Annotated in this window: 38 protein-coding genes and 1 pseudogene (1 of these 39 only partly in view); 22 read left to right on the top strand and 17 right to left on the bottom strand. The window is 66.6% G+C overall.

What is annotated here, in order from left to right; translation table 11 throughout:
• The first annotated feature begins 209 nt into the window (after nucleotides 1-209).
• The 4 genes from BVE01S_RS03945 to BVE01S_RS03930 all read left to right on the top strand — a co-directional run bounded on the left by BVE01S_RS03945 (nucleotide 210) and on the right by BVE01S_RS03930 (nucleotide 3,131).
• Nucleotides 210-1,463, top strand: a complete 1,254-nt coding sequence (locus BVE01S_RS03945; protein ID WP_066624527.1) for a cation:proton antiporter domain-containing protein — start codon at nucleotides 210-212, stop codon at nucleotides 1,461-1,463.
• Between the two features lie 40 nt (nucleotides 1,464-1,503).
• A complete protein-coding gene (locus tag BVE01S_RS03940) occupies nucleotides 1,504-1,704 on the top strand; it encodes a DUF2093 domain-containing protein (RefSeq protein ID WP_066624606.1) in 201 nt (66 codons plus the stop codon).
• The gene (locus BVE01S_RS03935) at nucleotides 1,701-2,558 is read left to right on the top strand and encodes a M23 family metallopeptidase (protein ID WP_066624525.1); all 858 of its coding nucleotides are present in this window, start codon (nucleotides 1,701-1,703) and stop codon (nucleotides 2,556-2,558) included. Before BVE01S_RS03940 ends, BVE01S_RS03935 begins: the two co-directional genes overlap by 4 nt.
• Nucleotides 2,559-2,624: 66 nt before the next feature.
• The gene (locus BVE01S_RS03930) at nucleotides 2,625-3,131 is read left to right on the top strand and encodes a response regulator (RefSeq protein ID WP_066624523.1); all 507 of its coding nucleotides are present in this window, start codon (nucleotides 2,625-2,627) and stop codon (nucleotides 3,129-3,131) included.
• Here BVE01S_RS03930 and BVE01S_RS03925 read toward each other — a convergent pair.
• A complete protein-coding gene (locus BVE01S_RS03925; protein ID WP_066624516.1) occupies nucleotides 3,089-4,024 on the bottom strand; it encodes a lysophospholipid acyltransferase family protein in 936 nt (311 codons plus the stop codon). The genes BVE01S_RS03930 and BVE01S_RS03925 overlap by 43 nt on opposite strands.
• Complete coding sequence (locus tag BVE01S_RS03920; RefSeq protein ID WP_066624513.1) at nucleotides 4,014-4,796, bottom strand: SDR family NAD(P)-dependent oxidoreductase; 783 nt, start codon at nucleotides 4,794-4,796, stop codon at nucleotides 4,014-4,016. Before BVE01S_RS03920 ends, BVE01S_RS03925 begins: the two co-directional genes overlap by 11 nt.
• A gap of 109 nt (nucleotides 4,797-4,905) precedes the next feature.
• On the opposite strand from BVE01S_RS03920, the gene tipF reads away from it, so the two are divergent.
• The 4 genes from tipF to BVE01S_RS03900 all read left to right on the top strand — a co-directional run bounded on the left by tipF (nucleotide 4,906) and on the right by BVE01S_RS03900 (nucleotide 8,672).
• The gene (gene tipF / locus BVE01S_RS03915) at nucleotides 4,906-6,177 is read left to right on the top strand and encodes a flagella assembly cyclic-di-GMP phosphodiesterase TipF (RefSeq protein ID WP_066624599.1); all 1,272 of its coding nucleotides are present in this window, start codon (nucleotides 4,906-4,908) and stop codon (nucleotides 6,175-6,177) included.
• A 183-nt stretch (nucleotides 6,178-6,360) separates the two neighbouring features.
• A complete protein-coding gene (locus tag BVE01S_RS03910; RefSeq protein WP_066624511.1) occupies nucleotides 6,361-7,230 on the top strand; it encodes a TIGR01459 family HAD-type hydrolase in 870 nt (289 codons plus the stop codon).
• Nucleotides 7,231-7,269: 39 nt separating this feature from the next.
• Nucleotides 7,270-7,731 (top strand): MaoC family dehydratase, encoded by a 462-nt coding sequence (locus tag BVE01S_RS03905; protein ID WP_017506733.1) that lies wholly within the window; start codon nucleotides 7,270-7,272, stop codon nucleotides 7,729-7,731.
• Nucleotides 7,731-8,672 (top strand): bifunctional riboflavin kinase/FAD synthetase, encoded by a 942-nt coding sequence (locus BVE01S_RS03900; RefSeq protein WP_066624508.1) that lies wholly within the window; start codon nucleotides 7,731-7,733, stop codon nucleotides 8,670-8,672. The genes BVE01S_RS03905 and BVE01S_RS03900 overlap by 1 nt, the downstream gene beginning before the upstream one ends.
• Here the strand turns inward: BVE01S_RS03900 and BVE01S_RS03895 are convergent.
• Nucleotides 8,667-9,194: a gamma carbonic anhydrase family protein gene (locus BVE01S_RS03895; RefSeq protein ID WP_066624505.1), complete on the bottom strand. Its 528-nt coding sequence runs from the start codon at nucleotides 9,192-9,194 to the stop codon at nucleotides 8,667-8,669. The genes BVE01S_RS03900 and BVE01S_RS03895 overlap by 6 nt on opposite strands.
• Nucleotides 9,195-9,504: 310 nt before the next feature.
• Between BVE01S_RS03895 and BVE01S_RS03890 the strand changes: the two genes are divergently transcribed.
• The 5 genes from BVE01S_RS03890 (at nucleotide 9,505) to BVE01S_RS03870 (ending at nucleotide 16,297) form a co-directional block, all read left to right on the top strand.
• Nucleotides 9,505-10,296 carry a PhoH family protein gene (locus BVE01S_RS03890; protein ID WP_088582943.1) on the top strand — a complete coding sequence of 264 codons (792 nt, stop codon included), beginning with the start codon at nucleotides 9,505-9,507 and terminating at the stop codon, nucleotides 10,294-10,296.
• Between the two features lie 125 nt (nucleotides 10,297-10,421).
• Nucleotides 10,422-11,744 carry a UDP-glucose dehydrogenase family protein gene (locus BVE01S_RS03885; RefSeq protein WP_055805536.1) on the top strand — a complete coding sequence of 441 codons (1,323 nt, stop codon included), beginning with the start codon at nucleotides 10,422-10,424 and terminating at the stop codon, nucleotides 11,742-11,744.
• Nucleotides 11,744-12,718, top strand: a complete 975-nt coding sequence (locus BVE01S_RS03880; protein ID WP_066624503.1) for an SDR family NAD(P)-dependent oxidoreductase — start codon at nucleotides 11,744-11,746, stop codon at nucleotides 12,716-12,718. The genes BVE01S_RS03885 and BVE01S_RS03880 overlap by 1 nt, the downstream gene beginning before the upstream one ends.
• Before the next feature lie 21 nt (nucleotides 12,719-12,739).
• The gene (locus BVE01S_RS03875) at nucleotides 12,740-14,023 is read left to right on the top strand and encodes an outer membrane beta-barrel protein (RefSeq protein WP_066624501.1); all 1,284 of its coding nucleotides are present in this window, start codon (nucleotides 12,740-12,742) and stop codon (nucleotides 14,021-14,023) included.
• Nucleotides 14,024-14,104: 81 nt separating this feature from the next.
• Complete coding sequence (locus BVE01S_RS03870) at nucleotides 14,105-16,297, top strand: GumC family protein (protein ID WP_066624498.1); 2,193 nt, start codon at nucleotides 14,105-14,107, stop codon at nucleotides 16,295-16,297.
• A 22-nt stretch (nucleotides 16,298-16,319) separates the two neighbouring features.
• Here the strand turns inward: BVE01S_RS03870 and BVE01S_RS03865 are convergent, their stop codons facing one another.
• Entirely contained in the window at nucleotides 16,320-17,135 is an 816-nt protein-coding gene (locus BVE01S_RS03865; RefSeq protein ID WP_066624494.1) for a hypothetical protein, read from the bottom strand.
• Between the two features lie 53 nt (nucleotides 17,136-17,188).
• Between BVE01S_RS03865 and BVE01S_RS03860 the strand changes: the two genes are divergently transcribed.
• Nucleotides 17,189-18,634: an SLC13 family permease gene (locus tag BVE01S_RS03860; protein WP_420808371.1), complete on the top strand. Its 1,446-nt coding sequence runs from the start codon at nucleotides 17,189-17,191 to the stop codon at nucleotides 18,632-18,634.
• Between the two features lie 103 nt (nucleotides 18,635-18,737).
• Nucleotides 18,738-19,328 carry a methyltransferase domain-containing protein gene (locus BVE01S_RS03855; protein WP_066624491.1) on the top strand — a complete coding sequence of 197 codons (591 nt, stop codon included), beginning with the start codon at nucleotides 18,738-18,740 and terminating at the stop codon, nucleotides 19,326-19,328.
• A gap of 3 nt (nucleotides 19,329-19,331) precedes the next feature.
• Here BVE01S_RS03855 and BVE01S_RS03850 read toward each other — a convergent pair whose 3' ends face one another.
• On the bottom strand, nucleotides 19,332-20,483 hold the full coding sequence (locus BVE01S_RS03850; RefSeq protein ID WP_066624487.1) for a glycosyltransferase family 4 protein: 1,152 nt from the start codon (nucleotides 20,481-20,483) through the stop codon (nucleotides 19,332-19,334).
• A gap of 3 nt (nucleotides 20,484-20,486) precedes the next feature.
• Complete coding sequence (locus BVE01S_RS03845; protein ID WP_066624479.1) at nucleotides 20,487-21,452, bottom strand: glucosamine inositolphosphorylceramide transferase family protein; 966 nt, start codon at nucleotides 21,450-21,452, stop codon at nucleotides 20,487-20,489.
• Nucleotides 21,453-21,649: 197 nt separating this feature from the next.
• Here BVE01S_RS03845 and BVE01S_RS03840 point away from each other — a divergent pair, with 197 nt between their 5' ends.
• The 7 genes and pseudogenes from BVE01S_RS03840 (at nucleotide 21,650) to BVE01S_RS03810 (ending at nucleotide 30,091) form a co-directional block, all read left to right on the top strand.
• A complete protein-coding gene (locus tag BVE01S_RS03840) occupies nucleotides 21,650-22,177 on the top strand; it encodes an RNA polymerase sigma factor (protein WP_240612069.1) in 528 nt (175 codons plus the stop codon).
• Between the two features lie 109 nt (nucleotides 22,178-22,286).
• Nucleotides 22,287-23,243: a FecR family protein gene (locus tag BVE01S_RS03835; RefSeq protein ID WP_066624477.1), complete on the top strand. Its 957-nt coding sequence runs from the start codon at nucleotides 22,287-22,289 to the stop codon at nucleotides 23,241-23,243.
• Complete coding sequence (locus tag BVE01S_RS03830) at nucleotides 23,230-25,710, top strand: TonB-dependent receptor (protein ID WP_084375273.1); 2,481 nt, start codon at nucleotides 23,230-23,232, stop codon at nucleotides 25,708-25,710. The genes BVE01S_RS03835 and BVE01S_RS03830 overlap by 14 nt, the downstream gene beginning before the upstream one ends.
• 2 nt (nucleotides 25,711-25,712) lie before the next feature.
• Nucleotides 25,713-26,000 (top strand): annotated as a pseudogene (locus BVE01S_RS03825) (hypothetical protein); the annotation flags it as partial.
• Between the two features lie 371 nt (nucleotides 26,001-26,371).
• Complete coding sequence (locus BVE01S_RS03820; RefSeq protein ID WP_066624472.1) at nucleotides 26,372-27,361, top strand: SDR family oxidoreductase; 990 nt, start codon at nucleotides 26,372-26,374, stop codon at nucleotides 27,359-27,361.
• Entirely contained in the window at nucleotides 27,358-29,205 is a 1,848-nt protein-coding gene (locus tag BVE01S_RS03815) for a glycoside hydrolase family 15 protein (protein WP_066624470.1), read from the top strand. Before BVE01S_RS03820 ends, BVE01S_RS03815 begins: the two co-directional genes overlap by 4 nt.
• On the top strand, nucleotides 29,198-30,091 hold the full coding sequence (locus tag BVE01S_RS03810; protein ID WP_066624468.1) for an SDR family oxidoreductase: 894 nt from the start codon (nucleotides 29,198-29,200) through the stop codon (nucleotides 30,089-30,091). The genes BVE01S_RS03815 and BVE01S_RS03810 overlap by 8 nt, the downstream gene beginning before the upstream one ends.
• Before the next feature lie 57 nt (nucleotides 30,092-30,148).
• Here the strand turns inward: BVE01S_RS03810 and BVE01S_RS03805 are convergent, their stop codons facing one another.
• From BVE01S_RS03805 to BVE01S_RS03760, 11 genes are all read right to left on the bottom strand, one after another.
• Entirely contained in the window at nucleotides 30,149-30,952 is an 804-nt protein-coding gene (locus BVE01S_RS03805; RefSeq protein WP_066624466.1) for an SDR family NAD(P)-dependent oxidoreductase, read from the bottom strand.
• A complete protein-coding gene (locus BVE01S_RS03800; RefSeq protein ID WP_066624464.1) occupies nucleotides 30,952-32,496 on the bottom strand; it encodes a GMC family oxidoreductase in 1,545 nt (514 codons plus the stop codon). Before BVE01S_RS03800 ends, BVE01S_RS03805 begins: the two co-directional genes overlap by 1 nt.
• Nucleotides 32,493-33,182 (bottom strand): gluconate 2-dehydrogenase subunit 3 family protein, encoded by a 690-nt coding sequence (locus BVE01S_RS17150; protein ID WP_218015905.1) that lies wholly within the window; start codon nucleotides 33,180-33,182, stop codon nucleotides 32,493-32,495. Before BVE01S_RS17150 ends, BVE01S_RS03800 begins: the two co-directional genes overlap by 4 nt.
• 181 nt (nucleotides 33,183-33,363) lie before the next feature.
• A complete protein-coding gene (locus BVE01S_RS17145; RefSeq protein WP_218015904.1) occupies nucleotides 33,364-33,852 on the bottom strand; it encodes an alpha/beta fold hydrolase in 489 nt (162 codons plus the stop codon).
• 137 nt (nucleotides 33,853-33,989) lie between these two features.
• Nucleotides 33,990-37,295 (bottom strand): DEAD/DEAH box helicase, encoded by a 3,306-nt coding sequence (locus tag BVE01S_RS03790; protein WP_066624462.1) that lies wholly within the window; start codon nucleotides 37,293-37,295, stop codon nucleotides 33,990-33,992.
• Nucleotides 37,296-37,383: 88 nt separating this feature from the next.
• Nucleotides 37,384-38,238, bottom strand: coding sequence for a glycosyltransferase family 2 protein (locus BVE01S_RS03785; protein WP_066624583.1), 855 nt, complete (start codon nucleotides 38,236-38,238; stop codon nucleotides 37,384-37,386).
• A complete protein-coding gene (locus BVE01S_RS03780; RefSeq protein WP_066624460.1) occupies nucleotides 38,235-38,816 on the bottom strand; it encodes a class I SAM-dependent DNA methyltransferase in 582 nt (193 codons plus the stop codon). The genes BVE01S_RS03785 and BVE01S_RS03780 overlap by 4 nt, the downstream gene beginning before the upstream one ends.
• The gene (locus BVE01S_RS03775; protein ID WP_084375272.1) at nucleotides 38,809-39,516 is read right to left on the bottom strand and encodes a PIG-L deacetylase family protein; all 708 of its coding nucleotides are present in this window, start codon (nucleotides 39,514-39,516) and stop codon (nucleotides 38,809-38,811) included. The genes BVE01S_RS03780 and BVE01S_RS03775 overlap by 8 nt, the downstream gene beginning before the upstream one ends.
• Entirely contained in the window at nucleotides 39,510-40,610 is a 1,101-nt protein-coding gene (locus BVE01S_RS03770) for an acyl-CoA dehydrogenase family protein (protein ID WP_066624458.1), read from the bottom strand. Before BVE01S_RS03770 ends, BVE01S_RS03775 begins: the two co-directional genes overlap by 7 nt.
• On the bottom strand, nucleotides 40,607-41,638 hold the full coding sequence (locus tag BVE01S_RS03765) for a glycosyltransferase (protein WP_066624455.1): 1,032 nt from the start codon (nucleotides 41,636-41,638) through the stop codon (nucleotides 40,607-40,609). Before BVE01S_RS03765 ends, BVE01S_RS03770 begins: the two co-directional genes overlap by 4 nt.
• Nucleotides 41,635-41,643, bottom strand: partial view of a glycosyltransferase family 2 protein gene (locus BVE01S_RS03760; RefSeq protein WP_066624453.1) — the 3' portion only. The gene runs 945 nt beyond the window's last position; the window shows 9 of its 954 coding nt (coding positions 946-954); its start codon lies off the right edge, out of view — the gene reads right to left on this strand; its stop codon occupies nucleotides 41,635-41,637. Before BVE01S_RS03760 ends, BVE01S_RS03765 begins: the two co-directional genes overlap by 4 nt.

The raw sequence follows: 41,643 nt of genomic DNA, 5'->3' as shown, positions 1-41,643 counted from the left end.
CAACCCTTCGTCGAAACGGTACTTAAAAACTCACACTCCGGGCGAAGGCCCGGCGCTCCGCCCAGCCCTCCAGACTTCGCAGGCCGAACGCCGCGAAGACAAAGCCGTTTTCCGTCCCGCGCGACACTGCGTCATCTTGTCAAACCGGCCTTCGCGCCCCAACTGCAAAGCCTACCCAAATCACACCTTCGCTCGCGACAGGAGCCCTGATGCCGCATGCCGACAGCCTGATTCTCACCCTGGTCGGGGGCTTCGTCCTCGCCTTCGTGTTCGGCATGCTGGCGCATCGGCTGAAACTGTCGCCCTTGGTGGGCTATCTCGTCGCGGGCGTGATCGTCGGCCCCTATACGGGCGGCTTCGTCGCCGACACCGAACTGGCGCCGCAACTGGCCGAGATCGGCGTCATTCTGCTGATGTTCGGCGTCGGCCTGCATTTCTCGCCCAAGGATCTGATGCAGGTCCGCAAGGTCGCCATTCCCGGCGCCCTGGTTCAGATCGGCGTCGCCACCGTGCTGGGATGGGGGCTCGGCGGTTTCGTGCTGGGCCTGGGCGATGTCGAGGCTCTGCTGATGGGCTTCGCCTTGTCCGTCGCCTCGACCGTCGTCCTGCTGCGCGCGCTTGAGGAGCGTAAACAGGTCAAGGGCGAGATCGGCCGCATCGCCGTGGGCTGGCTGATCGTCGAGGATCTGGTCATCGTCATCGCCCTGGTCATGCTGCCCATGGTGCTTGTCCCGGCCGGAACCCAGACGGACCTCGCCGCGCTGGGGACCGACGTCGGCCTGACCCTGCTAAAGGTCGTGTTGTTCGTCGTCGGCATGCTGGTCGTCGGCGGCAAGGTCATTCCCTGGCTGCTGATCCGCATCGCCCACACCAAGTCGCGCGAACTCTTCACCCTGGGCGTCCTCGCCATCGCCCTGGGCATCGCCTGGCTGGCCTATTTCCTGTTCCACTCCTTCGCGCTGGGCGCCTTCCTGGCCGGTCTGGTGATGAACGCCTCGCCGCTGGGTCACAATGCGGCCGAGCGCTCCTTGCCGCTGCGCGACGCCTTCGCCGTGCTGTTCTTCGTTTCGGTCGGCATGCTGTTCGACCCGATGATCGTGGTGCGCCAGCCGTGGGCGGTCCTGGGCGTGCTGGGCATCGTCATCGTCGGCAAGTCGGTCGCGGCCCTGGTCATCACCCAGACCTTCAAGCTGGATCGCCCGACTGGCTTCACCGTCGCGGCGTCCCTGGCCCAGATCGGCGAGTTCTCCTTCATCCTGGCCGCGCTCGGCGTGTCCCTGGGCGCCATGAGCCGCGAGACCCACGATCTGATCCTGGCCGCCGCCCTGCTGTCGATCTCGCTGAACCCCTTCGTCTTCCTGTTCACCGATCGGATGGGCGGCAAGCCGAAGCCGCCCGCGGCCGGCGCGATCCGCCCCGCAGCGGCGGACGGCCCGATCACGGATGCGGTCGCGGCGCCCTGAGCCTCTTTCCGCGCCGCCCGCCGCCCGCTATCGTTCGCTCATGGACAAAATCGCAGCAGATCAGGCCGTTCTTCACTATGGCGACGGCGAGTTTGCCGTCTTGAAGCCCGGCCGCTTCGTGCGCTGCGCCGTCACGGACAGGCCGATCCCGCTGGAAGTCCTCCGCTACTGGAGCCCCAGCCGTCAGCAGCCCTATTTCGGCCCGGCCGAATTCATCGCGGCCCAGCAGGGCGAAAAATGATCCCGTCGCGCCGCGCCCTGCTGACCGGCGCGAGCGCCAGCCTGATCGCCGCGCCGCTAATGGCTGAAGACCGCAACGCCCTGCCGCTGGCCTTGAACGGCGCCTGGCGCCAGGGCGGCTACGCCTTCGGCCGCACCGCGCCGCGCGCCCTGATCTTCGTCGACGGCGAGGCCCTGACCACCGCCTCGGCCGCCGGCCTCTTCGTGATCGGCTTCGACCGCGACGCCTCCGCCAGCGTCCAGATCGAGGCCCGCGCCGACGGCCGGTCCGCCCGTCGCACCCTCGACATCGCTCCCTACGCCTTCCCCTCGACCAGCGTGAACGGCCTGCCGTCCTCGACCGTCGAGCCCAGCGATCCCGCCCTCCTGGCCCGCATCCAGCAGGAGATCGCGCTGAAGACGGAGGGCTTCGCCAGCCGCATCGACTCCGACGACTTCAAGGATGGCTTCGCCTGGCCGCTCGAGAGCTACCGCGTCTCCAGCGCCTGGGGCGCCCAGCGCGTCCTGAACGGCACGCCCGCCCGGCCGCACTACGGCATCGACCTGGCCGCCCCCCAGGGCAGCGTGATCCGCGCACCCGCCGACGGCCGCATCGCCTTCGTCCGCCCCGACATGCATTTCGAGGGCGGTCTGACCCTGATCGACCACGGTCAGGGCCTGATCAGCTGCTATTTGCATCAGTCGCGGCTGGACGTGGCGCTGGGCCAACGCGTCCGGCGCGGCGATGCGCTGGGCCGCGTCGGCATGACCGGCCGCGCCACCGGCCCCCACCTGTGCTGGCGCATGAAATGGCGCGATCGCAACCTGGATCCGTCACTCATGATCGGGGCGCGTGTTCCAGAAAGTCTAGCCTGATCAAAGGCTCCTCTTGCGAGACTACGCATATCCACTTAGCCTCGATCGAAGATCTGGCGGGGCCCGATGTTTTCTCTGAAATCGCTGAACGTCCTGCTTGTGGACGACAATCAGAATATGCGCGCCATCGCGTCAGCCGTGCTGCATTCGGCCGACATCCGCAACGTCTATGAGGCGTCCGAAGGCGCGACGGCTTTCGATTTGCTGCGTCGCCACGCGATCGATCTGGCCATCGTCGATTTCAACATGTTCCCGTTGGACGGGGTCGAGTTCACCCGCCTCGTCCGCACCAGCCCCGACAGCCCCAATCCGTTTCTGCCGATCATCATGATGACCGGCCATTCCGAACGCAGCCGCGTCTACGAGGCCCGCGACGCCGGGGTGACCGAGTTCATCGTCAAGCCGATCACCGCCAAGGCCGTGCTGGATCGGCTGAACGCCGTCATCATGAAGCCCCGCCCCTTCATCAAGGCCGATGGCTATATCGGGCCCTGCCGTCGGCGTCGCGATACGCCCGACTACGCCGGGCCTTACCGTCGAGGATCGGACGCCTCGCGGTCCAACGCCGCATAAACCTTGTCCGGCCAACGCTTGTGGACCCAGAACCAGTCCACCGGATGCTCTTTCACCCGGTCCTCGACGAAGCGATTGGCGGCCTGGATGCCGGCCAGCGTATCGGCCGCCTTGTCCTCGCTCTGGCTGACCACGATTGGCTCGTGCGCCGTCACCCGGAACCGCACGCCCGGCAGGCGCACCACCGACAGCGGCAGCATGACCGTGTCGAACTTCAACGCCAGCCTGGCCGCCCCAGGCGAGGCGTTCACCGGCTGACCGAAGAACTCCACCTCCGGCCCCTGATTGTATTTCTGATCGACCAACAGGGCGATGGAATCGCCGCGCTTCATCCCCGCCATCAGTTCGCGCGTCCCGTCGCCCTTGGGCGCGAACAGACGGATGCCGTAACGCTCCCGGCTCTGGCGGATCAGGGCGTCGACGTACGGATTATTGGCGGCGCGATAGGTCACCTGACACGGCACGCCCGAGGCCATGATCACCGCCGCCATCACCTCGAAGTTGGCCAGATGGCCCGAGATCAAAACGGCCGGCTTGCCGCTGTCGCGCAGGGCGTGCAGCCGCTCCATCCCGACCACCTCGACCCGCCCGCCTTCGGGCGTCAGATGATCCATGATCGCCAGCTCGGCGAAGGTCCGGCCCGTCTGATCCCACTGCGCCAAGGCCAGCGCCTCGCGCTCGTCTGCCGGCATGTCAGGAAAGGCGATCCGCAGGTTGCGCATTACCGTCTTCTGCGTGCCGGTCAGCGGCCCCAGCGTGCGCAGCAGCCAGCCGCCCAACCCCGACGCCCGCTCGACGCCCAGCAGGCGCAGAAAGCCGAACAGCGCCTGAAAGCCGAAGGCCTCCAGGCGCCAAACTAGATCCTGCTTCCAGTCGTTACGCTCACCAGGCAATCGTCAATCCACCGTCAACCACAAGGGTCTGGCCAGTCACATAGGCCGACGCAGGGCTGCACAGATAGACCGCCGTGCCCGCGATTTCATCGGGCTGACCGATCCTTTTCAGCGGCGCCGGTTCGGTGACCTGTTTCAGCAGCTCCGGATTCTCCCACAGATATTTGGCGAAATCGGTCTGAACCAGCCCGGGCGCGATGCAGTTGACCCGCACGTTCGACGGCCCCCACTCCACCGCCAGATTGCGCACCAGCTGCATGTCCGCCGCCTTGGAGATATTGTAGGCGCCGATCAGGGCGTTGCCGCGAAGCCCTCCGATGGACGAGATGACCAGGATCGCCCCGTCTTTCCGCTCCACCATCTGCGGCGCGACCATCTGGATCAGCCAGTGGTTCGAGATGACGTTATTCTGCAGTATCTTCTCGAACTGGTCGTCGGCGATGCCCGCCATCGGCCCGGCATAGGGATTGGTCGCGGCGTTGCAGACCAGGATGTCGATCTGGCCGAAGGCGGCGTTTGTCTCGTCGACCAACCTCTGCAGGTCTTCCTTCGAGGCGATGTTGGCCGGCACCGCAATGGCGCGCGGTTCATCGGCCTTGGCGCCGTACTTGCCGTTGATCTCGGCGGCGACCTCGTCGCACGGCCCGGCCTTGCGCGACGAGATGACGACCTTGGCCCCGTGTTCGGCCAGCCGTTCGGCGATGGCCTTGCCGATTCCCCGCGATGAGCCGGTGATGATTGCGACCTTGCCGGTCAGATCGAACAGTTCCATTGCGTTTCCCGTAGGTTTGGCGGGGATATTTGCAGCCCCGCTCTAGCCGAATGACATTGATAGCCTGATACTCAGGCGATTCCATCCGGGAGTGGCCGACCGCCAGCCGATGCGCAACGTAACAACGGGCTTTCTCTACTTCGCCTATCTGTTCCTCGGCATGACCGTGGGCGCCTTCCTGTGGCGCGCGGGCCTTGGGATCGGCGCAGGCGTGGCCGGAACGCTCGGCGCACTGGGGCTGTTGGGCGCCTTCCACGGCATCGTCACCGGCATCGCCGAGCGCCGCGTCCTGAAAAAGGAAATTGGCCAAGTCCGCGAGGCCCACCGCCTGCTCGCCGATGCGATGGAATCGACCCAGGGCGCCCTGACTGAACTGGCGCACGCCATCGAGACCGGCGTCCTGTCCGACACCGATGCGCTGACCGGCGAGGTCCGGATGCTGGAATCCCTGGTCCAGCAGATGAGCGAAAGCATCGACGAACGTCTGGCCGCCGCGCCGCATATCGGTGTCGAGACCTTTGAGGGCCGTCGCATGGCCCAATCCAACGTCCTGCTGCGCACCATCCACGAAGCGCTCAGTGAAGGCCGCGTCGATCTGTATCTTCAGCCGGTCGTCTCCCTGCCCCAACGCCGGACGATCTTCTACGAGAGCTTCACCCGGCTGCGCGACGCCACCGACCGCGTCATGATGCCGGCGGAATATCTGTCCCTGGCGGAGGGCGAGGGTCTGGTGCCGGCGATCGACAATCTGCTGCTGTTCCGCTGCGCCCAGATCGTGCGGCGGCTGGCGCGTCAGGATCGCAAGGTCGGCGTCTTCTGCAACGTGGCCCTGACCTCGCTGGGCGACGAGACCTTCTTCCCGCAGTTTCTCGACTTCCTGTCCGAGAACCGCGACCTGAACCAGGCGCTGATCTTCGAACTGGGTCAGGCGACGTTCGACGCGCGCGGCGCCATCGAGGCGCGCAACATGGCCAAGCTGGCCGACCTGGGCTTCCGCTTCTCGCTGGACAAGGTGCAGACGCTGGACCTCGACTTTGCCGATCTGCAACGCTCGGACGTCAAGTTCATCAAGGTTGCGGCCGACCTGATGATCGAACAACTGCTGGACCTGGACGGCGGCGCGCCCTTGCGCTCCATGCCCGACATCCAGGCGGCCGATTTCGCCGCCCTGACCCGCCGCTACGGCGTCGAGGTCATCGCCGAAAAGGTCGAGAACGAACGCCAGGTCGTCGACATTCTCGAACTGGACGTCGGCATGGGCCAGGGCCACCTGTTCGGCGAACCCCGCGCCATCAAGGAACAGGTGTTGGCCGAGACCGACCCCCCGGCCGAGTTCCTGCGCTCCACCCTGCGCAGCGCCGAGCAGCGTCGCCGGTTCTAGACGGTCTCCTCCCCACTCCGTGGGGAGGTGGCGCGGCGCGTCTTCGCGCCGTGACGGAGGGGCTTATCCGCATCACACGCTCCGAGCCCGTTTCAAGAACCCCCTCCACCGCTTCGCGGTCCCCCTCCCCATTTCATGGGGAGGAGACTTTCGCCTCCGCGTCCTAGCGGCTACCAACGCCCCATGACCCTCCCCCACGCCCTGCCCCACCTCGGCGCCGTCGCCGGCGATTATGACATCCTGCTCTGCGACGTCTGGGGCGTGATCCATAATGGGCGCGAAAGCTGGGCTGGCCCGTGCGAGGCGCTGACCCGGTTCAACCGCGAGGGCGGCCACGTCGTGCTGATCTCCAACTCACCCCGCCCGGCCTCGGACGTGATCGCTCAGTTGGACGGGCTGGGCGTGCCGCGTGAGGCATGGAAGGCCTTCGTCACCTCCGGCGACGCGACCCGCGCCGAACTGGCCAAGCGCGCGCCCGGCCCGGCCTGGATCGTCGGCCCCGAACGTGACGCGCCGCTGTACGCCGGCCTTGGCCTCGAGCGCGCCGCGTCGCCTGAGGACGCCGCCTTCATCTCCGTCACCGGCCCGGAGGACGACACGGTCGAGACGCCCGAAGACTACCGTGAGCGGTTCGCCGTCGGCGCCGCACGCGACATCGAACTGATCTGCGCCAATCCCGACCGCGTCGTCCAACGCGGCGACCAGCTGATCTACTGCGGCGGAGCACTGGCCGACCTGTATGAATCGCAGGGAGGACGCGTCGTCATGGCGGGCAAGCCCTTCGCCCCGATCTATGATCTGGCGATCAAGGAGGCGGAAGGCCTGCTTGGCCGCTCCGTCGATCGCTCGCGCGTCCTGTGCATCGGCGACGGCGTCGTCACCGACGTGATGGGCGCGAACGCGCAAGGGCTCGACTGCCTGTTCATCGCCCAGGGCATCCACGGCGACCAGGCCAAGGGCGAAGACGGCGCGCTCGAGCCGGCCCGCGCCGCTGCTTTGCTAAAGGCGGAAACGACCTATGCGCGATACGCCGCGCTCGAACTGAACTGGTAAGGCTCGCCATTTTGTCGCACCGCCGCTAAAGCCTCATCCATGGTCGAATTGGTTCAGCAGCATCCGTCCGGTGGTTACATCCTGGACGAACTTCACGTCGGCATGGCGGCCGAGAAAATCGTCGTCGCGACGGAGGACCGCATTCGGCTGTTCGCCGAGGCGTCCGACGACTTCAACCCGGTGCATCTGGACGAGGCCTTCGCCTCTAAGACCGCCTATCGCGGCCGGATCGCCCACGGCCTGCTCAGCGCCTCGTTCGGCTCTGCGGTGGTCGGCACCATCCTGCCGGGCGCCGGCTCGATCTACATTTCCCAGACCCTGGCCTTCCATCAGCCGGTGAGGATCGACGACGTCGTGCGCATCCTGATCACCGTGATCGAGGTCGAGCCCGAGAGCGCGCGGGTCAAGCTCAGCTGCGAAGGCTTCGTCGGCGAGACCATGATCATGGACGGCGTCGCCGTCGTCCGCGTCCCCCGCCGGCGCAAACCGTCCCAGCGTTGATGCAGATTGCGCGTATTTGGCGCGACTGGCGCGAGGTGCCGGACGCGCTGAAAGGCGCGGCGGTCGCCGTCGGCGCCTTCGACGGCGTGCATCGCGGGCATCAGGCCGTCATCGCCGGCGCACGTGACGCAGCGGAACGGCTGGGCGCGTCGCTGGGCGTCGTCAGCTTCGATCCTCATCCGCGCCGCTGGTTCCAGAAGGACGCCGCGCCCTTTCGGCTGATGACGGCCGAGCAGATGGCCGAGGCTTTGGCGCCGCTGGGTGTGGACATCCTTTATCTGCTGCCCTTTGACGCCGAGATGGCCGGCATGACCGACGCCGCCTTCGCCGAGCGGGTTCTGGCCGAGGGTCTGGGCATCCGCCACGCCGCCGTCGGGTTCGACTTCACCTTCGGCAAGGGCCGATCCGGCTCGCCCGAGGCCTTGCGCGCCTATGGCGAGAGGCTGGGCTTCACCGTTTCTGTCGCCGAACGGCTAGATGACGCGGACGGGCTGAAACTGTCGTCCAGCGCCGTTCGCGAGGCCTTGAAAGCCGGCGACATGGCCCGCGCCGCCGCCATCCTAGGCCGCCCCTTCGCTATTCGGGGCGAAGTGATCCACGGCGACAAGCGCGGCCGCACCATCGGCGTGCCGACGGCCAATATCGCGCTCGGCGACTACATGCGCCCCGCCTACGGCGTCTATGCGACCCGCAGCCGATTGCCGGACGGGCGGGTGATCGACGGCGTCGCCAGTCTGGGCGTGCGTCCGATGTATGCGCTGGAGACCCCGCTGATGGAGGTCTGGCTGTTCGACTTCGACAGCGACCTGTACGGCCAGACGCTGGACACCGAGTTGGTCGCCTGGCTGCGTGGCGAGGAGACCTTTGACGGTCTCGACGCCCTGAAAACCCAGATCGACGCCGACGCGGCGGCGGCGCGGTTTGTCCTCAGCCGATCATAGGGGCCGAAGCTCCGCCGCGAACCGCTTCCAGTTCTGCACATAATGTTCGGCCGACATCTGCAGCACGGCGATGTGCGCCGGGTCACGCTCCCGCACCACCTTGCCGGGCTGGCCCACGATCAGACTGTTGTCCGGGATGATCTTGCCTTCTGTGATCAGCGCGTTGGCCCCGATGATGCAGTTCCGGCCGATCTTGACCCCATTCAGCACCACCGCCCCGATGCCGATCAGGCTATAGTCCCCTACCTCGCAGCCATGCAGCATGGCCTTGTGTCCCACCGTCACGCCGCGCCCCAGCGTCAGCGGCGACCCCATGTCGGTGTGCAGCACGCTGCCGTCCTGAATGTTGCTGTCAGGCCCCACGGTGATCGGATCGTTGTCCCCCCGCAGCACGGCGCCGAACCAGACACTGGCGTTGGAATGGAGAATCACGTTCCCTATTACCGATGCGCTTGGCGCCACCCAGTATTCGCTCTGCGGCGGAAGCTGTGGTTTGCTGTCGCCCAAGGCGTAAATGGTCATCTGTACACCGCCTAATCTTTGAAAAACGAGGGCTTTAACGGATCGCTAACCACGATAGCATCATTCTGTTGATGCGATTCGTGGGTCGCCATTTCGGCCCCGGATCCGAAACCGGATCAAGCCCGATCCGGTCATCAAGTCGGGGCTTTCGCGTGGCGCGTTGGGATCCTGGTTCGGTTGTTCGGCGGCGGGCGCACCCCGTTGCAGACGGCCCTGCTGTCGATCCGGGCCGCCGCTGTGCAGGCCGCGACCTCTTCCTCCCCAAGACCATCCAAGGCGGCGCCCGTTCGGGTCCGCCTTTTTTCATGCCCTGGAGGCGTCCATGACCAAGCGTGCTGCAACCAAGCGTCAAACGCGTGAACACGGAATCCTGGATTCGCGTGATTTCATGGAGGAGTCGAAAGTTCGTCGGCTTCACGCCCCGCATCACGAGCGATCAGGATGGTCGCCCTATCCTTCGAACGACGACCGCGACCAAGGCTACCTGAAGACGTTGAAGCCCAAATCCGAGGGCCAGGGCGAGTTGATGGAAGCCATAGATCACCACAACCTGGTCATGGCGCTGGGTCCCGCAGGCACCGGCAAGACCTACCTCGCCGTCGCCAAGGCGGTCGAGGCGCTGGAGGCGGGCAAGGTCGGCCGCATCGTCCTCAGCCGCCCTGCTGTCGAGGCCGGCGAATCCATCGGCTTCCTGCCCGGCGACATGGAAGACAAGCTGGCTCCCTATCTGCGCCCGCTCTACGACGCCCTGTCCGATCGTCTGTCGATGAAGCGGGTCAAGGCGCTGATGGCCGAAGGTCTGATCGAGATCGCCCCGGTCGGCTATATGCGCGGCCGCACGCTGAACAACGCCTTCATCGTCGTCGACGAGGCGCAGAACTGCACCTACGTCCAGCTCAAGATGCTGCTGACCCGCCTGGGCTGGCATTCCACCATGGTGGTGACCGGCGACCCGCAGCAGTCGGACCTGCTGCCCGGCATCTCCGGCCTGTCGGACATTTCGGCTCGACTTGAGGCCGTACCCGACATCGCCGTGGTGCGTCTGGCCGAGCGCGACATCGTCCGTCACCCGCTGGTCGCCTCGATGATCGGCGTCCTCTAGCTCTGATCCTGCAGCCGACGCTGGATGGCGTCGGCTGCAGACCCGTTGCACCGCGAAACCAAAAGCCATTGTCCCCGGGCGCACCGCACCGCTAAAGGTCGGCTCGCGGCTGATGAGGGATTTCGATGCGCGTAGCGATGATTGGGACGGGCTATGTGGGCCTGGTGTCCGGCGCCTGTTTCGCCGACTTCGGCCATGTCGTCACCTGCATCGACAAGGACCCGTCCAAGATCGAACGGCTGGAGCGGGGCGAAATCCCGATCTACGAGCCGGGGCTGGATGATCTGGTCGCCGCCAATGTGCGCGAAGGCCGACTGTTCTTCACCCTGGACGGCGCCGAGGCCATTCGCCGGGCGGACGCCGTCTTCATCGCCGTGGGCACGCCGACGCGTCGCGGCGACGGCCATGCCGACCTGTCCTACGTCCACGCTGCCGCCGAGGAGATCGCCGGCCTGATCGAAGGCTTCACGGTCGTCGTCACCAAATCGACCGTCCCGGTCGGCACGGGCGACGAGGTCGAGGCGATTATCCGCAAGACCAATCCGAAGGCCGACTTCGCCGTCGTCTCCAACCCCGAATTTCTGCGTGAAGGCGCCGCGATCGGCGACTTCAAACGTCCCGACCGCGTCGTCATCGGCATCGACGACATGACCGGCGACGCCGGCGGCCGCGCGCAGAAGGTGATGAGCGAACTTTATCGTCCGCTGAACCTGAATGAGAGTCCGCTGCTGTTCGTGGGCCGTCGCACGTCCGAGCTGATCAAATACGCCGCCAACGCCTTCCTGGCGATGAAGATCACCTTCATCAACGAGATGGCCGACCTGTGCGAAGCCGTCGGGGCCGACGTCCAGCAGGTCGCGCGCGGCATCGGCCTGGACAAGCGTATCGGCTCGAAGTTCCTGCACGCCGGCCCCGGCTATGGCGGCTCGTGCTTCCCCAAGGACACTATCGCCCTGGTCCGCACCGCCCAGCAGTATGGCGCGCCGACAAAGCTGATTGAGGCGACGGTCGAGGTCAACGACGCCCGCAAGAAGGCCATGGCCGACCGCGTCGCCGCGACCCTGGGGACAAGTGTCCAGGGCAAGACGGTCGCCCTTCTGGGTCTGACGTTTAAGCCGAACACCGACGACATGCGTGACGCCCCATCACTGGACATCGCGCCTGCCCTGATCGCCGCAGGCGCGACCGTCCAGGCCTTCGATCCCGAAGGCATGCATGAGGCCGCTAAGCTTTTGCCGGACATCCAGATGAAGGACAGCGCCTATGACGCCGTCGTCGGCGCTGACGCTGTGGTCCTCGTGACCGAATGGGACCAGTTCCGCGCCCTGGATCTGGACCGCATCAAGCTGCTGATGAAACAGCCGGTCCTGGTCGATCTGCGCAACATCTATCGACCCGAGGACATGAAGCATCGCGGCTTCCGCTACATGGGCATCGGGCGCGGCTGATGGGGTCGCCGATCCTCGTCACCGGTGCGGCCGGCTTCATCGGCATGCACGTCGCCGAGCGCCTGCTGGACCGGGGCGAGCAGGTGATCGGCGTCGATGTCTTCAACGACTACTATGATCCGCGCCTGAAAGCCGCCCGCGCCGCTCGGCTTGAGGGTCGCGACGGTTTCAGGATGGTCCGCGCCGATATCGCCGACCACGCGCAGATGCGTGCCCTCGTTTCAGACGCCGGGGTCAAGCGGATCGTCCACCTCGCGGCTCAGGCCGGCGTCCGCTACTCCCTCGAGAACCCCTTCGCCTACGAGAGGTCCAACCTGGCCGGCCATCTGTCGATGCTGGAGGCCGCGCGGCACAATGACGTGACCCACCTGGTCTATGCCTCGTCCAGTTCGATCTATGGCGACCGGCCGCTGGAGGGTTCGGGCTTTCGCGAAGACGATCCGACCGTCCACCCGGTCTCGCTCTACGCCGCGACCAAACGCTCGTGCGAACTGATGAGCCAGAGCTACGCCAGGCTTTATGGCTTTCCGCAGTCGGGCCTGCGGTTCTTCACGGTCTATGGACCCTGGGGCCGGCCCGACATGGCCTATTTCAGCTTCACCCAGAAGATCGGGCGCGGCGAGCCGATCGAGGTCTATGGCGAAGGCAAGATGGCGCGCGACTTCACCTATATCGACGACATTGTCGACGGCGTGGTCGCCGTGCTGGACCGTCCTCCCGCGCGGGGCGTGCATGAGGTCTACAATATCGGCGACAGCCAGCCCGTCGGCCTGATGGAGATGATCTCCACGCTGGAAACCGCGCTGGGCGCCCAGGCGAACAAGATCATGCGGCCGATGCAGCCCGGAGACGTCACCGCCACCTATGCGGACATTTCAAAGTTGAACGCCCTGTGCGGCTATCAGCCCAGGGTCCCGCTGAAGATCGGACTGGAAAAGTTCGTCGCCTGGTGGCGTCAATACGAGAACGGTTGACGCAAGAAGGCTGGGGGGCCGATGCGACGCAAAATCCTGCCGGCCGGCTTCGTCCTGTTGCTGTTCGGCGCAACCGACGCCTCCGCCCAGGCTTTGCGCCCGGCTCAGGACGCGCAAATCGACATCTTCGTTCGCAACCGTGCGGTCGCCGTACGCGACCGCCCGCAACCCGCCTACGACCCGCTCGGCATCCGGGCCGGCGGCTTCACGGCCTTTCCCCGGCTTCAGTCGGGCGTCGTCCATGATGACAACATCTTTGCGGCCGAGGACAACCGTCAGCCCGCAACGACCTTGCGCGTGACGCCTGAGGTCGTCGTCCGATCCCACTGGTCGCGCCACGCGCTTGAAACCCGCGTCCGCGCCGACATCGACCGCAACCTCGATTTCGACAACGAGAACACGACCGACTGGAGCCTGGGTGGCGCCGGCCGTCTAGACATCGTTCGAGGCGTCGACATCACATTGGTTGCAGACTACGCCCACGATCACGAGGCCCGCACGGCCGCCGGCTCCGATCCCGCCGCTCGCCGCCCGATCGCCTTCGACCTGGCCTCCGCCTCGCTGGCGGCGACGCGCACGCGGGGTCGATTGCGCCTGTCAGCCAAGGCCGCCGTCCTTCGCTATGACTACCGCGATGGACTGAAAGACGCCGGCGCCGTCATCGAACATGACGACCGGGATTGCACCGCCGCCCGCCTGACCGGCCGCGCCGACTACGCCCTCTCCCCCGCGACAGCGCTTTTCTTTCAGGTCGCACGCGATGACCGCGACTATCGCAGGGTGGCAGGGTCGCCGGAACGATCCTCTTCCGGCCACGAAGCCCTGGCTGGCGTGGACTTCGAGCTCGGAGCCCTGGTCCGGGGCGAGGTCGCCGCCGGATACATCCGTCAGGAGTTTCGGAACACAGCCTATGGCGATCTCGACGGCTTCGGCGGGCGTGCGCGCCTGTCGTGGTTTCCCACGCAACTGACGACTCTGACCGCCACCGCCGCGCGCAGCGTCGCGGACACCGGCGTGGTCGGCTCAGCCGGCGCCCTGCGCACCGACGTGTCGATCGGCGCAGACCACGAACTGCTGCGCAATCTGATCCTGACGGCGGAAACGGCGTGGAGCGAAGACGACTATAACGGCCTCGACCGCTCCGACACCCGCTTTACCGCTGGTTTTAGCGCCGTCTATCGCCTCAACCGTCGCTATGGCCTGACCGCCGGTCTGACCTATCTCGACCAATCCTCGTCCGGCGCGGTTGCAGGACCGAGCTATCACTCGACGCGCCTGTCCGTCGCGGTCGTCTCGCAGTTCTGAACACACGGCCAAAGCGCGAAGATTGACAACCTGAAGGCGTCATCGCAGGACTGGACGGGACGATCACCGTTCGATGGCGCGATGACCTACCACGACACCGCGATGGGCGGTCCCGGCCAGCCGGCGGACGACGCCATCGACCTCCACGCCCTGATCGCCGCCTTCCGGCGTCGTCTCGGTCTGTTCACCGCTGTCGCAGCCGTCGTCTGCCTGATCGTGCTGGCGCTGATGCTAGGCCAGCCGCCGGTCTACACCGCGACCGCCAGCCTCCAGATCAATACGCGCAAGGAACAGGTCGTCGTGGGACAGGCCGTGCTGTCGGCGCTCGACGCCGAGGCGGCCATCGTCGACACCGAGGTCGAGGTTCTGAAGTCACCCCAGCTCGCCGCCCAGGTCGTACAGACGCTGGGCCTGATCCGCGATTCCGAGTTCAACGCCCGCCTGCGATCATCGCCCCTCACCCAACACCTGCCGCGCGCCACGCCTGCGCCGACCGATAGCCAGATCGAGCGCCAACAGGTGATCGACGCCGTCCGGCGACGCCTGACCGTGCGCCGCGTCGGCCTGACCTATTCGATGGCGGTCAGCTTCACCTCCGAAAGTCCGATTAAGGCTGCCCGCATCGCCAACACCTTCGCCGACGCCTATCTCCAGTCTCAACTCACCGCCAAGTTTGACGCCAACGCCCAGGCCAACACCTTCCTGGGCGCCCGGCTGGAAGATCTGCGCCGCCAGGTCGAGGCCGCCGACGCGGCCGTCTCAGCCTACCGGATCGACAATGGCCTGCTCAGCGCCCAGGGCGCCACCCTGACGGAGCAGGAAATCTCGGCCTACAACCAGCAACTCGCCCTGGCCCGCGCGCAACAGGCCGAACAGGACGCCCGCCTGCGCACCGCCCGCTCTCAGATGGCGGCCGGCTCCAACGGCGACGATGTGGGCGAGGCCCTCTCCTCTCCCGTGGTTCAGAACCTGCGCGCCCAGCGCGCGGCGATCAGCACGCGCGTCGCGGACCTTTCTGTCCGCTACGGCCCTTTGCACCCCGACATGATCCGCGCCCGTCAGGAGCTGGCCGACATCGACGCGCAGATCCAGGCCGAGATCCGCCGTGTCGTCTCGAACCTGGACGCCCAGGCCCAGGTCGCCCGCCAACGCGCCGCCTCGGTCCAGTCCAGCCTGGACGCTGCGCGCGGCGCCTTGGCCGACAACAACGCCGCCTCGGTGCGTCTGCGCGAACTGGAAGGTGAGGCCGAGGCCGCCCGCGCCATCTACCGCGCCTTCCTGGATCGTTATCGCGAGACCAGCGCCCAGACCGGCGTCGAACAGGCGGACGCCCGCATCGTCTCGCGCGCCACGCCTCCGACCGCGCAAAGCGCACCGAACCTGATGATCAGCCTCGCGCTGGGTTTGATGCTCGGCGCGGCGGCGGGAACCGGGGCCGTCATCATCGCCAACGCCTTGCAGACAGGCCTCAGCGGCCCCGATGACATCGAGCGCAGCCTGGGCGTCGGGGCCGTCGGCGCCATTCCCCTCGCCTCATCGGTGGCGACGGCGGAGGATCAGACGCTGCATCCGATCGATCTCGTCGTCCAACGCCCGCTGTCGGTCTTTGCCGAGGCTTTCCGAGCGCTGCGCACGTCGATCACCCCCATCGTCAGCGTCGTGGGCGAACCGTCCGCGCGAATCGTCGCCGTCACCTCCGCCCTGCCCGGCGAAGGCAAGACCACTACAGCCGTCTGTCTGGCCCGCGTCGCCGCGCGCTCCGGCGGACGCGTTCTGCTGATCGACGGCGACCCGCGTCGGCGCGGCGTGACGCGAATGCTGGGCCTGAACCCCGATCACGGCCTGGCCGAGGTCCTGCACGGCGCGGCGGCCTGGCGAAACGTCTCGGTGCTGGACCCGGCCTCCGGCGCACAGGTTCTGCCCCTTTCGGGATCTGGCCTGTCGGCCGACGACCTGTTCGGCGCCCCGCCGATGACCACCCTGCTCGACGAACTGCGTCAGGCCTTCGACCTGATCGTCATCGACACCGCGCCCGTTCTGGTCCTCGCCGACGCACGTATCCTGTCAGCCAAGGCCGACACCGTCATCCTCCTCGCCCGCTGGCGAAAGACCCCCGCGCGGGCCGTCGCCGCTGCGATCCGCATCCTCAGCCAATCCGGTGTTCGCCTTTCCGGCGTCACCCTCAGCCAAGTCGATGTCCGGGCGGAGGCCGGCCGGAACTACGGCCACCACGACTACGACTATCGAGCCTATCGCAAATACTACGCCGCCTGATGCGAACGGGGCGTCAGCGCCCTCAGCCTTCTCGCCATTCGCTCAAGGTCTTGCCCTCGGCGTCCTCGAAGGCGACGCGGTCAAGTTGAACGGCGCCGATGCAGACCGGCCTTTGATCCGCATCCACGGCGCGGCAGCGAATGGCGCGACCGTCCGCGAAAGCGGTCATTCGTCCCTCAAGCACCAGGCGATAGCCTTGCGCGGACGGCATCAAAGGCTGGTCGCCTTCGGCGCGCAGCGTCGCCTCATAGGCCCGGCCGTTGCGCCGGACGGTCCTGGACCCGCCTTCTTTGAAAACAGCCGCCAAGCCCATGGTCTGGGCCGCCGACGGGGCTTCAGGCGAGGTGCCCCCCTGGATCGCCGGACAGGTATCGACGCGCAGCCAGGGGCGGGCCAACCAGAAGCCCTCGGCCGCTTCCCAGGTTTCGGCGTCACCCGCAATCAACGCCGATTGGGACCAGTCGCCGGGCGTCAACGTCAGTTTCGCGCTCTCGCGGTCCTCGCTCCATGTCACTGTCGCCAAACCGGCTTGCGACGATCTATTCACGGCGGGACCACCACAGCCGAAGGCCTGGCGCACGACGAAGCGTCGACCGGCCAGCGACGCGCCTGCGACCTCCTGACCGGCGGCGAATGCAGAGGCGGCGATGTCCATGGCCTGAAGCAGGCTTGCGCGGTCCAGGATTGGCGCGGGCGCCACGGTCACGACCGAGGTCTGCGCCGGCTCCGCAACAGGCGCGCTTGCGGCGGTCGGCTCACGCTGGCAGGCGCTTAGAAAAACGAGGGACGCCGCAAGCGCGACGACCGATGGACGAGGCGGCACAATCGGTTCGAGCATGGAACCACCCTAGCACGTGAACCGCTGACAGGGAGCCGATCTCACGAAATTGGTTGACGCGAGAGACGGGGGACGGTCTGCACGGCATCATGACTTTCGATCAGATCGCGGCGCTCGCCGTTCTTGTCGGCGTTGTCGGCGTCCTTATTCATGGCAAGGTCCGAGCCGACGTCGTTGCCCTGACCGGTGCGGCGGTGCTGCTGTTGCTGGGTGTCGTTCGGCCCGTCGAGGTCCAGGGCGCCTTCGCCAGCCCCGCTGTCATCGCCCTGGCCGGTCTTTTCGTGATCGCCTACGCCATCGAGCTGTCAGGCCTGCTTGGCTGGTTGATCCGCCAGGCGACGCAACTCGCCTCGAGGATAGGCGCTAGGGGCATCTGGATCGTCATCGGCCTTTGTGGATCGGTCGGCGGCTTCTTGAACAATACTCCGGTCGTGGTGCTGGCTGCGCCGGTGATCCGCGACGTGGCCCAGTCGCTTCGGCTGTCGCCCAAACGTTTCCTGATGCCATTGAGCCATGTCACCGTCATGGGCGGGCTGCTGACCCTGATCGGCACCTCGACCAACCTCCTGGTCAACGACATGGCGCGCAACGCGGGACAGCCCGTCTTCGGCCTGTTCGAGATAACCCCCGTGGGCTTGGCGATCGCCGTCGTCGGCGGCCTGTGGCTGTATTTCGTCGGCGCGCGCCAGCTCGGTCGGTCCGTTGCCATGGATGAGGCGGAAGCCGCGCGACTGGCGGAGATGGAGGAGGCGCGGCAGCGCGCCGAGGCCGAGGCGATTTCAAAACGCCGGCGACGCCTACCCTTTGGCCTTCCCCGTCTTGGCGGATCCCGCAACCAGGCCGACGGCTCCGGCGACGCGCACCTAGGCGACGTGGATTTGTATGGCGCGGCGGACCGGCCGTTCCGACTTCGCCCGGCGATGATCGCCTTGGGAATCTTTGTCTTGGTGATCATCTCGGCTGCGCTCGGCTGGGCGCCCATCGCCGCCTCGGCCTTCGCCGGAGCCGTCGCCTTGATCCTGCTTCGGGTCATTACGCCCGAAGAAGCCTACGCCGGACTGAGGCCCGAAATCCTGCTGCTGATCGCGGGAATGGTGGTTGTTGGTACGGCGATCGAGGTGACAGGTCTGGCCTCTGCCGGCGCCGACCGTCTAATCGGGTTCATCCGTCCGCTGGGACCGCTCGGGGCGCTGATTGTGCTGTACGGCGTGACCCTGTTCGCCACCGAACTGCTGTCCAATGCGACCGTCGCGGTACTCATCACGCCCATCGCCGTGGCCTTGGCCGAAAGCCTGGGCGTCGATCCCCGCCCCTTCCTGGTCTGCGTCATGATGGCCGCCTCGGCGGCCTTCGCCACGCCCTTCGGCTATCAGACCAATGTGCTGGTCTTCAACATGGGCGGCTACAGCTACATGGACTTCGTGCGCGTAGGTTTGCCGCTGAACCTGATCACCTGGATCGCGGCCATGGTGGCCATCCCGATCTTCTTCCCGTTCTGAGCACCTGCCCGCTACCCGACAAGACCGCAAAACGCCCACGCGATGGTTGGCAGTCGATCCGCTGCTCGCTACCAACCCTATGGGGCAAGGCGAGGGGAAGTGCATGGGTGTTGGAACGGTTTTAAGGACGCTGGTCTTCGGCAAGGACGCCGATCGCAAACGAAGTTCCCCCAAGGTGGCGCGCATTCGCGCCCTCCCGGATCGGCGCGTGATGGCCGAAAGCTACATCCCGGTCCTGTCCGCTGAGGGCGGCCGCATACTGTGGGTTGGATGTCGCGAATATACGCTGGATGATTACGCCGCTCTGGAGGCCGGCGGAGGAGAAGTCTGGACGACCGATATTGATGCCGCAGCCGAGCGCTGGGGCCGAAGCGGTCGGCATCGCACCGGTGACGTGTGTGAGGCGGACGGGATTTTCTCCGACCTGATCTTCGACGCTGTCGTCTGCAACGGCGTGCTGGGCTATGGCGTCGACAGTTCCGAACAGCAGCAAAGGGCGTTAAAGGCTCTGGCGGCCATCCTACGCCCGGGCGCTCGGCTGCTGCTGGGCTGGAACACCGACAAGATCGCCGATCCCGTCGCCGCCGGCCTGACTGAAGCCGACTTCCAGGCCGCACCCCTAGGCGACCAGCCGACGCGCGTGCGATTCGACGCGGTCACCCACGTTTACGACAGCCTCATCCGAAGGGGCTAAAGCCTAGCCCTGAAGCCGGGTCAACGACGCCGCCGGCCCGAACAGAGGACGCCTCCGCAGCGTCGCCTTCGGCGTGACGAACGCCTTTTCGACCAAGGCCTCGCGCAAGGCGTCCAGCTCGGCCGCGCGCGCTGCCGGCGAATGCACCCGCTCGACATAGGTCTGTCCGCCACGCGCCAGAGCCAGACGTTCATCGGGATTTTCGACCAGACGCATCATGGCGCTTGTCAGAGAGCCGGCCTCCTCGACATCGACATACAGCGCATATTCGCCGCTGGCTTCGCGCAAGCCGCCGCGTCCCGACGAGATCAGCGCCGCGCCCGCCGCATGGGCCTCCAGCGCGGCCAGCCCCAAGGCCTCGCGCACGCGCGACGGCGTGACCGCGATGGCGGCGCGCTGCGTCATCGCTCGCACCGCGTCCAGCGATGCTGATTTGTGGATTTCGACCCGGTCGCCGAACCGCTCCAGCATCCGCACCTGTGGCGCAGCCCAATCCTTATTCTTGTCCCAGTCGCCCAGCATCAACGCGCCGCGCCAGTCGGGGTAGCAATCCAGCGTCTCGGCCAGAGCGGTGCAGAACAGGTCCAGCCCCTTGTCCTTCATCGCCCGTCCCGCAAACAGGATCAGCTTCTCGCGCTGCTCGGGCGATGCACGCCAGACGTCGCTTTCGATCGGATTGCAAACCGACAAAACGCGCCCGGCCAGACGCGGATAATCCGTTACGAACTCTTCACCCGCCGCACGGCTGACGAACACCAGCCGGTCGAACCGCGCGAGGCGTCGACCGTATCGCAGACGTTCGATCAAATTGCGCGACGGCTTGATCCGCGTGTGGCGATAAAGAACGTGGATCGCGTCAGGCAGTTGTCTCGCCAACTCCGAGGCCGCCTTCAGCTGTTGATGATATTCCACGATGTCCGGCGACAGTTTCTTCAGAACGTCCATCACCGCCGCATTTCGCGCCTTGCGGTCCAGCCCGGCCGGCACCGTCACCATCTGCACGCCCGCCGGCGTCGGCCCGCCGGCATCGGCGATCAGCGTCACCAGCCGGTTCAAACGGCTGTGCGCCGACAGGGTGCGCACCACTGTCTCCATCGAGTTGGTCTTGTCCGGACAGAAGGTGCAGCCTCGCGGCAGAACGACGGCGATACGCATGGTCTAGCCTTCCTTCCGAACGGAAGCGGTCTCGAAAATCTTGGGATGAACGGCGGCGCCGGTGGCGCGACGACCGCGCGGCCCGTTCAGGCCCAGCAGCCGACGCGCCTTGAAGCCGGCCTTCAGCCATGGCTCCGCCGACGACTGGCGGATGCCCTTCACATCGATGAAGGTGACGTCGCCGTGACCGGACAGGGTGTGAAAGCCGTCGCCGTACCCGTCCAGCAGATGGCCCGGCTCGAACCGTTTCACGACCACCGCCGAAAACGCGTCCGGCGACAACACATCGATCCGCAGCAGATTGATCGCCGCGCCATAGGTCAAAGCGCAGTCCTGAACCGGCAGATGAAGCGCGCCGTCGTGAAGGAACGCCGACCCGCCCGGCCGCGAGGTCTGGAAACCGCCCATCACCGGATTGCCGGGATGCGCCGTCCACGGCCCCATCAGGCTGTCGGCCCAGGCGATGTGCAGTTCGCGCATCGCCCGGTCGTCCGGTCCGGGCAGGGCGTGGAACATCCACCACCGGCCGTCGTGCTTGACCACCGTCGCATCGATCGCAGCCGCCTCGCCGATGCGGGCCACCGCCTCCCACTGGTCCGGGAAACGCACGCAGCGATAAAGGATCAGCCCGCCGCTCTTATAGCCTTCCGGCAGCATGTAGAGTTCGCCGCCGTCCTCGATCAGGGTCGGATAGGAGAGGTGCCAGGGCTCGGACAGGGCCACGCCCTGCCCCAGCAGCCGGTCGTCGGCGTCATACTGGCGATAGTGAATCTCGCCGCGGCGTACATGATAGTCGAACGCCTCGACGAAGACGGTCAGCACGCCGTCGCGCGTGATCCCGAACGGGTCCGCGACATAGGCATGCGGTCCGCAGTCCGGCAGCCAGACGATCTCGTCCGCGCGCGGCTCATGGTCAATGAAGCTGCTTAAAGGTCGGCGGATAAAGCCCGAGCGCCAGAGATCGAACACGACGCCGCCCTAGCCGACCGAAAGAACTGGGGCCTTCGTGCCGTCATGTCCTGCAAACGCGCGCATCTGGGTCCTGCTCGTCGCCGCGACACGGCGCCTTCATGACAAGGACGCCGCCGACCGACCCTTGCCTCATCAAAATCGTCACGGCATTGAAGGTCTTGGCCCGTCTGGCTGCACGAGAGGACTTCGCCCGTTTGACCGCGCCTGCCGCGCATCCCCTGATCGCCGCCTATCTTACGCAGCGCGAGGATCTGGCCCGGTTTTGTCGCGCGCGGCTGGGCGGTGCGTCTGGCGATGTCGATGACGTGCTGCAGGACATCTATCTGAAGGTCTCGACGCTCGCCCCCTACCCGCCGCCGGACAATCCCCGCGCCTTTCTATTTCGCCTGACTTCCAACCTGCTGATGGACCGCTGGCGATCCGGGCAGCGGTCGGCGAACCGCGACGCCCAATGGCGACAACTGAACCATGAGACCGGCGCCGCCGAAGATCTGGACGCGGCCCCTTCGGCCGAGGCGGTCGTGGCCGGGCGCGAGAAGCTGGCGCGCCTTCTCACCGCTCTCGAGACCCTGCCGCCCAAGACGCAGACAGTCTTTCGCCTGCACAAGTTCGATGGGGTCAGCTATGCCGACGTCGCCGTCCAAATGGGCATTTCGCGCAGTTCAGTCGAGAAACACATGATGGACGCGCTGCGCGTTCTCTCCCGCAAGGTTCAACCCTGATGCCGATTCTTTTCACGCTCTGGGGGAATTTGTCTGAAGGCGAAAGCTTGGCGGCGCCGTCTTGTTATCAGGAGGCGCGTTGCACAGCGTTCCTCCAGGCTGGGATCGGATGACCGCACAAACCAACATCGAGGAAAAGGCGCTGCACTGGTTCGTCGCCCTGCGTGACGACGAGGTGCCCGAATCCGCCTGGCTCGAATTCCAGGACTGGCTGGAGGCGTCGCCGACCCACGCCGCCGCCTATGACGCCGTCGAGCGCCTGTGGGTCGATCTGGATGACCATGCCTCGTCCGCACCGACAGAGACCCCGGTCATCGACCTCGCCGCCGCGCGTGCACGCCTCGCCAAGACGCGTTCGCCCTGGCTGGGCGCGGCGATCGGCATTGCCGCTAGCGTGACGCTGGCTGTCGGCCTGTTCCTGTGGCTGACGCCGGGCTCGCAGATCTACGCCACGACCGACGCGCCCCTGACGGTCGCGCTGGAAGATGGATCGCACGTCTATCTGAATCGCCATTCCACCTTGGACGTCCGGTTCGACGGCGACAACCGCTCGGTGTCGTTGGCTGAGGGCGAAGCCGCCTTCGACATCGCTCACGACCCGGCCCACCCTTTCATCGTCGCCGCGGGCGATCATCAGGTCGAGGTGCTAGGCACTGCCTTTAACGTCTTGAACCACGGCGACCGTTTCGCCGTCGCCGTCGAACGGGGCGTCGTCGCCGTCACCCCCGCCAACGCACCCAAGGTCCGACTGGTCGCCGGTCAGGCGCTGGCCCAGCGCGGCGAACAGACCCCGGCCCTGTCGCAAATGTCTGCGAACCAGACATCACCCTGGCGTCAGGGAGTTTTGGTCTATCGCGACCGTCCGATGACTGATGTCGCGGACGATCTTTCGCGTTATCTCGACAAGCCGGTCGTGCTATCGACATCGGCTCGGGCGCTGCGGTTCACCGGCGCCCTTCGCATTGGCGATGAGGCCGTGATGTTGAAGCAGTTGCAGGATTTCGCCCCCGTCCGCGTGGACGCCTCGACGCGCGAAGTCCGCGTCAACGCACGTGAGGCCGGTTAAGGGCGGGCGGCCCCAACGCCTCGCCCTGTCCAAGCCACACGCCGCCGCCCTTCTTCCCAGTCTCTTTCTCTTCGCCACAACTGCCCTGAGCACGCCGGCGCAGGCGGATGCGCGCCTGCTCGACATCTACATCCCGCGCCAGTCCGTAGACGACGCCCTTCTCGACCTGGCGCTTCAGGCCCGCGTTTCACTGGGCGGCAGCCTGACGTCGTGCGCCGGCGTCAGCCCCGCGATCAGTGGCCGGATGTCGCTGGACGCGGCCCTTACACGATTGCTGGCTGGCAGCGGATGTCGCCACGCTATTCGCCAAGACGGCGCTGTGATCATCAGCAGGCAATCGAGCACGGCGCCCGCTCCCGCTCCCGCTCGCCCGATCGCCCCACGCCCGGCCGCTCCTGTGGCGCCGCCGCAAGACGTGGCGCAAGTCAGCGAAGTCGTCGTGACCGCCCCGCGCCGACCCGAATTGATCCAGTCCTCGTCATCGGCCATGACGGCGGTCGGCGCCGAACGCATCACCCGTGCTGGGGTCACAGGCATGCAGGGACTGGACAGCCTCGTCTCCGGCATGACGGTGACCAATCTCGGCCCCGGCCGGAACAAGATCCTGCTACGCGGCATATCGGACGGCGTCTTCACCGGCCTGACCCAATCCACTGTCGGCCTGTACCTCGACCTGACGCCGGTGACATACGCCGCCCCGGACCCGGATCTGAAGCTGATCGACATCGACCGGGTCGAGGTGCTGCGCGGCCCGCAAGGCACGCTGTACGGTACCGGCCCCATCGGCGGCGTCGTGCGCATCGTCACGCGAGCTCCGGCGATGGGCGAAGAATCCCTGTCGCTCTCTGCGACCCGGTCGCGCACTGACGGCGGCGGCTGGAACTCAGACTATGGCCTGGTCGCGAACCTGCCGATCGCCGGCGACCGCGCCGCGATCCGCGCTGCCCTCTATGGCGAGACCTACAGCGGCTATATCAACGACGTCGAATTGAACCTGAGGCGGGTCAATGACGGCACGCGACGCGGCGGCCGGCTGTCTGCCGCGCTGGAGATTTCGCCGGGCTGGACGGCGCGTGCCGGCGTCGTTCACCAGTCCATCGTCACCGAGGACACCCACTACGTCTATCGCGGCCTCGGCCCGCTGAGGCGCGCCAATCTGGTTCGCGAACCGCACCAGAACCGGTTCGACCAAGGCTCGGCCTCCATCGAGGGTCGCGGCGCCTGGGGCCGGCTGAACGCCTCGATCTCGGTCGTCGAGCATGGTTTCAAGAGCCGCTACGACGCCTCCAGCGCTCTCCGTCGCTTCGGATCGGGCTGGCGCATCGGCGCGCTGGACGAAGGCAAGGACATCCATCTGATCGTCGGCGAGGCCAACTTCGCCTCTCCCGATATCGGTCGCTGGCGCTGGTTGGCCGGCGGTCTGGTGTCGTCCAACACCACACGCACCAATCCCGTCCTGTCCGCCCTGACGCCCGAGCCTCGCGCCATCTATTCCGAGGCGCGGCGCGACCGGCTGAACGAGGCCGCCGTTTATGGCGAGGCGTCGCTGGACCTGCCCTACGACCTGACCCTGACCGCCGGGGCCCGCTACTACGCCTTGGAGTATGACACCACCTCCCTGGTTCGACAGTTCACCCGATCGCGACCCTTCGACGGGCAAGGTGAATCCGCCGGCTTCACGCCCAAGATCGCCCTCACCTGGCAGCCCAGCGATCGCCTGAACCTGTCCGCACTGATCAGCCAGGGCCACCGCGCCGGCGGCTTCAACACCGCAGGGGTCATCGGTCAGGATTTCAGCGGCCGATCCAATTCACCGGCGCGCCAATACCAGCCGGATAGCCTGTGGAACGCCGAGTTGGGGGCCAAGTACCGATCGGCGGACGGTCGCGCCCGCCTCCGCGCCGCCGTCTACGCCGCGCGGTGGCGCAATGTGCAGAGCGACCAGTTTCTGCCCAGCGGCCTGGCCTATGTCGTCAACGTCGGCGACGGCGCGGACAAGGGCTTCGAGGTCGAGGCCAACTGGCGTCCCTCTGAGACGCTTGAGCTTTTCGCCAACGGGCTTGTCGCCGACCCACGCATCACCTCACCCAGCGCGCGGTTTGATTCTCGTCGTGATGCGGGTTTGCCTGGGGTGCCACGAGCTTCGGCGAATGTCGGCTTCAGCTGGCGGCGTCCGCTGGGCGAGCGTTTGGCGTTGCTTGCCGACGGCGGCCTGTCCTACGTCGGCGCGTCGCGCCTGACCTTCGACGGACGCCAGCAATATCGAATGGGCGACTACGGCACGGGGAGACTGGCCTTTGGCGTCGACGCGTCGGCGTGGACGGCGACCGTCTTCGTGGACAATCTGTTTGACACCGAAGCCAACACCTTCGCCTACAGCGACCCTTTCCGCCTTCCCGACGCCCAGGCCATCACACCTTTGCGTCCTCGCACGATCGGCCTGACGCTGAAGTGGACGGCGCATTAGCCTGGGCCCTGCCGCCTTCGATCCTGTAGCGGATCGCGCCGATGAGCATCTCCGGCGGTGGATGGGGACCGGACGGCCGGCTGTGTCTGACAGGTCACGACCTGCCCGAGCTTTACGTCGTCGCCATTCAGATGCGCGGGGGAGTGCTAGACCACATCGAAACGCTGGGCATAGAGGCCGAAGGTCAGGCCATCGACTGGGACGAAAGCGAACCTGGGATGCTGTACGGCATCACCCGACGCACGCGTGAGATCGTGGCGATGAAGATTCCGACATTGCTAGATCAATAGGTCTCCGGCTTCTGAACTTGCCCTGCCAGGCTGAAAGCGTTTGAGGCTCCGTTGCGCGACGGTTGGCGTGACCCCGCCCCCTCTCCACGATCAACCGTCTGTAGCTTTCAATAGGTCGGGCAGGGTCGCTCCACGCTCAAACTGACAGCGCTGTAAGCGAGAGGCCGGTCCAAGATCAGTCTGGCTCAATTAACGACCGCGACGCGCCGCAGGCGTAGGCCGCCGCTGTCGGCGGTAGCGTCGTCGTTTGCGCAGAGCGCCAACGCCAATCTTTCGGTCGGCAACCTTCCTCCGGACGTGTCGTTGTCAGAGCCTCCCCGTTCGGCCGCAACCGCGATCGTCATTCCGCAATCGAAATCAGAAGGATCGCCATGCCGGTTATCGTCGTCACAGGCGCCAGCGCCGGCATAGGTCTCGCGATCGCCGACAGGTTCGCCCGAGCCGGATGGCAGGTCGTGGTGATCGCCAGACAGGCTGAACGCCTTTCCAAAGCCGTCGAACAGCTGAAGCGTTCGGGAGACCGAGTGATCGGCATGGCGGGCGATGTGTCCGATCCGGCCTTCGTCGAGCAGGCGGGACGCGATGTCGTGGACGCTTTCGGCGGCATCGATGTCTGGGTCAACAACGCCATGTCCACGGTCATCGGGCGCGATGAAGATCTGACCGACGCCGATTACCGCCGCGTCGTCGAGACGACCTATCTTTCTCAGGTCTACGGAACACGCGCGGCGCTTCGGGCCATGCGACCGGCGGACAAAGGGGCGGTGATCCAGATGTCCTCGGGATTGGCGCTGCGCCCTGCCCCGCTGCAGGCCGCCTACTGCGGCGCCAAGGCGGCCGTCGACGGGTTCACCGAGGCCATTCGGGCAGAACTGATTGCCGCAGCCTCCAACGTCACCCTGACCACCGTCTATCTGCCCGCCGTCAACACGCCCCAGCCTTTGTGGTCACGCAACCGGACCGACCGGGCGCAGGTCATTCCAGATCCCCTGTTCGATCCCCGCCTGTGTGCAGACGCCGTCTGGTCCGCGGTGCAGCGCCCCAGCCGCAAGGTCTTCGTGGGTCGCACGACATGGCTGATGGCGCTGGCGCAACAGTTCACGCCAGCGTTGGCGGATCGCCAGGCCGCCAAGATGATCACAGCGCAGCAGGGCGACCCGCAACTGCCGCGTCTCGGCAATCTCGATCAACCCGAAGACGGTCCGGCGGCGATCGACGGCCCGGACACCGAACGGGTGATCAGACCGTTGATCGGTTTCGTGTCCAGCCGGCAGATCGCGGCGCTCAAGGTCGCGGCGGTCGGCGTGCTCGCGGGCCTTGCCGTAACGGCTGGCCTTGCGATCGGATCGTCCAAACGATGACAGAGACGACCTTCACGCCCCATCCGGCGCGCTCGTCGCAAGCGCTCCGTCCCGATGGCTACGTCGCCCTCGAAGATTATGGCGTTCTGGGCGAGGGCCGAACGGTGGCCCTGTCAGCGCTGGATGGCGGCATCGATTGGTGGTGCGTTCCCGCGATCGATGCGCCGCCGCTTTTCGACCGGCTGCTGGATGCGGAGGGCGGCCGGTTTTCGATCACGCCGACCGAGGCCTTCACGGCGACCCGCCGCTATCGCCCCGACAGCAATGTGCTGGAGACGGAGTTCGCCACCGCCACGGGCCGCGCGCGTCTGACCGAGAGCCTGAACAGCGGCACGGCCGGTCGTTTGCCCTGGTGCGAACTGGCCCGCCGTATCGATGGCCTGGAGGGCGAAGTGACCTTCGCCCTGCACATGCGTCTGGGGCGTCGGGGCGATACGGCCAATCCGTATCATTCCAAGATCGGCGAACACACGGTCTTCCACGTCGAGCGGGTGCTCGGCCTGTTCGTCCACGATCCGCGCATCTCATGCGAATGGTCCGATGAGGGCATTGTCGGAACCATCGTGGTCGACGCAGGCGAGCGGCGCACGGTAGCCATCGTCGCCGGACGGGACGAGCCGCTGGTCGTGCCGTCCATCGAAGAAATCGACGCCCGCATCGACCTGTCGGATCAGGAATGGCGGGACTGGGCGGCGCGCCTGAACTGCCCCGGCCTGTATCGCGACGACTTCATCCGCAGCGCCCTGGCGTTGAAACTGCTGCTGTATTCCCCGTCGGGCGCCATCGCCGCGGCCGCCACGACGTCCCTGCCCGAGCGTCTGGGCGGCGATAAGAACTGGGATTATCGCTACGCCTGGCTGCGCGACGCCGGCTATACGATCGAGGCCTTCCTGGCGGCCGGCGCCCAGGCGGAGGCCAAGGCCGCCTTCAGTTGGCTGCTGATGCAGCTGAAGCGCCATGGCGCCAAGGTCTGCTACAGCCTGGACGGCGCACTCGTGCCGCCGGAAACACACTGGGACATGCCGGGCTATCAAGGCTCGCGTCCGGTCGTCACGGGTAATCGCGCCGCCGACCAGGCCCAGCACGGCGTATTCGGCGACATCTTTGAGACCGCCTCGCGCTTCGTCGGCTGCGGCAACATCCTCGACAGCGCCAGCGCCCAGCAGTTGTCCGAACTGGCGGACCAGTGCGCCGACGCCTGGCGACAGCCGGACGCGGGCATGTGGGAGCTGGAAGACGAGCAGCACTACACCATGTCCAAGATCAGCTGCTGGCAGGCTTTGGCCCGCGCGGTCGAACTGGCGGACGCGGGACAACTGCCGACGACGTGCCGGGATCGCTGGCGGCGCGAGCGCGACCGGATTTTCGACTGGGTCGAGACGCATTGCTGGTCCGACAGCCTTCAGGCCTTCGTCATGTATCCGGGCAGCGACAAGCTGGACGCCGCCCTGGCCCTGGCCGTGCGGTTCCGGTTCGATGGCGAAGAGCGGCTGCGCGCGACCCTTGACGCGCTGGACCGTCATCTCAGCGCCGGCGTCTTCCACTATCGCTATTCCGGCATGCAGGCCGAGGAAGGCTGCTTCATCGCCTGTTCCTTCTGGATCGCCGAAGCCTGGGCGACGCTAGGCGAATCGGACAAGGCGCGCGCCCGCATCGACAGCCTGCGCGAAGCCCTCAGCGGCCGCTGGGGCATGCTGACCGAGATGATCGACCCGGACACCGGCGCCTACCTCGGCAACATGCCGCAGGGGCTCAGCCACCTCGCGCATCTGACCGCCCTGACCGCCGTCGGCAAGGCGCAGACCACTTCCCCCCAGCCCGAAACGGAGACGTTCCATGACTGATCGACTGACCCTTCAGGATCCGCGCGAGCAATATCCAAAGCCGCCCTTCCCGCGCCAACCCCAACCCGTACCGGGCGAAGCGCGCGAGATGGACCCCAAGCCCGATCATGGCGAGGACAGCTATCAGGGTTCCGGCAAGCTGAAAGGACGCAAGGCCCTGATCACCGGCGCCGACAGCGGCATCGGCCGCGCGGCCGCCATCGCCTACGCCCGGGAAGGCGCCGACGTGGCGCTGTCCTATCTGCCGTCCGAGCGCAAGGACGCCGCCGAAGTCATCGCGCTGATTGAGGCTGAGGGCCGCAAGGCCGTCGACCTCCCCGGTGACATCACCGATGAAAACTGGTGCCGGCAGATGGTTGAACAGGCCGTGTCGGAGCTGGGCGGACTGGACATCCTGGTCATCAACGCCGGCCGCCAACAGTATCGCGAGGACATCTCTCAGGTGACGTCGGAAGACTTCGACAAGACGTTGAAGACCAACCTCTATGCCATGCACTGGATCGCCCAGGCGGCCGTCCCGCATCTGCCGGCGGGCGCCTCGGTCATCACCACCGCCTCGATCCAGGCCTATGAGCCTTCGGCCATCCTGCTGGACTACGCCACCACCAAGGCCGGGATCGTCGCCTATACGAAGGCCCTGTCCAAGCAGCTGATCGAAAAGGGCATACGCGCCAATGTGGTGGCGCCCGGCCCCTTCTGGACGCCGCTGCAGTCGTCCGGCGGACAGCCGCAGGGCGCCGTGATGAAGTTCGGCGAGCAGGTGCCGCTGGGTCGTCCGGGCCAGCCCGTCGAGATCGCCCCGGTCTATGTGCTGCTGGCCTCGCAGGAAGGCAGCTACATCACCGGCGAAGTCTTCGGCGTCACCGGCGGCATGGGCGTCGCCTGACAAGACAAAACCGGCGGCGGGATCGTCCCGCCGCCGGTCTCTCTTTCGGCGGGACGACTAGCCGGCGATGGTGGCGACCGAGCCGGAATCCACCCGTATGCCCGCACCGTTGATAAAGCTGGCGCGCTCCGAACACAGGAAGGCGACGGCCGCCGCCACCTCCTCCGGCTTGCCCCTGCGATCCAGCGTCATGCCAGGCCGCTCTTCCTTCAGGAAGCTCTTGATCGCCTCCTCGAAGGTTTCGCCGCGTTCCTCGGCGCGCTTCTTCATCATGGCGTCGGTCATCGGGGTGGCGATGAAGGCGGGCGAGACCGTGTTCACCAGCACATTGTCGCAGCCATAGGCCTTGGACAGACCCTTCGCCAGGCTGAGAATGCCAGCTTTCGAGGCGCAATAGGCCAGTTCGTCGACATAGGGCTGGACCGCATCCTCCGACGCGAACAGGACGATACGGCCCCAGCCCGAGCGCCGCATGGCCGGAATGGCCTGGCGGCACATCCGCACCGCGCCCATCAGATTGATGTCGAGCGTCTCCAGCCAACCGGCGTCATCGACATCCAGGAAATCGCCGGTCGCGCCGGTCACGCCCGCTGCGTTCACATAGATGTCCGGATCGCCCATGCGGTCTCGGACCTCCGCCCACAGGCGTTCGACATCGTCGGCCTTGGTGACGTCGCCGGTCACGCCGATGCATTCGCCCAAGGCGGAAAGCTCCTGGACGGCTTCATCCAGCGTGCCGTCCGGCTTGTCGGTCAAGGCGACCCGTACGCCGGCTTCCAGCAACAGCCGCGCCGTCTCCTTGCCCATGCCGGAATCGGCGCCGGAAATGAGGGCGATCCGCCCCTTGATCCCGAGGTCCATCACAAATCTCCTGTTCGTTGACGTTCGAGGAAGCGATCGGCCGTGCGCAGGGCGACGGCCATGAGGGTCAAGGCCGGGTTGGCCGAAAGCGCGCTGGGGAAGACGGAGTTGTCGCAGACGTACAGGTTGTCGATCTCGACGCTGCACCCGTCGGCGTCGACGACCGCCCCGTCCGACTTGTCCCCCATCCGGCAGCCGCCGATGGTGTGCGCCGACCGGGCCACCGCGAAGATGTCCTCGGCGCCGGCGGCGGTCCAAATCTCCGTCATGATGCGCCGGGCATGGGCGTCCAGACGCCGCTCGTTCTCGCCATAGCTGAAGTCGATCCGCGCCTTGCGCAGCCCGACGGCGTCGACCTCATCGGACAGGGTCAGGCGGTTGTCGTCGTCCGGCAGACACTCTCCATTGATGCCGATCCCGGCGAGCCGGCGATAGTTGCGTAGCGTATCGACCAGCGGCGCGCCCCAGAGGCCCCCGCCCCGCGCGAACCCGCCCGCCAGGGTGACCGGCATGACGCCAAGGCTTTGGATCAGATAGCCGCCGGCGAAGTTCGCGTCCGACGGACGCACCATGTCTTCGCTGATCAGGGAAGAGGGATAGCCGCGGTTCATCGACATGTCGGCGTCGAACCGGCCCCAGACCTGGGTCGCCACATGGGTCATGAAGTTGTGGCCGACCTCGCCGCCGGCGTTGCCTAATCCCCAGTTCAGCAGCAGGCGCGGCGTCTCGACACCGCCCGCACAAAGGAACAGCGCTCGACAGTTCAGCCGATGATCCTGCCCGTCGCGACGATAGATCACGCACTTGATCCGTCCACCGGCGTCACGCTCCACGCCTATGGCCCGCGCGTTGGCGATAGTCTTGGCTCCATTGGCTGCGGCCATCGGCAGAAAGCTGTTGTCCGCGCCGCCCTTGGCGCCGGTTCTGCATCCCTGGTGGCAGGCGCCGCAGTTGACGCAGGCCATGCGGTAGGGCGTCGTCCCCGCCTCGCGATCGCGGGACAGCACGGCCGCCGGCGCATCCGTAACGGTCAGCCCGACGGCCGTCGCGCCACGGGCCATTGCATCCGCCGGGGCGTTGCGCGGGACAGGCGGATAGGCGAACTGTCGCCCGCCCCACGGATAGTCGGCCGGGCCTGAGACCCCGATCACCGTCTCTACGGTCTCGACATAGGATTCCAGTTCGTCCCAGCCGAACGGCCAGTTCCGCCCGCGTCCCGTCTCCGAGGCCAGCGTCAGATCACGGGGATCGGGTCGTGGGCAGAAGGCGCCCCAGTGCAGGAGCGAGCCGCCGACGCCCTGGCCGGAGTTGTTGGCCCCAAAGGCGGTCGGGTCGCGCCCTCCGCTCAGGCGCTCCTCCATCCAATAGAGATCGGCCGTCGTTTCGTCGGGCGTATGCTCCGCCGGATCGAAAGCCCGCCCCGCCTCCAACACCGTGACCGACAGCCCGGCCTTCGCCAGCCTGGCCGCGATCGGAGCCCCGCCGGCCCCGCTGCCGATGATGACGACATCGGTTTCGCCGGCCGTCCTTGCAGGCGCGCTCAACCCACGCCCTCCCTCGGCAGACGCCAAGGTTCGGTGTGGTCCGCCGCCGTCTGGTCATATCCCTGGAACCGGCCTTTGCCGCCCGTGGCGAAACCGTCGTAACCGATCTGGGCCCAAGTCGATGGCAGCGACATCCACAGGCGCGCGGCCTCGGACACGACGTCCTCGAACCAGAGCTTCATGGCGTCTGCCGAAAGCCGGCCCGGCTCGGGCCATTCGCCCTGCGAAATGGTGCGCAGGATGTCGTCTTGGCGATCGGGGGCCAGGGTTGCGAACTCCGGCGCCGTGGCGGCGATCTCATCCAGCCCGCGTCGCCAGGCCTCGGCGTCCGAGGGAAGGTCGGCGAACCGCCACCCGTCGCCCTGTCCTCTGGCGAGCGCCACATCGAGACGCCGCGTCAGATCATCCGGATCGCCCCCATCGGGCAGAATTCGCGCTATCATCGCCGACAGGACGGCGCGCTGGGTCGGGTTCAGGACGCCGCCGTCAGCTGGCGCCGGACCGAAATGACGATCCAGCATTGCGCGTCGCGTGCGATCCGACACGCGATCGGACGCCATCAGATCCACAAAGGGTGGAGGCAGCGCAGATGAACCGAGCTTCCCGACGAACTCCAGAACCAGGCCGGCGAGACGGTCTGGCTGTTCCTGAGGGATCAGGTGCGCCGCATCCGACACGACCACCACGTCAGCCGCGCGATAGTGGGGGGCGTTGACACGCCGCTGCGCCGCCTCGCCGAGATCGCCATCCTCTGCGCCGGCGATGATCAGGGCGGGGAAAGGCAGGACGCCGGCCTGATCGGACCAGTCCTCGCGCGATCCTTCGGCCAGCCATCCGCGCCAGGCTTCGGGGCTGGATCGAGTGAAATCAGCCAGGGCCCGATCGAAGGCGGCCTGCGGCAGACCGGCGGCGGTATTGGCGTCGATAGAACTGGCGTCCCCGATCCTCGATCCTGGTCGGATCGTCGAACCAGGTCAGCATATCCGCACGCCTGCTCTCGTCCATCGGCTCCGACGAGGGTGGCGATCCGGCGACCAGCACCACGCCCAGCAACCCGCTCAGACCGGCCGCCCCGTCACGCGCCCGCGCGGCGATCAGGGTCGCAAACTTGCCGCCCATGCTGTGGCCGACAAGGATCCAGCGCGGGAGATGAAGATCGGTAAGGCGGCGGCTCAGGTCCTCGAGCACGGCTTGGACATCGCCATAGCCTTCCCCTGCCCTGTCCCCGAACCCTGGAAGATCGATCGCGACGGTCACCACCTCATCGGCAAGCCGGTCGATCACCGCGTCCCAATCGTGGCGGCTCGAGCCCAGGGAATGAAGGAAGACGACAGTAAGGCGGGTGTCTGTGAGCATGCAGGGGCTTTTTAGAAAGCGAAGACGCGAGGCTCCGCCGTGATCGGTCGGCGGTCGTCGATCAGCGCGCCAGCGGCGGAATTGCTCCCAACAAAACAGACTCCAGACGTTGAAACCGGCTCAAGCCCGCCATGCCCTCAGGCCGCCGCCAATTCGGTCAGAAGCTTCTCGATGAAGGCCGTGTCGTGCGGTTGATCGTTGGCGGCATCGACGATCATGCGATCCTCGGACCAGCGTCGATCATCGCGCAACGGCAACGACGCTTCCATGCCGGGCCGACGCGCCGCTGCGATCCGCAACGCCGTCGCCTTCGGTCCCGATACGATTTCCGTGACGCCGGCATCACGGGCGAGCGCCGCCAGGCGACGGCCGGTAAACAGGTCCTCTGCGGGGTCTGGTAAAGAGCCGAACCGATCTTCGGCTTCGTCTCGCAAGGCGTCGACATCTTCCGCCGTCGTGGCGCGCGCCAACCGGGCATAAAGATTGATGCGCACGGTTTCGTCGGGGATGTAGTCCGCCGGCAGATGTCCTGTCGCGCCGACGTTTAGACTGGGAGAGGCTTGGTCTGGATCGGGATCGCCTTTGGCAGCCGCGAGCGCCCGAGCCAGGACGGCCTGGTAAAGGGCCGAGCCGATCAGCCTGACATGTCCGGCCTGTTCCTCGCCCACCAGATCGCCGCCGCCGCGCAGGTCCAGATCGCGCCCGCTGATCGCGAAGCCCGCCCCCAGTCGGTCCAGCGCCTCTAGCGTCTGCAAGCGCGCTTCCGTCGCCGCCGCCATCGGCGTTTCGGGATCGGAAAGCAGATAGGTGAAGCCCTGGCGGCGCCCCCGGCCGACACGCCCGCGCAGCTGATGCAACTGCGCCAGGCCAAACCGGTCCGGCCGCCAGATCAGCATCGTATTGGCGCGCGGCACATCCAGGCCGGTCTCGATGATGTTCGTGGCCAGAAGCACGTCCCCCTCGCCGTCGGAGAACCGGCTCATAACCTCGTCGATCGCGGACGGGGACATGTCACCGTGCGCCGAAACCACCGACAGCTCGGGCGTCAGAGTCTTCAAGCGTTCCGCCAAGGGTTCCATATCCTCGATCCGCGGCACGACCACGAAACTCTGCCCGCCCCGCGCCTTCTCGCGCATCAGCGACAGGCGAACGGCCCCAGCGTCGAACGGGGTCATGAAGGTTCGGATGGGCCGGCGTCGGGCGGGCGGACTGGCGATCAGGCTGACGTCCTGAATGCCGACCATGGCGCTCTGCAGGGTTCTTGGAATCGGCGTGGCCGACATCGACAACAGATGCGGCGCCTTCTCTGCCAAGGCAGATTTCATCTGCGCGCCGAAGCGATGCTCCTCATCGATGATGACAAGCCCGAGGCTGGAAAACGCCAACCCTTCCGACGCCAGCGCCTGCGTACCCACCACGACGCGCATGGAGCCGTCCGCCAGCCCTGCCTTGACCGCCCGCGCCTCCGCGCTGTCTGCGGCGCGCGATAGGTGGCCGATTTGAATGTCCGTGTCCTTGAACCGTCTCTTGAAGACCTCGAAATGCTGACGCGCCAGGACGGTGGTCGGGGCGACGACGATGACCTGTTTGCCGGCAAGGGCCACGGCCGCCGCAGCGCGCAGGGCGACCTCGGTCTTGCCGAAACCGACATCGCCGCAGACGAGCCGGTTCATGGGCTTGCCGGATCCCAGGTCGGACAGGACCGCCTCGATGGCGCGCGCCTGATCGGTCGTTTCGGGGAAGGCGAACCCTGCGGCGAACCGGGCCAGCGCCTGACGCGGCGCGGCGATCGGCTCGGTCCTCAACGCTGCGCGCGCTTCGGCCCGGGCGGACAAGGCCGCTACGGCCTCGTCGATCTGCGCGCTGACCTTGGCGCGTCGCTTCAGCCATCCCTGGGTATTCAGCCGATCCAGCGACACTGCGTCCGGCTCCGAGCCATAACGCCAGATTTTGCCGAACTCCTCGATCGGCGCGAGGATGGTGCCTCCGCCGTGATATTCGATGCGCAGAACGTCGCGCTCGACACCATCGGCAGCGACCCGCTCCAACGCCTTCAGGACGCCCAGACCGTGGTCTTCATGGATGACCACATCGTCCAACCGCAGTTCGGTCTCTCCGAACGCATCGTTCGTGTCGCCGGATCCTCGCGCGATCCGGCCGCCGAAAATGTCCGAGGGCGTCAGGACGACTAGACCGGCGGCCGACTGTCGGAAGCCTGTGTCCAGATCAGCGGTCACGACGGCGATCTGCCCGGGCTGCAGTGGTGCGATCGCGGTCCAGCTCTCGAGCGCCACCGGCGTATCGATATCGTGGCGACGCAGCAGGCGTAGGATGATCCTGTGCTCATGAGGCAATCCTGTCAGAACGATGCGGTCGCCCGCCTCGCGCCGCTCGGCAATGAATTGTTTAAGGGCCCGCCCCGGCGACTTCTCCAATGCGAAGGCCGGCGTCGGCGCCCAACCCTCGACGCTCAGGGGTTTGGCGCCTTTCAACGCCTGCCGAACGTCCTTTTCCGTCAAATAGAGGCTGTCGGGTTTCGCAGGACGCGCGCCCTCACTGAACCGCAGGCGCGTGTCATAGGCTTCGGCCACATGCGCGCGAATGCGTTCGAACCGATCCTCGACGCCCACGTCAGTCAGGATCATCGGCTTGACGAGGAAATCAAACAGGGTCGTGGAGGTCTCAGCATCGATCGACGGGCCCGTGTCCTGATGATCAGCCTCGTCATCCTCGGGCGACCGGTCGCTCCATTCAGCTGCCGGGGTCAGACAGATCGTCTCGATCTCGGCGCCCCGGCGCTGCGATACGGGATCGAAGGCGTGGATCTCGATGATCCGGTCCGCCTCGTCCAAAGCGATGCGATAAGGCGTTGCGGACGCCGGCGGAAAGACGTCGACCACCGCGCCGAGCAGAGCGTACTCGCCAGGTTCGTCGACCCGCTCATCCGCCGCATAGCCCGTATCCGTAAGAAACGATTCCAGGACTTCGCGATCCAGCGCCTCGCCCGCCGCGAGCGACAAGCGGGCCTTGATCCGTTCGCGCGACGGCGTCCGCTGCACGATCGCATCGGGCGAGGCGACCAGGAACACGGGCCTTGCGCTGGCTTCGTTCAGGGCGGCCAAGACGGCCATCCGCCGCCCCATGCTTTCTCGCGAAGGCGCGGCGCGGTCGTAGGGCAGGCAGTCCCAAGGCGGCAAGATCAACACCTCGGCGTCCTTCACCATCGGCGAGAGCGCCGCCGCAATCTCATCGGCGCGACGTTCGCTGGTCGCGATGAACACCACGGCCTGCGAGCGCTTGGTCGTCATCTCAGCAAGTCCGGCCGCCACGGCCGCCGCCGGCATTTTCCAACGCTTGCCATCGTCCGCCTGGGGGGCTGGCCCATCGACCAGGACCTGCTGGCCTGTGGCGGAAAGATCGGGGTCGGCGGGTGACGATTTCATCCTGGCTCAACCCCAAGGCCGGCCGAGGGTTGCGCCCGCTTTCGTACCCCCGACCGGTCATTTCAGCTGCCAGCGCGACGGAACCGGCCTAGAAGGGATTTGCAGGATCTTTTCGTGCGGCGGCGATTTCGGCCAGCGTGGGGTCGCGCCGAATGGTCAATCCGTCCGACGACCAGTCGATCAGCCCTATATCCGCCATCGCCCTCAGCCAACCGTCCATCGGCCAGACCGACCAAGCGGCGTGAAAGCGTTTGGCGTTGGCGATCAGCGCGCGAAAATGCTGCAGGGGCGGATCATAGCCCTCATGGTGCTGGTGGAAGACCGGTGCGCCGCCGGCGAAGAGGAGCGGCAGGCCCTCTCGCGCGGTGCAAAAACCCAGGTCCGTGTCTTCGGCGCCGTAGCCGACATAGGTCTCGTCGAACCCGCCAAGCCGATGGAAGGTCGAGCGACGGAGCGCGAAAGCCAGAGACCAGAACAGGCCGGGATTGCGCTCCAGGCTTTCGCCTTCCTGCGGAAAGGGGCGCACGGGATGGGGCCGGCCGGCCGCTCTCAGATCGACTTCCGACAGGGGACCCGGCCGGACGGCTCCGGCGGGAAGATAGAGCACTTCCGGACAGACGACGGCGTCATGCTTGGCGAGCACGGCCTGCATCCGGCCGCAAACTGCCGACGACACGATGCAATCCACGTCCAGAAACAGCAGGATATCGCCTGATGCCAAGGCGGCCGCCAGATTTCGGGCGGCCGCCAGAGGCAGGGCGTCGCCCGCCAGACGTTCGACGCGGACCGCAAAACCCACCGGCGGCGGCCTCACGGGCGCATCGCTCATGTCGACGACGATCAGTTCGTCGGGCGGCGAGGCGCTGAGCATCAATCCCTCGACCAATCGGTCCAGATGCGCCTGCCGGTTGCGAACCAGCGTCAGAGCGGACAGCCTCGTCATCGCCGGCTCCACATATCCAGCCGATAGTTCGGATGCCGTTCGGCGAGCTCCACTTGCATGAGGTTCGATAATCCGAGCCAGAGGCGCTCGACGGCGTCGTCGGCGGTCTGGGGATAGTCGGTCTCGCCGGTCCAGTGCACCAGAAGAACGCGTCCGCCATCGACCAAGCCATCAGCGATGCGTTGCGCCGCCAGGTCCAGATCGGCGTCGCTCCAGTAGTAGGCGACTTCGGACAGGACGACGAGATCCAGCCCGTCCAGAACCGGACATTCCCGAGGGAAGGCCGCGGCCGCGAACCGGACTTTCCGCCTCCCCGACAGACTCTGACGCGCCCGCTCCAGGGCGGTCGGGCTGACGTCGATCGCCAACAGACGATCGCAGACTGCGCTCAGCCGCTCGGTCAGGACGCCGCCCGCACAACCGACCTCGAGCGCAACAGCCGCTCGCCGCGTCGACAGGGCGGCGATGGTGCGATCGAATTTGGCGGCCTCATAGGGGCTGGAGGCCAAATCCCACGGATCGGCGTCCCCGGCGAAGATGCCTTCGAAATAGGCGGCGGGAAGCGAGCGTTCAGCCATAGGCGTCGCGCCGATACAGGGTGTCCGAGGCGGCCCGCAGCCCCCTCTGCGTCTCGAGCCGAAACCCCGGTCCGAACATCGGTGTCAATTGGCTCTGATGGGCCGACAAGGCGTAGGCCCTCAGGCCGGCCCTTAAAGGTCGCGTCGTAATCCGCAGCTTCGCCCCGGACGGAGCCGCACCCCACACGACATAATCGAAAACGGCGAGAGGCCGGCGGGCCATACTGGCTGCGTGCTTGGCAAGCTGTGCCGCCGCCTGGTGATCGCAATGGGGATCGTCGGGACCCGTCACGGCGATCGCATCGACGCGCCGCTCGCGACACAAAGCCGCAAGACGACGCGCGGTCGCATCGAACGCGATGCTGCCAGGAGAAGCGGGCTGGGCATCGGGCCAATCCAGAAACACCGGCGGCGCAGCCGCATCCCCCGCCAACCGTCGAACGGCGCGTCCCGCCTCCAGGCGTCGGGTCCGGATAAGCCTCGCACGGGCGGCCGCGTCCGAATGATCGTGCGAACCCGCGCCGTCGGTGAGGATCACGACGCCCGCCAACCGCTCGGCCTTGGCCGCCTGATGGACTAAGGCTCCGGCGCCCAGCGTCTCGTCGTCGGCATGCGGGGCGATGACCAGCCACCGCGCGGATCGCCAAGGCGAACTCTCCAGCGCCAGGGTCGCCAGCCGGCCGGTTTTCTCGCTCACCATAGGGCGTCGCCCTCGCCCCAGAGATCGCGATCCAGCCAGGTCTTGGCCGCCTGGTCCTTCGCATAGTCAGGCCCGGCCTGCCGAAGATAGAGGCTGAGATCGCGGGTGATCTTGTCGATGCGCTCGCCGTCGAAGGCGCTGCGCGTCCCGACCGACCGCGCCGCCACTTCCATGACATCCAGGGCGCTGCGTTCGACGACGCCGCGCGTGGCGCGGGCGAAATCCCCGGCGTCCGGCGCTTCGGACGCCGCGCGGATCGCGGCTTCACGGACCCAAAGCCAGGCCGTTCGCGCCGCAACGACCGCATCGGCAAAGCGCGCGCGCTGGATGGGATCGGCGCGGGCGGCGTCGGACAGCGCGTCGCGCATTGCCATGACCAGGCCCTCGACGCCGCCCAACTGCACCGCCGTGAACCGCCAGGCCCCCGCCGTGAAGCGCGGTTCGCGATCATAGTCTCCGGGTCTTCCGAGCCGCTGATCGGCATCGACCGTCAACCCGGTCACCTCATAGCGCCCGCTGGTCGTCGCGCGCATGCCGCGGACGCGCCAGCCGCTCAGATCGGCCCTCTCGGGCGCGTTCGCCGGCATGACGATCAACTCGCGTTCGCCCTGTTCCGGCTGAGCGGTGATGATTGCATATTCCAGTCCGCCCGCGCCCGTTGCGAACATCTTGGTGCCCTGCAGACGAGCGCCGACCAGACGAACGCCGGGCGGCGGTTCCGTCGCCCAGACGCCGAACCAGGCGCCCTGCGCCAGGACCTTGCCGAGCCAAGCCTTCTGGGCCGGGTCCGCGTACCAGTCGAACAGCGCCAGGGCGTTGACGTGCCCTTCGAACAATCGGCCGACGCTGAGATCCGACCGTCCCACACTGCGTAGGGCGTCCATCAAGGCCAAGGCCTTATGGATTGGTTCGTCATAGGCCGTTCCGCCGCTTTGGACCGGAGCGAACCGCCGCCCCCAACCCTCCGAGGCGAGCAGCGTCAGACTGTCGGCGGGATATCGCGGCGCAGCGTCGTAGCGCGCACCCAGCGCCGCCAATCTAACCTCAAGTTCCAGAGGCGATGACGCGGTCGGTGTTGTTTCCAGGGCTGTCATCGGCGTGCCTCAAGCTCTGATGCGAGATCGACAAGCCAGAGTCCGGCGGCGCCGAGTCCCTGCCCGCTGATCTGCTGCCGATCAGTGGGCGACAGTGAGAGTGCTGACCTAAGGATGCTCGGCCATTGCTGCGCCTGCGGCCACTGCGCCAGGACGATCGAGGCGCCAAGCACCGCTAACCGTTCGGCCTTCGCGATCTGCTCGTTGTAGGCGCGAGGCTCAGGAAGACAGACAAAGGGCTTGTCGGCCGAAATCACCGCGTTCAGCAGGCCGTCTCCCGCGCCTCCGACGATGATCTCCGCCTTTTCGATCTCGTCGCCAATAGCGTCGATCCAGCCTGCCAGCTTCAGGTTCGACGGCATGATCGGCGGCGGCTCGATCGGCCCGACCCCGGTCCACACCTGATCGGGCGTAGCTTCTGCAGCCGCCGCCAGCTTGGCGCCATCCACCGGATCGCCACCCCGACCATGAACGACCAGGATGCCTGCTCCACGTTTCGGTCCCGAATAGCGCCGGGGGGCGAAGTAATGCGTTTTGTCGCGCACCTCTCTCGCCACCGGTCCATCCAGCCGCTCATGGAAGGGCGCAAGCAAGGCTTCTGCGCCGCGGAAGGCGTCCAGATGCGCCGGGTCCGATCGATCCCCCGCGAGACGGACATAGACCACAGGCGTCGCACACAGCCGGGCCAGCATCGCCATCTCGACCGACACATCGATCACCATCAAGGCCGGCTTGGCGTCGCTGATCCACTGGGCGAACCGGGCGGTTCGCGCCCGGACGCCCGCATGGTGATAGGGGGCGTAATGCAGCGCCTCGGGCCGGACAGGCGCCTCGTCACGGCCGGAGAAGCGGTCTCCCTCGTGGGGCCTGTCATCCTCCAGATCCACGCAGGCGATGTCTTCGGTTCGCCCTTTCAGTCCCGTTCCAAGCAGGACAAATCGCTCGGGCGCAGCGGCGGCGATTTCCAGTGCGCGCTGGCGGTGGCCGTCGCCCTGGTGATGGACATAGTATCCGATCGAAGCCCTCACGCTGC

It is taken from the genome of Brevundimonas vesicularis NBRC 12165 (assembly GCF_001592205.1).
Classification (GTDB): Bacteria; Pseudomonadota; Alphaproteobacteria; order Caulobacterales; family Caulobacteraceae; genus Brevundimonas; species Brevundimonas vesicularis.
Note: the sequence above shows the minus strand (reverse complement) of the source record. Positions and strands in the feature narration are given on the sequence as shown.

Bases quoted from the DNA above. Each gene is read 5' to 3' on its own strand.
- BVE01S_RS03945 (WP_066624527.1), top strand. From the start codon at position 210: ATGCCGCATGCCGACAGCCTGATTCTCACCCTGGTCGGGGGCTTCGTC.
- BVE01S_RS03940 (WP_066624606.1), top strand. From the start codon at position 1,504: ATGGACAAAATCGCAGCAGATCAGGCCGTTCTTCACTATGGCGACGGC.
- BVE01S_RS03935 (WP_066624525.1), top strand. From the start codon at position 1,701: ATGATCCCGTCGCGCCGCGCCCTGCTGACCGGCGCGAGCGCCAGCCTG.
- BVE01S_RS03930 (WP_066624523.1), top strand. From the start codon at position 2,625: ATGTTTTCTCTGAAATCGCTGAACGTCCTGCTTGTGGACGACAATCAG.
- BVE01S_RS03920 (WP_066624513.1), bottom strand. From the start codon at position 4,796: ATGGAACTGTTCGATCTGACCGGCAAGGTCGCAATCATCACCGGCTCA.
- tipF (WP_066624599.1), top strand. From the start codon at position 4,906: ATGCGCAACGTAACAACGGGCTTTCTCTACTTCGCCTATCTGTTCCTC.
- BVE01S_RS03910 (WP_066624511.1), top strand. From the start codon at position 6,361: ATGACCCTCCCCCACGCCCTGCCCCACCTCGGCGCCGTCGCCGGCGAT.
- BVE01S_RS03905 (WP_017506733.1), top strand. From the start codon at position 7,270: ATGGTCGAATTGGTTCAGCAGCATCCGTCCGGTGGTTACATCCTGGAC.
- BVE01S_RS03900 (WP_066624508.1), top strand. From the start codon at position 7,731: ATGCAGATTGCGCGTATTTGGCGCGACTGGCGCGAGGTGCCGGACGCG.
- BVE01S_RS03895 (WP_066624505.1), bottom strand. From the start codon at position 9,194: ATGACCATTTACGCCTTGGGCGACAGCAAACCACAGCTTCCGCCGCAG.
- BVE01S_RS03885 (WP_055805536.1), top strand. From the start codon at position 10,422: ATGCGCGTAGCGATGATTGGGACGGGCTATGTGGGCCTGGTGTCCGGC.
- BVE01S_RS03880 (WP_066624503.1), top strand. From the start codon at position 11,744: ATGGGGTCGCCGATCCTCGTCACCGGTGCGGCCGGCTTCATCGGCATG.
- BVE01S_RS03875 (WP_066624501.1), top strand. From the start codon at position 12,740: ATGCGACGCAAAATCCTGCCGGCCGGCTTCGTCCTGTTGCTGTTCGGC.
- BVE01S_RS03870 (WP_066624498.1), top strand. From the start codon at position 14,105: ATGACCTACCACGACACCGCGATGGGCGGTCCCGGCCAGCCGGCGGAC.
- BVE01S_RS03865 (WP_066624494.1), bottom strand. From the start codon at position 17,135: ATGCTCGAACCGATTGTGCCGCCTCGTCCATCGGTCGTCGCGCTTGCG.
- BVE01S_RS03855 (WP_066624491.1), top strand. From the start codon at position 18,738: ATGGGTGTTGGAACGGTTTTAAGGACGCTGGTCTTCGGCAAGGACGCC.
- BVE01S_RS03850 (WP_066624487.1), bottom strand. From the start codon at position 20,483: ATGCGTATCGCCGTCGTTCTGCCGCGAGGCTGCACCTTCTGTCCGGAC.
- BVE01S_RS03835 (WP_066624477.1), top strand. From the start codon at position 22,287: ATGACCGCACAAACCAACATCGAGGAAAAGGCGCTGCACTGGTTCGTC.
- BVE01S_RS03820 (WP_066624472.1), top strand. From the start codon at position 26,372: ATGCCGGTTATCGTCGTCACAGGCGCCAGCGCCGGCATAGGTCTCGCG.
- BVE01S_RS03815 (WP_066624470.1), top strand. From the start codon at position 27,358: ATGACAGAGACGACCTTCACGCCCCATCCGGCGCGCTCGTCGCAAGCG.
- BVE01S_RS03810 (WP_066624468.1), top strand. From the start codon at position 29,198: ATGACTGATCGACTGACCCTTCAGGATCCGCGCGAGCAATATCCAAAG.
- BVE01S_RS03805 (WP_066624466.1), bottom strand. From the start codon at position 30,952: ATGGACCTCGGGATCAAGGGGCGGATCGCCCTCATTTCCGGCGCCGAT.
- BVE01S_RS17145 (WP_218015904.1), bottom strand. From the start codon at position 33,852: ATGCTCACAGACACCCGCCTTACTGTCGTCTTCCTTCATTCCCTGGGC.
- BVE01S_RS03790 (WP_066624462.1), bottom strand. From the start codon at position 37,295: ATGAAATCGTCACCCGCCGACCCCGATCTTTCCGCCACAGGCCAGCAG.
- BVE01S_RS03785 (WP_066624583.1), bottom strand. From the start codon at position 38,238: ATGACGAGGCTGTCCGCTCTGACGCTGGTTCGCAACCGGCAGGCGCAT.
- BVE01S_RS03780 (WP_066624460.1), bottom strand. From the start codon at position 38,816: ATGGCTGAACGCTCGCTTCCCGCCGCCTATTTCGAAGGCATCTTCGCC.
- BVE01S_RS03775 (WP_084375272.1), bottom strand. From the start codon at position 39,516: ATGGTGAGCGAGAAAACCGGCCGGCTGGCGACCCTGGCGCTGGAGAGT.
- BVE01S_RS03770 (WP_066624458.1), bottom strand. From the start codon at position 40,610: ATGACAGCCCTGGAAACAACACCGACCGCGTCATCGCCTCTGGAACTT.